This window comes from Thalassococcus sp., from assembly GCF_982780845.1.
In genome coordinates this window covers 1-45,818 of sequence record NZ_CEYADA010000008.1, presented here as the reverse complement: position 1 = coordinate 45,818, position 45,818 = coordinate 1, and the positions used below count along the sequence as shown (strand labels likewise).

Genomic DNA, 45,818 nt, shown 5'->3' with positions numbered 1-45,818 from the left:
CGTCGTGCGCTTCGAAAATAACAGAATCGCGGCTGGCTAGATGCAGGGTGCCCTCTGCGTCAAACAGCGAAACTACAGTCGCATCACCGGCCAGCGTGTCCACGGCCTTGTCCAGATTGGGGCTAAGCGCATCACCAATCCAGAACACCACATTTGCCTGATCCAGCGCCTGTGCCTCGGATGGGCGCAGTGCATGGTCGTGGGGGTTGGACCCTGCTGGCAACAGTTGGAACGGTTCGCCCACGCCCTTCATCACTTGGGCGACCAAGGATGTGACGGGGAAAATATCCGTGACCACTTTAGGGGCATCAGCCCAAGCGGCAGAGCCTAATAGAGACAGGGTCAGTGACAAACGTAGCATTGAATGATTCCGTTATGTTGTAACATTTCATTCCGCTTGTTATTTGTGATAACATAACATATCAAGTCCCAAATTGAAAAAAGTCGGAGGCCGTTTTGGACCCTGTAGGTTTTCACAAACACGACCACTCCAAATGCATCCAAGAGTGCCTGACCGCGGCGGATGAACAGTGCTCGGACAAGGGCGTGCGGCTGACGCCGGTTCGTCGCAGGACGCTTGAAATCCTGCTGCAAGACCATCGCGCGCTGGGGGCTTACGACCTGCTGGACAAGTTGCGCGAAGAGGGGCTGGGATCGCAGCCGCCTGTCATTTATCGCGCTCTGGACTTTCTGACCGAACACGGATTTGCCCATAAAATCGAACGTTTGAACGCCTTTGTGGCCTGTTCGCATCCCGGCGAAAGCCACGCGCCGTCCTTTCTGTTCTGCCGTGAATGTTCGACCGTAGCCGAAGCGGCCCATGGCGCATTCGAGGCAATCGCAGAGGATCAGGCCAAGGCGGTGGGCTTTGTCGCCGAGCGTGTCATGGTCGAAATCGAGGGGCTCTGCCCCGATTGTCGGGGTTAACCGAATATGGCTTTGATTAAAGCGACCGGATTGGGCGTTTCCTTTGGTGAAACGCTTGTGTTGAACGACGTCGATATGACGATTTCCGCAGGCGAGATCGTGACGATCGTCGGTCCGAACGGGTCTGGCAAATCTACGCTTCTTCGCTGTCTCGTGGGCGCGATGACGCCGGATCGGGGCCGCGTGGATCGTGCGCCTGATCTGAAAATCGGCTACGTGCCGCAGAAACTGATGATCGACCCGACGCTGCCTTTGACGGTGGGTCGTTTCCTGAACCTTCCGCGCAAGACCGACCGTAAAACGGCACAAGCCGCGTTGGATCAGGCTGGCGCAGGTGCGCTATGGGATCGTCCGATGTCGGGCCTGTCCGGCGGGCAGTTCCAGCGCATCCTTCTTGCCCGCGCTTTGCTAGAGCGACCGAACCTGCTGGTTCTGGACGAACCGACGCAAGGTCTGGATCAACCTGGCTCTGCTGCGTTTTACAGATTGATCGAAGAGGTGCGCACCGAAACCGGTTGCGCGGTTCTGATGGTCAGCCACGAACTGCACGTCGTCATGAGCACGTCGGACCGCGTGATTTGCCTGAACGGCCATGTGTGCTGCCATGGCACGCCCGAGGTCGTGGCCAATTCATCCGAGTATCGCGCTCTGTTCGGCACGGGCACGGCAGGGGCCTTGGCGCTGTATCGCCACGAACATAGCCACAGTCACGATCACACCTGTGGCCACGACCACGCGCGAGAGAAAGAGAGCGCATGACATTTCTAGACGATTTCCTGATCCGCGCGGCACTGGCCGGCGTGGGTGTTGCGGTTGCGGCGGCCCCTTTGGGGTGTTTCGTGGTCTGGCGGCGCATGGCCTATTTCGGCGATGCGACGGCACATGCGGCGATTCTGGGCGTGGCGCTTTCTTTGGCTTTATCGCTGCCGGTGACGGTGGGGGCCTTGGCCGTGGCGGTGATCATGGCCTTTGCGGTCACGCAATTGTCGGATCGCGGCATGGCGCTGGACACGGGGTTGGGTGTTTTGGCGCATTCAGCGCTGGCATTGGGTTTGGTCGCTGTCAGCTTTGTGCAGGGTGTGCGCGTAGACCTGAGCGCTTATCTTTTCGGGGATATTCTGGCGGTAACGAAATCGGATCTTGCGGTGATCTGGCTGGGGGGCTTGGCTGTCGTGGCATTGGTTGCATGGCGCTGGTCGGCGCTTTTGACGGCCACGTTGTCCCCCGATCTTGCGCACGCATCGGGCTTTGATCCCAAGCGCGAAGGCATGGTGCTGACGCTGGCGCTGGCCGTGGTTGTCGCTGTGGCGATCAAGGTGGTGGGCGTTCTGCTGATCGGCGCGATGTTGTTGATTCCCCCAGCCGCCGCGCGTCCCTTGGCCCGAACGCCCGAAGCGATGGCCGTTCTGGCTGGTGTCATCGGAATCACCGCAGCGATCACCGGCCTCTGGGCCGCCTTCGCCTTTGATAGCCCCGCAGGCCCGTCGATGGTCAGCGCGGCCGCGCTATTGTTCGTGGGAATCGGTGTGATCACGCGGCTGAAACATGCGTGATCGGCACCATAAGGCGAAAAACATGCTTTAAGTCAGGGAGGAAGTGGTGGGCGACCTAGGAATCGAACCTAGCGTGCGTCTCCGCGAGGGAGTTACAGTCCCCTGCCACACCTTGCGGCCTGTCGCCCACTTCCACCGAACACTGTCGGCGTTGTGGAGCGCTGATTACAGTCGGGCAAAACCCCCGTCAACCGGAAAATCCCTTGCTCTTTCAGTCTGGCACAGGCATCCCCCCATCAATGATGAAAAGGGGTCCTTTGGATGTCCAAGAAACCGAAGTGGATTGTCGAAAAAGAACGGTCGCGCAAGGCAGCGGCGGCGGAAACCGTCTGGCTGTTCGGTCTGCATGCGGTGCGCGATGCGTTGATGAACGACCGTCGTGAAAAGCTGCGGCTGATTGTGACGCGCAACGCGGCGGACAAACTGGCCGATGCGATTGCCCATTCCGGCATGACGCCTGAAGAAAGCGATCCGCGCAAATTCGCAGCCCCCTTGGACCCGCAGTCGGTGCATCAGGGTGCCGCGCTTGAGGTGAAGCCGCTGAACTGGGGCCGTCTTGAGGATGTCGCGATGGGCGACGGTGAAAAAGCGCCACGGGTGATTCTGCTGGATCGCGTAACCGACCCGCACAACGTGGGGGCCATTTTGCGCTCGGCCGAAGTGTTCGGCGCACGTGCTGTCATCGGAACGCTGCACCACTCGGCTCCGGAAACCGGTGCTTTGGCGAAAACCGCATCGGGTGCTTTGGAACGTCAGCCATACCTGCGCGAACGCAATCTGGCCGATGCGATGGTGAAGTTGCGCGATATGGGTTACCTGCTGCTGGGTCTGGATGGCGAAGCGGACGTGTCGCTGGATGATGCGCTCAAAGGTAACGAAAACCGCGCTCTGGCGCTGGTTCTCGGGGCTGAAGGGCCGGGTCTTCGGCAAAAGACCAAAGAGACCTGCGATCAACTGGTGCGCATTGATTTCGCAGGTGCCTTCGGATCGTTGAACGTGTCCAACGCGGCGGCGGTTTCGCTTTATGCCGCCACGCGACAGGGTTAACCCGGGTCTTCTAGAACCCACAAAAACCGCCCCTTGACCAACCACGCAAAGCCGAACGCCATCAGGGCTGCGGCTTCGAACCAGAAGGTCAGGTTTGATCCGGACCATGCGAGGCCCAGGCTGTCTCGGGTCAGCATCCCGAACAAAAGTGCGGCCATTGCGGTGAAAATGATTGCCCCGCAAATGCGGTAAAACCGGTTTCGCCATGTTTTGGTGACGACTGGCGATCCATCGTCTTTCAGCGATTTCCGCGACTGCGCACGGGTAAAGACGAACAGACAATAGTAGCCGAGGATGGCGAACATAACCGCCGCTGCACCGTAATGCAGATAAGGCAGCACCTTGGGTGCGACGCCAAAACTGGCCCATAAATCAAAGACCAACGTGGTTTCGATCGGCAGCGACACATCGCGGGTGCGATCATTGATTCCTTCTGGCGCCAAAACATACCCACGGAAAATCTGGTCTGCGGCCTCGCAACCGGTGCCAGAGGTCGGGATCAACGCCACCAGAAGCGCCGCAACACCTGCGACTTTCAGAAGCAACAGATCGGTTTTCTCATGCGCCAGATATTCGTCGACCTTGCCGGGCAGGCGGTAGAACACAGCAAGCAAAACAGCGATCACCAGCAGGGCACCAACAAACAGATCGCCCGCAATGCGCGCGAAATAGTAATGACTGATTGAATTCAGTCCGTTTTCAGCACTGCAAACGCCGAAAAAGGCGCCGACGGTCCACAGGCCCAAGGGTAAAAATAGCGCAATATAGCCGGTGGTGCGGTTGACGGACTTCAAACTCAGGCTGAAAGGCAGGTCGTCCGCCCGCCGAGGTGGAGGGGATAAAGGTTTCATAAAATCAGGCTTTCAAAACTTTGGTATAATTCCGTTAGCCTATCAAATTTTGCTTAGTAACGCAGCGCCAAATCAAGCAATCTCTGGCCTTTCGGGCAGGGCTGGCTTATCTGGCTTTCCGACAAGGATGGAGAAGTCATGACCGATTACGAACAGCCCGGCCCGGTCGAACAGGACTGGAAAGATGCGATCTCGAGTGTGGAAGAGATCATCGAAGATGCGCGCAACGGCAAAATGTTCATTCTTGTCGATCATGAAGATCGCGAAAATGAAGGTGATCTGGTCATCCCCGCGCAATGGGCGACGCCGGATGCCATCAACTTTATGGCCACCCATGGCCGTGGTCTTATCTGCCTGTCGATGACCGGTGAACGGATCGAGGAATTGGGCCTGCCGCTGATGTCCTCGAACAACTCGTCGCGTCACGAGACAGCCTTCACCGTGTCCATTGAGGCGCGCGAAGGCGTCACCACCGGCATCTCGGCCGCTGACCGCGCACGGACCATCGCAGTTGCCATCGATTCGTCGAAAGGTGCGCAGGACATCGCGACGCCGGGCCACGTGTTCCCGTTGCGCGCCAAAAACGGCGGCGTTCTGGTCCGTGCAGGCCACACGGAAGCGGCTGTCGATATTTCGCGCCTTGCGGGTCTGAAAGAAGCGGGCGTGATCTGCGAGATCATGAACGAAGACGGCACCATGTCGCGTCTGCCCGAACTGGTGGCTTTCGCCCAGCATCACGGTCTGAAAATCGGTACGATCAGCGATCTGATCTCGTACCGCCGCCGCAACGACAACCTCGTGCGCGTACAGAAAGAGGAAACCATCACCTCGGAATTCGGCGGTGAATGGCAGATGCGGATTTATTCCGACAGCACCCATGGCGACGAACACATCGTTCTGACCAAGGGCGACATTTCCGGCGACGAGCCCGTTCTGGTCCGCATGCACGCGATGGACCCGCTTCTGGATGTTGTGGGCACCGGCCCCAAAGGCCGTGCTGATGAGTTTGGCGACGCGATGAAGGCGGTTGCCGAAGTGGGCCGCGGCGTCGTGGTTTTGCTGCGCGATACATCGATGAAGCTGGACGTCAGCGATGGCGTGGGTCCGAAAACCCTGCGCCAGTATGGTCTTGGCGCACAAATCCTGTCGTCGCTTGGTCTGTCCAAGCTGGTTCTGTTGACCAATTCACCGACCCCCAAGGTCGTTGGCCTTGATGCCTACGGTCTGGAAATTGTCGGCACGCAAAAAATCTCGGAGCTGGGCTGATGGCATCGAACGAAGAACACTACACCATGCCGCGCGGCGAGCTGGATAAACCGGCCAAGATCCTGATCGTGGTCGCGCCCTACTACCGCCAGATTGCAGACCAGATGATCGAAGGCGCACAGGCCGAGATCGAGGCATGGGGCGCAACCCATGATCTGGTCGAGGTTCCCGGCGCATTGGAAGTTCCGACAGCCATCGGCATCGCGGAACGTATGTCCAATTTCGACGGCTATGTCGCGCTGGGGTGCGTGATCCGTGGCGAAACCACGCATTACGAAACCGTCTGCAACGACAGCTCACGCGGGATCACATTGCTGGGTCTTCAGGGGCTGTGCATCGGCAACGGTATCCTCACGGTTGAGAACATGGATCAGGCGCAGGCACGCGCCGAAGTGGCCGGTCAAAACAAGGGTGGCGGCGCGGCCGCTGCGGCCTTGCATCTTATCGCGCTCAGCCGTAAGTGGGGCGCTTCTCGTAAAGGGGTTGGCTTCCAGCCCTCGCGCGACGAACTCCAGATCGCCAGCGCCGCTAAGGACACGCCCACAGCATGAGCACCGAAAACTCTTCTTCCCAGCCGGATGAGCGCCAGATGAAAAAACTGCGCAAATCCGCGTCGCGGCTTTATGCCGTGCAGGCCTTGTTCCAGATGGAGCATTCCTCGCAAAGCGTGGATCAGGTGCGGGCAGAGTTTTTGAACTTCCGTTTTGGTGCTGAAATCGAAGAAGGCACCGAGCTGCTGGATGGCGACATCAACCTGTTCCGGTCGCTGCTGGAAGAAGCGGTGAACTGGCAGGCCAAGATCGACCAGATGACAGACCGCGCCTTGGTCGCCAAATGGCCCATCGCGCGCATCGACCCGACCCTGCGCGCGCTGTTCCGCGCCGCCGGCTCCGAACTGATCGCGCATCAAACGCCGCCCAAGGTCGTCATCGTCGAATACGTCGAAATCGCTAAGGCGTTCTACCCCGAGGGCCGCGAGCCCAAGTTCGTGAACGCGGTGCTGGATCACATGGCCCGAGAGGCCAAGCCAGAAGCCTTCTAAGACCCCGAAACGCGCCAGAACACGGCGCGTTTTCTGTATTTTCTGTCCGGAAATACCTTGGGGGAATTGGCCGTAGGCCAAGGGGGCAAAGCCCCGCTCTCCAACACCAAAATCAAGCGGCAGGACCACCACAGACGTGGGGTTATCTCATTCCCGAGGACCTGTATATACAGGTGGGCGTCAGGTAACCGGACCAGGATCCGGACAGAGCCAACTCCCTCGGAATTGCTTAAGGCCACCGGAATGCAACCATTCACGGAAAGGGCAGTGCCTGCCTGAAGACCAGCTAAGTTGCCTGTGCCCTTTAGGCAAGGGGCTGGCGTGCAGATTTTTGCATTCGGACTGATCCTGCCTGTGCGAGCGCTACAGAATTCCCTACTTGTTAATGTTCGCGTAATGTTCTTTAATCGGACGTATGCAGGAAAACCCCGTCATAAACCTCATGCCCGGCCAGTTACTGGCCCGTGGTGTATGCCGCCATCTGGCGCAGGGGCATGGGTTTTCGGTGATCGAGGAATTCGTGCCGGAGCGGGGCCGTCGAGTGGACGTTATGGCGTTGGGTCCCAAGTCTGAAATCTGGGTGATCGAATGCAAATCCAGCCGCGCGGATTTTCAGTCTGACCAGAAATGGCAGGGCTATCTGGATTGGTGCGATCGCTACTTCTGGGCCGTGGACGATCAGTTCCCGACAGAGCTGCTGCCTGACGATACCGGCCTGATCATTGCCGATGCCTATGACGCCGAGGTGCTGCGTATGGCGCCAGAATCAAAACTGCCTGCCGCGCGTCGCAATGCATTGATCCGCAAGTTTGCGCATCATGCCGCCCGCAGGCTGCATACCCTTCGCGATCCTGAAGGGGCGCTTAGCGGCTTTTCTTCGATGTAAGCTTGCGTGCGGCTGCTGCAGCGGCACGGATTTCTTCCGCGATCTCTTCTGCCTCTTCCGGATCGAAATCCATCGGAATTTCCAGAGTGTCGCTGACGATAAACAGACGGACCATGCCCGCATCCGTCGGTCCGATCTGCAGATTGGCCTCGATGTCGCGTTCGGTATTGATACCCATGGGTCTGTCCTTGGAAGAAGATCAAAGTTTAGCGTTCTGCCGCACCTATCCAGAGTGGGGGCGAAAATCAAGCGGTGGCAGGTGACACCACGCGTTCGCGCAGGTTTTCCGAAAGCAAAAATGATCCCGTATCAGACAAATATCTTGCCCATTCGGTATTGCATTGGTGCGCCAGTGGCGTTACATCGCCCGCCAGTGCCGCCTTAGCTCAGTTGGTTAGAGCGCTGGATTGTGGATCCAGAGGTCCCCTGTTCGAGCCAGGGAGGCGGTACCATATTCCCCTTATGTTCAGAAACTGTGCAGTACCTTTTCAGTTAATTGCCCTGCACACGTTTAATGCGAATATAGTCAGAATAATTCTTGATAAAATTGCTCGGCTCACCGATCCAGTCCATCCATTTTAAACGTTAATTGGAGGGGACGATGAAGAAATCGTTTTTGACACCGGTAATCCTGGCAGCCAGCGTAACCACAGCATTTGCAGCAAGCGACGCAGCTACATCCGTTGGGGATGATGTTATCGCGGCACAGCGCGCCGCTTTGGCCGCATCAACAGACGGTGCCGGTTTCGGCCCGCAATCGCCGCGCGATATCTCGGCTGTAGATGGCACAAACACCCGCGTCTTTGAGGCCGCGCCTGCCTATACAGAGATGAACCTGTGCAACATCCACTTCCATGAGAATGCCGAACACAAGGGTGGTGAATTTACCACCTATGCCGGCAATGGCGATGGCGAAGGGTACGGCACCGGTTTCAAATACGACGGTGAACTGACCGAAGCGGAACTGGCCCCTTACGGTGAAACAGTGGGCGCTGGCGAACATGGCGATCTGGTGCCCGGCGACACGATCGAGCTGCACTACGTTCACACCACGGCCCAGATCACTCCGGGTGCAACACTGGGTTCGTGCCTGAGCGATTCCATCATGAACCCGCAGCTGCGCGTCGAAGCGCAGGTGTTTGTTCTGGTGAACGACGACTCGGCTGCGGATTTCGTTGAGCTGATGAAGCACGAAGTTGTCGACGGCTTCCATCAGGCGGTGAATATCCCCACCGATATGGGCGAGCCGGTGCAATATGCAGGCTCTACCACGGGTCCGGGCTACAACGAAAAGGGCTCGCCCCTGCAAGTGACCTGGAGCGTGCGCCCCAAGGTCATGAAGGTCAGCATTTCTTCTGTTGACGCATGGCTGAAGGATAACGCGTTTGACGAAGACCACGCACACGGCGTGCGCAATCTGGTGATCAATCCGGATCTGCTGTCGCCGATGTAATCGGTCCGATAGCCGGAAAAACGACCCCGTCGCAGATTGCGGCGGGGTTTTTCGTTTAATGGCCTGTGGCTTCTAATGGCCTGTGGCTTCGATCTGCACGGTCTGGCGCACTTGGCCGCCATCGCGATCAAAAATCAGGATCTGGTCGTCCGCTGTCACAATCGCATACCAGTCGCGGCCTTGGGTAAAGGCCTGCGCCTCTGTGCCGTCTGGCAGGCTGATGCCTTCGGGCAAAGTCAGGTCAGGTTGCTGGAAGCGGATGACAAACAGCGCGATGATCACTAGAAGGCCCGCAATCATGGTGCCGGTCAGGACCGTTACCAGAATTTTCAGAAACCGGACCTCGGGGGCCGGAGCAGGGGTGTCATCCATGTCGTCCATCCGCATAAGCGTTGTGATCGGGGCCAATCCGCCCGCACGTCTTGATAAGGCCCTTGCGCGCGATGTGCCAGAGGAGGCGTCGCTGTCGCGCACACGTCTTGGCCGTTTGATTGCGGACGGTCAGGTTATGAAGGGCGGCGCGGCCGTGACAGACCCCAAGGCCAAGGTGGCGGAAGGCGATGAATTCGAACTCGTTGTCCCGCAGGCCGAGGATGTTGAAACCCGTCCTGAAGATATTCCGCTGGATATTCTCTACGAAGACGAAGACCTGATCGTCGTCAACAAACCCGCTGGCATGGTGGTCCATCCCGCGCCCGGTTCGCCGTCCGGCACCTTGGTGAATGCGTTGCTGCATCATTTCGGCGGCAATCTGTCCGGCATCGGTGGTGAAAAACGTCCGGGCATCGTGCACCGGATCGACAAAGATACCTCTGGCCTTTTGGTTGTGGCCAAATCGGACCGCGCCCATCACGGGCTGGCCAAACAGTTCGAGGCGCATACCGTAGACCGTGCCTATCTGGCGCTTGCCTTTGGTGTGCCCGATGCGGCGGACCCGCGTCTGAAGGGCGTGCGCGGTGTGTCGTTCGAAAGTGGTGCGACTATCAAGATCACGACGAACCTTGCGCGCCACAAAACGGATCGTCAGCGGCAAGCGGTATATTTCGGCACAGGCCGTCACGCGATCACCCGCGCGCGGACGTTGGAAACCTTTGGCAACCCGCCGACGATGTCGCTGTTGGAATGCCGTCTGGAAACGGGCCGGACCCATCAGATTCGTGTGCACATGGCCCACACAGGTCATGGTCTGATCGGCGATCCGGTCTATGGCGGAAAGCGCAAGATCAGCGCCAAGGCGTTGTCGCCAGAGGCGTTGGAAGCGATAGGCGCCTTTGACCGCCAGGCGCTTCATGCCGCCCTTCTGGGCTTTATCCATCCGGCCACGGACGAAGAAATGACCTTCGAAGCCCCGCTGCCCGAAGACATGGCAGGGCTTCTGGAGGTATTGCGTAAGGGCTGACGTCAGACGCGCGCCTTGATCAGCAGCCAAAGGCAGAACGCGCTTTCTGCAATGAAGGGCAGAATGAACGCAGCCTCGTAGGTCGTCACATATGCAGGGAGGGCGACGCGGACGATGCCGCCCCCGATATAGATCAGGCCGGAAAGGAACAGACCGGTCAGGATCAAGGTCGGAACGCCATTGCGCGACCAAAGCGCGATTACCAAAAGCATGGTGCCGATGCCGAAAAAGATCAGGCCAATGTCATAGGCAATGGCGTGGCTTTCCAGCAGGACTGACACCAACGCAGGATCGGTGGTCACGATCAAAGGCACCGCTGCCAGCATCAGAACCCCTGTGCCAATCAGGGCTGCTTGCATCAGACGGAACACCATGGATGCAACAGCCAAGCTGGGCGAGGTGAAGCGGATCAGGCGGAACAGAATAACGGCAAGGCCAATATCCGCCGCCAGCATCGTGATGTCGCCAAGCAGGCTGATGCGGAACGTCCCCAGATTATGGGCAATGCCCGCGGCGGGAATGAATGACGCAAGCAGTGGGCCGCGCAGGATCATCTCGCTTGTGATGCCAGAAAAGATGATGACCAGATAAAGGACACCAGCCCAACGTTCGGGGCGCCACGTCGGGGCGCTATAGGATGTGTAGCTAATCGTTTGCATGACTGAATAATTCCATTGGGTTTCAAGATGCCCCCAGTTAGGCCAGCCCCGATCCGCTGGAAATTGCCCAAAATCGGACTTCACCCATGCAGAAATGCATAAGAGCGGTTGTAACACACAGCACAGGTGCTTGAGCGCACGGAAATAAGGGATCAATTCGCTGATTTCGGCGTTAAATAAACGAAACTCTTGGAAACGAGTGCTTGAAACCCCTCAGGTGGCCACCCATATGGATGTTAAGCCTGTAAACATTAGGAGGGATGGAGATGACAAGTAATTATAAAAACCTTCCGGCACCGTCCCCGGAAGCTGGCCTGAGCCGGTACCTTCAGGAAATTCGCAAGTTCCCTCTGCTAGAGCCGGAACAGGAATACATGCTGGCCAAACGCTGGGTCGAAGATCAGGATACTGAATCCGCCCATCAGCTGGTCACAAGTCACCTGCGTTTGGCGGCGAAAATCGCGATGGGTTATCGCGGCTATGGCCTGCCGCAGGCCGAAGTGATTTCCGAGGCCAACGTGGGCCTGATGCAGGCTGTGAAACGTTTCGACCCTGAAAAGGGCTTCCGCCTTGCGACCTACGCAATGTGGTGGATCCGTGCATCTATTCAGGAATACATCCTGCGGTCCTGGAGCCTTGTGAAGCTTGGCACCACGTCGGCCCAGAAAAAGCTGTTCTTCAACCTCCGTAAGGCCAAAAGCCGCATCGGCGCGCTGGAAGACGGTGACTTGCGTCCGGAACACGTGGAAAAGATCGCGAATGACCTGGGCGTGACCGAAGACGAAGTGATTTCGATGAACCGTCGTATGGCTGGTTCGGATGCATCGCTGAACGCGACGGTCGGCTCCGAAGGCGAAGGCACGATGCAGTGGCAGGATTGGCTGGAAGACGAAGACGCCGACCAAGCCGCGGATTACGAGGCGCGCGACGAACTTGAAACGCGCCGCGAGATGCTGGCCGAAGCCATGAGCGTTCTGAATGATCGTGAAAAGGACATTCTGGTCAAGCGCCGCCTGTCAGACAACCCGCTGACGCTTGAGGATTTGTCAGGCGAATACGACGTCAGCCGCGAACGTATCCGGCAGATCGAAGTGCGCGCATTCGAAAAGCTGCAAAAGCGGATGCGGGAATTGGCCAAAGAACAAGGTCTGCTACCTGCGGTATAGACTCTGTTAGCGATATCATTCAAAAACCGCCCGAGGATTTCGGGCGGTTTTTTTGTGCTGGTCCGAAATTATTTAAGATGTTAACTAAAATATCAGATATTTTGGAGGGGTAGTTACCATGACTGTAGTCCGTTGGGGCATTCTTGGCGCGGCGAATTTCGCCAAGGAACATATGGCACGCGCCATTCACGCCGCCGAAGGGGGCGAGCTGGCTGCTCTGGCAACATCTTCGGCCGAAAAGGCAGAAGGCTTCAAAGCATTTGCGCCTGACTTGAAGGTTCACAGCAGCTATGACGCGCTGCTGGAAGACCCCGATATTGATGCGGTCTACATCCCGCTGCCCAACCATTTGCATGTTGAATGGACATTGCGCGCGGTCGCCGCGGGCAAGGCGGTGCTGTGCGAAAAGCCGATCGCGATGAACGCGAATGAAATCGACCGCCTGATCGAAGCACGCGATGATGCCGGTGTTCTGGTGGCCGAGGCCTATATGATCGTGCATCATCCGCAGTGGCGCAAAGCACGCCGATTGCTGCACGAAGGCAAGATCGGTACGCTTGTCGATACGCAGGTGCGTTTCAGCTTTAACAACCCCGATCCAGAAAACATTCGCAACCAAGCCAACACAGGTGGCGGCGGCCTGCCGGATATTGGCGTCTACGCCTTTGGGTCGGTGCGCTACGTCACCGGTGAAGAGCCCGAGGAAATCCTTGGCACGGATGTGGCTTGGGAAAACGGCGTCGATACGCGGGCGCACGTTACGGCGCGCTTCCCGTCGTTCCACTACACAGGCATGGTATCGACCCGCATGTCGCCTTTCCAGGAGGTGCTGTTCCACGGAGACGAGGGCGTCATCCGCCTGACAGCCCCGTTCAACGCAGGCGTCTACAGCCAAGCCGAAGTGCATCTGCAAACCCCTGATGGCACCGTGACGACATGGCGTTTCCCGAACGTGAATCAATACGTTCTGCAGGTCGAAGCCTTCAACCGTTCGGTTTCGGACAAGGTCGTGTATCCGTGTCCGCTCGAATTCTCGAAGGGAACGCAGCGGATGATCGACATGGTCTATGAGGCAGCTAAAGCCTAATACTGCGACCCTGAAAGCATAAAAAAACCGGCTGTATCAAACGATGCAGCCGGTTTTTTCAATGTGTCTTATGCGTTTGTCAGGCGACGTTTTTATTCGCCGGTTTTTTCGCTGGGGGCGTTGTGCCCGAGTTCTGATCGATAAAGTCCAGAACCAGCGGACGGATGTTGTTGCGCCAGCTGTTGCCCGCGAAAATACCGTAGTGGCCAGCGCCTTCTTCGACGTGGAACGCTTTTTTGCTGTCGGGCAGGCCGGTCAGCAGATCAAGCGCCGCAACGCATTGGCCAGGGGCCGAGATATCGTCTTTGGAGCCTTCAACCGTCTTCACAGCGACGGTTGTGATTTTGCCGATGTCGACCTTGTGGCCAGCAACCACGAATTCGTTTTTGGCAATCTCGCGCTTTTTAAAGACGCGATCGACCGTCGATAGGTAGAATTCCGCAGCCATGTCCATGACCGCCAGATATTCATCGTAGAACTTGTTGTGGTGGTCGTGATCCGACGCTTCGCCGCGAACGATGCGGTTGATCTGGTCGTTGAACGCTTTCGAATGGCGTTCTGCGTTCATAGACATGAAGGACGACAGCTGAAGCAAGCCCGGATACACGCGGCGACCTACGCCTTCGTATTTGAAGCCAACGCGCTGGATCATCATTTCTTCCAGCTGGCCCATGGTCACGCGGCGGCCAAAGTCGGTTACTTCGGTGGGGGCGGCATCGGGATCGATGGGGCCACCGATCAACGTCAGGCTGCGCGGCTGTGCATCGGGTTCGATTTCAGCAAGGTAGGCCGTGGCCGCCAACGTCAGTGGGGCAGGCTGGCAAACAGCGATGACATGGGTGTCAGGGCCGAGGTGTTTCATGAAGTCTACAAGGTACAAAGTGTAGTCTTCGATATCGAACTTACCCGCACTTACAGGAATGTCTCTCGCATTATGCCAATCAGTGACATAGACTTCACAATTAGTGATGAGGGATTTCACCGTCGAACGGAGGAGCGTCGCGTAATGGCCGGACATGGGGGCAACGAGCAAAATCTTGCGCGGCTGCACTGGTCTGCCAGACACTTCAAAGTGGATAAGATCACCGAAGGGACGTTCAACCACGTGTTTGATGTTCACCAGATGGTCTTTGCCGTCGTCACAGGTAAAGGATCCCAGACCCCAGTCGGGTTTGGCCACCATACGTTCAAAGCTGCGTTCTGTGATGTCGCCCCAAGCGGCCATCCACTGGATCGCAGGGTTGGGTACCATCGCCATGAGCGGATAGGATGCAAAGGTCTTGGCCGTCGCGCCAAGCCACTGGTTCGTATTTCGAACCGTTTCCATCATGTCGTACGTCGCCATATAGCGCATGGTGTTACTCCTTTACATGCACCTTACGGTGCGCCGATTACCAACAGGATTGCAGGCAAAACGGGTTTTCTGCATAGCAGAAGAGCGTAGGGAGGATTTCGTCCAATGGCAACTGAGACCATAGAAGAAGGTCAAAACACCGCAGACCTTGATCAATTTCAGCGCAACATGGTCAAGGTTGAAGAGCTCTCTCAACGTCTGATTGCTGCTTTGCAGAAAAAAGAGACGGTGAATGCTGCACTGCACGGACCGAATCAGGAATTGTACGCCAAGGCGATGAAAGCCTACTGGCACGAGTGGATGACGAACCCCACAAAGGTTCTGGAACACCAGATCGAATACTGGGGAAAATCTGTTCTTCATTTTGTCGACGCGCAAAAGGCGCTGGCCAGTGGCAAGTTGAAAGCGCCCGAGAATCCGGGCCCGAAGGACCGCCGCTTCAGCAATCCGCTGTGGGACACGCATCCCTATTTCAATTTCATCAAGCAGCAGTACCTGATTAACGCAGCCGCGATTGAACAGGCGGTTGACGACGTTGAAGATATCGAACCGGTCGAAAAGCGCCGGCTGAATTACTTTGCCCGCCAGATCGTCGATATGATGTCGCCGACCAATTTTCTGGCGACAAACCCTGATGCGCTTGAAAAAGCAATTCAGACTGAAGGCGAAAGTCTGGTCAAAGGTCTGGAAAACCTGATCGCGGATATCGAGGCGAACAAGGGCGAGATGCTTGTGCGCCTGTCTGACGACAGTTCGTTCAAGATCGGCGAGAACATCGCAACAGCCAAGGGCGAGGTCGTGTTCCGCGACCGTATGATGGAGCTGATCCAGTATTCGCCGACCACCGACGAGGTGCGCGAAACGCCGATCATTCTGTTCCCGCCGTGGATCAACAAATTCTACATTCTCGACCTGAAGCCTGAAAACAGCTTTATCCGCTGGGTCGTCGATCAGGGATATACGCTGTTCGTGGTAAGCTGGGTCAATCCCGATGCCACGTACAAAGATGTGGGCTTGGATACCTACATCGAAGAAGGCTACCTGACCGCGATCGAAGAGGTCAAAAAGCTGACCAAGCAGCCCAAGGTCAACGCCATTGGTTACTGTATCGCGGGCACAACGCTTAGCCTGACGCTGTCGCTGATGAAAAAGCGTGGCGACAAGTCGGTCAAATCGGCGACTTTCTTCACCACCCTCACTGATTTCAGCGAACAGGGCGAGTTCACGCCCTTTCTGCAGAACGATTTCATCGATGGAATCGAGGAAGACGTGACCGAGCACGGGCTGCTGCGTTCATTTATTATGGCGCGAACATTCAGTTTCCTGCGCTCAAACGATCTGATCTATCGTCCGGCCATTCGCAGCTACATGATGGGCGAAACGCCCCCTGCGTTCGATCTGTTGTTCTGGAACGGCGATGGTGCCAACCTTCCGGCGCGCATGGCGATCGAGTATCTGCGCGGGTTGTGTCAGGATAATCGTTTTGCGGATGGCGGGTTCGAGCTGATGGGCGAAACCCTGAACCTGAAAGACGTCGACGTGCCATTGTTTGCCGTGACCTGTGAAAACGATCACATCGCCGCATGGAAAGACTGTTATCGCGGCGTCCAGAAGATGGGGTCAAAGAACAAGACCTTCGTTCTGTCTGAATCCGGCCATGTCGCGGGCATCGTGAATCCGCCGAACAAGAACAAGTACGGCCACTACGTGAACGAAGACCTTAAAGCGTTGCCGGATGAATGGCAGGAAAAAGCGGACTACCACAAAGAATCCTGGTGGCCGGTTTGGGAAAAATGGATCGCCAAAAAGTCCGGTAAATGGGTGCCCGCACGGCAGCCAGGAGATTCGAAACATCCGTCTTTGGGGCCTGCTCCGGGCGAGTATGTGAAGGTCAAGGCACGCGCTGAAGGCGAATAAAGCTTAAAAATCCGATGGTTCGCAGATTTTTTCTGCACCGCAGCAAAAACACTTGAAATGCTGCAGTGCAGCACGTATGTTATTTGCAGCTGCAGAGAAACGCAGGGTGGTCCTGCCAGACGCAAGCCAAAAGGATTTGAAAGATGGCCAACACACAAGACTTTACTGCGATGATGAAAGACATGATGGGCGCATTCCCGGTTGACACAGCTGCGATGGAAGATGCCTTCAAAACAACAGCAACTCTGAACGAGAAGCTTTCGACAGTTGCGATCGACGCTGCGACAAAATCCAGCGAGATCTCGACAAAATGGACAAAAGACACACTGTCCAAGATGGCTGACATCTCGAAAGCAAAAGCAGAGCCTGCTGACTACGCAAAAGCAATGACTGACTTTGCTTCCGCACAGGCTGAAATGGCTGCCGAGCACATGGCTGCTTTCGCTGAAGTTGCGAAGAAAGTTCAGGTGGACACAGTCGAACTGATGATGGCTGCTGGCAAAGACTTCTCCGAAGAAGCAACAGCCGCAGTTAAAAAAGCTACTGCAGAAGCGACCGCGACAGCGAAAAAAGCCGCAACTGCTAAGTAAGTTTACCAGTTCCTTTTACCAGTATTTGCGCCTCTCCTCCTCCCTTTAATGGCGCAAATCTTATGGCGGGCCGCATGGCCCGCCTTTTTTGTTTGCATCAAGTGACTTGCTCTAATGTTCTGCAAGTGCAAAGCTTTGTTGCACCTGCAGGATGGATTGGGAGGATTCCGTGGCCGAAACCGATAAGCCGTTGCTGATCAAGCGATATGCCAGCCGCCGTCTGTATAATACCGAAACCAGCGATTACGTGACGCTGGAGGATATTTCCGGATTTATCCGTGATGGACGGGACGTGAAGATTGTTGACCTGAAGTCAGGCGATGACCTGACACGACAATATCTTCTGCAAATCGTCGCCGAACATGAAAGCAAGGGCGAAAGCGTTCTGCCGATCAACGTGCTGACCGATCTGGTTCGCAGCTATACGACACAGGCGACGTCGGTTGTGCCACAATTCCTTGCGCAAAGCTTTGAAATGTTCCGAGACAGCCAAAGCAAATGGGTCGAGAACGTCAACGCGATGAACCCGATGGCCAGTGTGCCGGGCTTTGAAGCGATGCAAGCGCAGCAAGAAGCCTTCCTGAAAGCCATGACCGGTGGCATGGGGTCACAGTGGTCCGCGCCCCAAACTGAAAAAGAAGACGCGGCAGAAGGCGACGATCTGGACTCGATCAAGCGCGAACTGGCCGAGCTTCAAAAGAAGCTGGCCAAGTTCAGCGACTGATAAGGATTTCGGTTCAGGTGCCGTACGCCTGAACCGGCCCAGTGGCCAGTTCAGCTGCCGTCAGCAGCGCCTGTGCGACCTCATCACATTCGGCCAAAGTTAGTCGGGCAGGCAGCCGCGTGTCGCAAGCCCGCATCAACATGGCGCGCGTGTTCGGCAGTTCGATCTGTTCCGGAAGAAATTCCCAGTTCCAGAAGGCACGCGCGTTGTTCGTGCTCAGGCCAAACACCTGCACCTTGATCCCGCGTTCGTCGGCATGGGCCACGAACGCTCGGACTTCGTCATCCGACATATTGCGAAGGTTAAACTGGATCGAATCCGGCGCACGGGTTTCGGGGCCGAGCGGATCAGGCACGTCGATCCAGGGCGATGTGTTCAGTTGTGCCGCTACATGATCATGGTTGCGGCGGCCATCGGCCACACGACGCGCCAGATGCGGCAATTGCGGGCGGATGACTGCGGCAGACAGGTTGGAGAGGCGCACGTTGTAAAGCGGCAGCTTGTTCTGCCACTTCTCGACCGCCTCGTGCAGCACGTTGTGCTTTTTCCAATTCGCCTCATAAGCGCCGGACATAATGATCGCACGGGCCACCAGATCGGCGTCGTTCGTTACCATCAAGCCGCCTTCGCCAGCGTTGATCAGTTTGTAGCTTTGGAACGAAAAGCACCCGATCTTGCCGATGGTGCCGATCTTGCGCCCGTTCCACAGCGTCCCGAGGCTGTGAGCGGCGTCCTCGACCACCGGAATATTGCGCGCATCACACAGCGCCATGATCGCATCCATATCCGATGTATGGCCGCGCATATGGCTGATGATCACGGCATCGACCGTATCCAGCTTGCGTTCGAAATCGGCCAGATCGACGCGATAGTTGTCGCCGACCTCGCACAGCACGGGGATGCATTCGGCATGCACCACCGCCGACGGAACGGCGGCAAAGGTAAAGGCGGGGATCATCACGCGGGCATCGCGGGGCAGGCCAAGTGCCTTGAGTGCGATGAACAAAGCGGCAGAGCAGCTCGATACCGCCAGCGCGTATTTCATGCCCAGTGCTTCGGCGAATTCCTGTTCCAGCAAAGTGACGGGGCTGTCTTCTGGCGCCGTGTATCGAAACAGATCGCCGGATTGAAGCAGTCGATCAATTTCGGCACGGGCCTCGGCCGGGATCGGTTCTGCATCGTGCATATTCGAAGTCATTGCTGGCTCCTAACTGTCCTTAACCATTTGTAGTTTGCCAAAGGCAATCCGCCAAGCGTTAAGAATTGACCGTTTTGTAACGCCTACAGACCGATCCGGTCCCGCAATGCGAACCATGTCATGGCCAGCGCCAAAAGCGGGCTGCGGAAGGCACCGCCACCGGGGAAGGCGGGCAGGGGAACCAATGCCAATGCATCGAAACCCGCCGCCTGTCCTTGGATCGCTTGCGCCATCAACTGGCCTGCGTGCACCGCAGTGCCAACGCCATGGCCGGAATAGCCCGACGCTGACAGCATATTCGGGGCAGGGCGGGTCAGGTAAGGCATGCGTTTGCGCGTGATCGCCAGCGTGCCGCCCCATGCGTAGTCCAGTTTGACGTCTTTCAGCTGCGGGAAAACCTCAAGCATCGGTTTGGACACGACCGCACGGATATCGGAGGGGAATTTGTAGCCATAGCTTTCGCCACCACCGAACAACATCCGTCCATCGTCGCTCAGACGGAAGTAGTTCACAACGAACTTGGAGTCCGCGACGGCAACATCCTTTGGCATGATCTCCTGCGCGCGATCCCCCAGCGGTTCGGTCGCGACAATGAAGTTGTTGATGGGCATCACCCGCGCGGCGACCTTTTGTTCAAGGCCACCCAGATAGCCGTTTGCAGCAAGGATCACATGATCGGCGACAACACGGCCTGCATCGGTCTGGACCGTGATCTGCGCACCTTTCTGAATGTGGTGCACATGACTGCGTTCATAAATCGTGGCACCGGCAGATTGCGCCGCACGCGCCAGCCCGAGCGCCAATCGCAAAGGGTGCAGGTGCGCGGCGTCATGATCCAGTATACCGCCAGTATACAACGGCGATCCGCAGACCTCGCGCAGCGCTTTCTGATCCAGAACCTCGATCTGGTCATAGCCGTATGCGCGCCGCATGTGATCTGCGTAGTCGTGCAGATACTTAACGTCAGAGGCCTTGGTGCCCGTCCACGCCACACCGGGTTTGATCTGGCAATCGATCTGGTGTTTCGCAATCAGGGATTTAACCAGCGCCTTGGCGTCTTCCCCCAGATCCCAAAGCTGTTTCGCGTGATCTGTGCCCAACATCTTTTCCAGCGTGAACTGGTCCATACGCTGGCCTGATCCCAACTGACCACCATTGCGCCCCGACGCGCCAAAGCCTACGCGATGCGCCTCTAGCAAGACGACGTTCATACCGGCCTCGGCCAGATGCAAAGCCGAACTCAGGCCCGTATATCCACCGCCGATGATGCAAACATCCGCCCTCACTTCGCCTTTCAGGGGCGGGCATTCGGGCAGCGGCGTAGCCGTGGCGGCGTAGTAGCTGGACGGGTATTCGCCGCGCCGGTCGTTGGAAAACAGCAGGTCCATTCGTCAGACGTTCAGCAGCAGGTGTTCGCGTTCCCACGGGCTGATCACTTGCAGGAATTCTTCGTATTCGGTGCGTTTCACGATGGAATAGACGCGCGCAAATTCCGGCCCCAGAATTTCGTGCAGTTCTTTGGCCTCGTCAAATTCGTCCAATGCCTGTCCCAGAACGCGGGGGATATCGCCTTCGCCTTCATAGGCGTCGCCGCGGAATTGTTTCGACGGGCGCACTTCGTTCTTGATGCCAAGATAGCCACAAGCCAGCGATGCCGCGATGCCCAGATAGGGGTTACAATCCATGCCCGCCAGACGGTTTTCGACGCGGCGGCTGACAGGGCCGGACAGCGGAATACGGATGCCGGTCGTGCGGTTGTCGCGGCCCCATTCCAGATTGATCGGCGCGGCGTGGTCTTTGACGTAACGGCGGTAGGAATTCACGTAAGGGGCCAGAACGGCGATGGCCGCCGGCATGTATTTCTGCAAGCCGCCGATGAAGTAGTAAAACGCATCCGTTTCCCCGCCTTGCGGCCCCGAGAACAGGTTTTCGCCGGTTTCGATATCAAGGATCGAATGGTGGATGTGCATAGCCGATCCGGGTTCGTCGGCAATGGGTTTCGCCATGAACGTGGCAAAGCAATCATGGCGCAGCGCGGCTTCGCGGATCAGGCGTTTGAAGTAGAACACCTCGTCTGCCAGCTTGACCGGATTGCCGTGACGCAGGTTGATTTCCAGCTGGCCAGCGCCGCCTTCCTGCGTGATGCCGTCGATTTCAAAACCTTGCGCTTCGGCAAAGTCATAGATGTCGTCGATCACGGGGCCGAATTCGTCGACAGCCGTCATCGAATAGGCCTGACGCGCGGCAGCAGGGCGGCCTGAGCGACCCATCATCGGCTGGATGGATTGCGCCGGATCAAGGTTGCGGGCGACCAGATAGAATTCCATCTCGGGTGCGACGACGGGCTTCATACCCTCTTTGTTATAAAGCTCGACCACGCGTTTCAGCACGTTGCGCGGGGCAAACGGGATCGGGCGTTCTTTGCGGTCATAGGCGTCGTGGATCACCTGAAGCGTCCAGTCCCCCGTCCACGGTGCGGCTGTGGCTGTGGACATGTCTGGCTTCAGGATCATGTCGCGTTCGATAAAGCCTTCGTTTTCGTCGGCCGCTTCACCCCAATCGCCCGTAATCGTCTGGTAAAAGATCGAGTCCGGCAGGTGGAAATAGTCTTGGCGTGCAAACTTGGATGCGGGCACGGCCTTGCCTCGGGCAATGCCGGGCAGGTCCGAGATGATGCATTCGACCTCATCCAGTTTTTGCCCCTCAAGAAAGGTTTGCGCTGCCTCTGGCAGGGTTTCGATCCAGTCGCTCATGAAAAAGGCTCCTCGCCGCGAAAGAAACGGGCGAATTGTTTGGCCATCCGTGCGCTATCCAGCGTTTGGCCCAGTTCTTGTTTGGCGGCGTCCAGTTGGGTGTCAGGCACCACACCGCGTCCGCGCGTGTCGATCAGCCCGCCGACGAAGGTATCGCCGAATTCGGGATGTGGCTGAACCGTATAGGCTTTTTGCCCATAAAGCAGCGCGGCATTTTCGCAAAAATCGTTCCGTCCCACCACCTTGGCCTCGGGCGGGGTTTGAACCACCTGATCCTGATGCCACGCGTGAATGCGCATTTTGCCTTCGGGCATATCGTATTCGGTGGGGCCAACGGCCCAGCCGCCGGCGAACTTTTCCACCTTTCCCCCCAGCGCCTGCGCGATGATTTGGTGACCGAAACAGACGCCAACCATAGGGGTTCCGCGTGCATAGGCGTCGCGGATCAGATCCTCAAGCGGGGGGATCCAGTCGTGATCTTCATAGACCCCGTGCTTTGATCCAGTGATCAACCACCCGTCAGCGGCGTCCGCGCCGGATGGGAACTGGTTTTGCACGACAGAATATGTATCGAACTCAAACCCTTCATCCGCCAGAAGTTTGGCGAACATATCAGGGTATTCACCGGTTTCAGACACGAGTTCAGTTGGTGCCAGTCCGGTTTGCAGTATGCCGATTTTCATGAATCACACATGGGATGTCCTGAGGGCCAAGTTAGGCGTCGTGCCTGCCCCCGTCAAACGGTGTCGAGATAGATTTCCACCTGCTCGGTCGGGGAAAGTTCGGCCATGTAGAACAGCTCTTGTTTCTTGGTCAGAACGAAGTTGCGTATCAGTTCTTTAGAGAAGATGCGCGGCATTTCAGGGCTGGCCTCAAAGCGGTCGATGGCGGTTTGCCAATCGGTGGGCATATGCTCCATCTCTTGGGCATAGGCGTTGCCATTGATCGGTGCAGGCGGCTCTTTGCCGTCTTCGATCCCGTTCAACGCGGCACCCAGGATTGCGGCAAGGCTGAGGTATGGGTTCACGTCCCCACCTGCGACACGGTGTTCGATACGACGCGCGGCGGGGCTGCCTGACGGAATACGGATTGCGGCGGTGCGGTTTTCATACGCCCAGCACAATCCGGTCGGGGCATGGGCGTCAGGCACAAGGCGGTCGTAAGAATTCAGATGCGGTGCAAAGACCAGCGCAGAATCCTGCATCGCGTTCAGGCAACCGGCTACGGCGTGGCGCAGGGTGTCGGTGCCTTTGGGGCCGCCATCGTCGAATACGTTTTTGCCCTCTTCATCCAGAACAGAGAAATGCGTGTGCATGCCGGAACCCGCGTAATCCTCATAGGGTTTCGCCATGAACGAGGCCGCAAAGCCGTGGCGACGCGCCAGACCGCGCACCAGCATTTTGAAAAGCCATGCATCATCTGCCGCGCGCAGGGCATCTTCGCCGTGCATCAGGTTGATTTCGAACTGGCCCAGACCTGCTTCGGAAATCGCGGTGTCGGCGGGAATGTCCATCGCTTCGCAGGCGTCATAGAGATCGGTGAAGAACACGTCGAACTGATCCAGCGCGCGGATCGACAGGGTTTCTGCAGCCTTGCGGCGTTTGCCCGAGCGGGGGGAAATCGGCACTTCCAGCTTGCGACCGGAGTCGTCGATCAGAAAGAACTCAAGCTCCATCGCGACGCATGGCGTCAGACCGCGCGCCTTGTAGCGTTCGATCACCGCACGCAGGGCCTGACGGGGGTCGCCATCGTAGGGTGTTCCGTTTTCATGAAACATCCAGATCGGCAGAAGGGCAGTGGGCGCCTCGAGCCACGGCATCGGGATAAAGCCACGATCGGTCGGACGCAGAACGCCATCACGGTCGCCGGATTCAAACACCAGCGGACTGTCGTCGATATCTTCGCCCCAGATGTCCAGGTTCAGAACCGAAAGCGGAAAGCGCGTGCCATCTTCGACAACCTTATCCGCAAAGCGCGTCGGGACCCGTTTGCCACGGGGCTGGCCGTTCAAGTCACAGGCCGCGACGCGGATTGTTCTGATTTGGGGATTTTTGCGAAGATAGTTCTTGATGGTCGCGTTGGACATTGGTGGCTCGTATAATTTGATCAAATTATTGATAGCGTCGATATGAGTCATCTGGCAAGCTTTGTGTTGCCAAAGAAAACAGCACCCTTTCCGGTTTGCCTGTTTTGCAGGCTATCGGATCAGGTTCATGCGCGGCTTGATCTTGCTGCGGCGATTTTCCGGCAGGTGACGGTTCAGTCGGCGGTTCATGATGCCGAACAGACCGATGATCACCAAGGTCAGCAGAATGAAATAGCCCGCAAGAATGGGGTAGGGCACGAACGGGTTGAACGTTTTGTCGGCAAAGTAGTTCGCGTAATACAGCGCGTCGCCCCGCTGTTGCCACGCGGGAAAGCCCGAGAAAAAGACAAGCGTCGTCGAATGGAACAGAAAGATCGCTTCGTTCGTATAGGCGGGCCACGCAAGGCGCAGCATGGTGGGCCACGTGATGCGTTTGAACCGTGACCAACCTGTCAGGCCATAGGCATCTGCGGCCTCGATATCGCCCTTGGGGATCGATTGCAGCGCGCCATAGAAAATCTCGCCTGAATAGGCGGCGGTGTTCAGGAATAGAACGATCAGCGCGCCCAGCCATGCGGATGTGAACATGTCAAAGAAGGGGCTGACCTGTTTCAGCGATAGGAACAGGAAGTAGGCAAAGAAGAACTGGATGAACAGCGGCGAGCCACGGAATATAAAGATGAACCAGTCCGAGATTTTGCGGATTACAGGGTTCTTGGATGCCTTGCCCATCGCCACAGCTGTCGCCAGAGCAAAGCCCGATGCCAGTGCCAGAACGCCGAAGTAGATATTCCACAGCAGGCCCGATCCGATCAGCGTGAACTGCTGGCAGAGCGTGAACCCTTCACGCGGCAACAGGCGTTCGCCATAGCCGATAGACCGCAGGCCGTAGTCAGCGATTGTTTCCCAACAGCTCATACCGCCGCCTTCCGTTGTGCTTCGCCAGCGGCGGTGGCTTGGCCTTTGGTCAGGCGGGCCATGATGCGGTCCAGAACGACCTCGGACACTTTGGTGAAGCTCAGGTAGAAGATCAGCAGCGCAAAGAAGTACCACATGCGCCAGTCGCCATGGGGATAGTCGGTGAACCGCGCCGTTTTTGCGCCACCCAGTTCGCGGGCCCAATAGACGATGTCTTCGATACCAAGCAGGAACAGCAGCGGCGTTGCCTTGATCAGCACCATCCACAGGTTCGACAGGCCGGGCAAGGCATAGACCCACATCTGCGGCACAAGAATGCGCCAGAACGTCTGACGGCGCGACATGCCATAGGCCTCGGCTGTTTCGATCTGGGCGCGGGGAACGGCCTTCATCGCGCCATAAAGCACGTTGGCCGCAAAGGCGCCAAAGACGATTGAGAAGGTCAGGACGGCAAGGAAAAAACCGTAGGTTTCATGCATCCACTGTGGCGAGGTGCCCAATGGCAGTTTGGCTGCTGCGCAGACCACGAAATCATTGCCTTGGCGGATGGGCTCATCCCAATCGGGGCACTTCAACTGATGGCGCAGCCACTCGAACGCTTGGTCCAAGGCGATGACGAAAAACAGGAAAAAGGCGATGTCGGGCACGCCACGCACAATCGCGATATAGCCTTTGCCAAGCCAGCTGAGCGGCAGAAACCGCGACCGCGCAGCGCTCGCGCCACCAAAACCGAAGGCCAGCGCCACAGGTGCCGTGATGGACAAAAGCAAAAGAACCGTGCCAACCGACACGTAAAGCGCCATGTGCTTGCCCGTGGTCAGGTAGCACAGCATCCAATTGAAGCCGGACAGTATGCTCGGGTCGGTACAATCCACGGCGGCAAGAACCTTTGGCGCAAAAAACGGGAAAGGCCGCGACGGGCCTTTCCCTATGTCAGAAGATTAGAACGTTGCCGAACCGGGCAGCCATTCTTCGATCAGGGCGTTCAGCGAACCGTCTGCCTTCATCGAGTCGATCGCGGCCGAGAATTTCTCTTTCAATTCGGTGTCGCTTTCGCGGATGCCCATGCCGATGCCGCCGCCCAGAAGGACGTCTTCACCAACGATGGCCACGTCAGCGGATTCTTCCGCGATGGGCGACAGGTATGCTTTGTCCGCCAGAACCGCGTCTGCTTCGCCGTTGCGAACCGCTGCAATGGTTTCGTCGGGTGTCGCGAACTCAACCAGCGTCGCGCCGGAAGACGCGATGTGGCTGGCTTGGATTGTGCCGGCCTGTGCCGCGATCACGCCACCTGCGAAATCAACGGACGCGCCATCCAGTGCCAGATAGGCGGACGGATCGGGCTGTGTGTAGTTCGACGTGAAGTCGATGACTTCGTCACGCTCGGCTGTGATCGACATACCCGCGATGATCGCATCGTAGTTGCCCGACACAAGGTTCGGAATGATCGAATCCCAGTCGTTTGTTACCCACTCGCAGGTCAGTTCGGCGCGCTTGCACAGCTCGTCGCCCAGAACGCGTTCAAAGCCGTCGACTTCGCCGGCATCGTTCAGGAAGTTGTACGGAGGGTAGGCGCCTTCGGTGCCCAGACGTACAGTTTTGGCATGGCCTTCAGCGAAAACCGCGCCTGCGGACACAGCCAGTGCCGCCGTCGCAATAATAAGTTTCTTCATGTGTCTCTCCCAGTGTCTTGGTCGCCGCGAAAATTTACGCAGGCATTGTAGAGCTCAGAAAACCGCGCAGGCGTTCCGAACTTGGGGACCCGAATAGGCGTTCAGGTGCCCCTTCTTCCTCGATCAGGCCCTGATGTAGAAACACGACATGATCACTGACGTCAGCCGCCATTTTCATGTCATGTGTCACGATCAGCATCGTCCGGCCTTCACTGGCCAGATCTTTAATAACCTTCACGACTTCTTGTTCCAGTTCCGGATCTAGGGCGGAAGTGGGTTCGTCAAACAGCAAAGCTTCGGGTTCCATGCACAAAGCGCGTGCAATGGCGGCGCGCTGCTGTTGGCCACCTGACAGTTCGGCGGGATACGCTTCGGTTTTGGCCCCGATCCCGACCTTATGCAGATAACCACGCGCCTTTTCTTCAACCTCTTTTTTGTCCCGTCCCAGTACGGTGACAGGGGCTTCCATGACATTTTCCAGAATGGTCATGTGCGCCCAGAGGTTAAACTGTTGAAACACCATCGACAGGTTTGTGCGGATACGCATCACCTGCTTGGTGTCGGCCGGATGACGATCCGAGCCATGTGTTTTCCAACGAACGGGTTCGCCTTTGAACAGGATGTCGCCCTTCTGGCTGTCTTCCAGAAGATTACAGCACCGCAAAAGCGTGGATTTGCCCGAACCCGAAGACCCGATCAGCGACACGACGTCACCGCGCTTGGCGGTGATATCGACGCCTTTCAGAACTTCCAGCGATCCATAGCTTTTGTGCAGATCGCGGATTTCAATGACTGGAGCGGGTTGGTTCACTTTCGGCGCGTTCGTATTGGTTTCGGTTGGCGCAAGCATGGTTCAAGTCAGGAGGTATTTGCAACGCGCAATATGTGACAGTTGCAGGTTATTGACCCGATAATCAATTTTACGTCGCGGCGCGACTTAATTCGAGGCGCTCACCCTTTGACGTGCGCGCGCGCTTTCCTGATCTGTCACGCCCAAAAGACCGGATACCAGCCGGACAAGCGAATCTTCTGAGGCGTCGCGCCCACCATCGGCCAGAACCACCTCCCACAGTGCTTCGATCACGGTGATCCGCGTCTCGAACGGGACTGCATTCTTGATGGCGCGGGTAAAGCGCACGGTGTCAGGGGCTTCGGATTCCAGCTGCTCGGCATCCTTGGCAAGCGTTTCTGCCTCTACGTCGTTCAGATCATAACGATGGGCCAGAACGTCCAGAATTTTGCTACGTTCCGCTGGGCTGAAATGCCCGTCAGAACGTGCAACGCGCACCAAAAGGGCAGAGACCGCAAGGCGGGCATCAGGGTCAGCCAGCGGTTGCGGGCTGGGCGAAGTCAGGCGCTTTAGAAAATCTGCAAACATATGATGTACCTAATCGCGATATCGGGTTTTCCAAGCTTCAGAGGCGGGCAAAGATCGCTTCGATCTTTTTGATCTTGTCTGTCAGCCCGTAGGGCGGGTTCACGAGGAACATGCCTGACCCGACCATCCGGTGGCCTTCCCGAACCGGCGGAAAGCGGACTTCGCTTTTCAACGCGTCGGGAAATTTTTGTTCCAGGGATTTGATCATCGGCTTGTGCGCTGCGCTGGTCAGAATCGGATACCACAGCGCCAGAATGCCGACGTTCCATTTCTGGGCGATCTGGCCAAAGAACTTGGGCAGATAGCTGTAGTCGTCCTTTATTTCCCATGACGGATCGCACAGCAGCAAACCGCGACGGGGCATTGGGGGGCACAGGCTAATCGCGGTTTCAAAGCCGTCGCGATTATAGATATTAGCGCCCCTGATGGTATTCCTCAGTGCGGCGTGTTCCTGTGGGTGCAGTTCGGACAGATGCACCGTATCGGTCGGGCGCAACAACGCCTTCGCGATCAAAGGAGAGCCCGGATAGGCGTTTGCGCCATGTTCATTGCGGATGCGTGCAAGCGTCTGGCGATAAGGATGGTCGCTGGGCAGCGCATCCTCCAGACGTGCTACACCGCCAGCTGCTTCTTGCGTTTTCTGTGCCTCGTCGCCCGACAAATCATACAGCGCACGGCCCGCGTGGGTTTCCATGTAGCTGATGGGTTTGTCTTTCAGCGTCAGATAGGCAAGCACATCCGCCAGAATGGCGTGCTTGTGAACATCGGCCAGATTACCGGCATGAAAGGCGTGTTGATACGATAGCATGCTGGCCTGTTAGCTTTTTCGAGTGGCCGACACAACGCTAGCCGCGCGCGAAGGCACGGCGCAACTTGGCTAAGTACGACTGTTTAAGGATTTCGGGACGAGAAAGTCAAAAAGGCGGCCCTGATGGCCGCCCTTGGGGGTGTCGGACGGCCTGTGATGGACGTGTTTAAACCAGTCGGGAAATGTCCTTGGCCGCGCGGATGAAATCTTTGAACAGCGGATGCGGCGCAAAGGGTTTGGACTTCAGTTCCGGGTGGAACTGAACGCCGATGAACCACGGGTGGTCTTTCCATTCCACAATCTCGGGCAGTTTGCCGTCCGGCGACATACCCGAGAACTGAAGACCGCATTCTTCCAGCTTGTCCTTGTAGGAAATGTCGACCTCATAACGGTGACGGTGGCGTTCATCGATGGCTGTCGTGCCATAGATTTCCGCCACTTTGGACCCTTCGGTCAGAACCGCGTCATAGGCACCAAGGCGCATTGTGCCGCCTTTGTCATCAGCCACGGAACGATTGACCTTTTCGTTGCCCTGAACCCATTCCTTAAGGTGGTAAACGACTGGTTCAAAACGTTTTTTTCCAGCTTCGTGGTCGAATTCTTCCGAGCCCGCGCGGTCCATGCCAGCCACGTTCCGCGCCGCTTCGATAACCGCCATCTGCATACCCAGACAAATGCCCAAGTAAGGCACATTGTGTTCACGGGCGAACTGGGCGGCTTTGATTTTGCCTTCGGTCCCACGTTCACCAAAACCACCGGGAACAAGGATCGCGTGGTAGCCTTGCAGATGCGGTGTCGGATCTTCCTTGTCGAAGATTTCCGCATCCACCCATTCGATGTTCACTTTTACACGGTTGGCCATGCCTCCGTGTGTCAGCGCCTCGGCGATGGATTTGTAAGCATCTTCCAGCTGGGTGTACTTGCCGACGATGGCGACGTTGACCTGACCTTCGGGGTTGTAGATGCGGTCTGCCACATCTTCCCAACGGGTCAGGTTCGGGCGTGGGGCAGGGTTGATCTGGAACGCGTCCAGAACAGCCTGATCCAGACCTTCGCGATGATAGGCCAGCGGGGCCTCGTAGATCGATTTCAGATCCTGCGCTGCAATCACGGCGTCAGGGCGCACGTTACAGAACAGCGCCAGTTTTTCGCGTTCTTTGCGGGGGATCGGGCCTTCGGACCGGCACACCAGAAGATCAGGCGCCAGACCGATGGAACGCAGTTCCTTAACCGAGTGCTGTGTCGGCTTGGTTTTCAGCTCACCCGAGGCCTTGATGTAGGGCAGCAGCGTCAGGTGCATGAAAATACATTCGCCGCGGGGTTTGTCTTGGGAAAACTGGCGGATGGCTTCGAAGAAGGGCAGACCTTCGATGTCGCCCACGGTGCCGCCGATTTCACACAGCATGAAATCGACTTCGTCTTCGCCGATCGAGATGAAATCCTTGATCTCGTTCGTGACGTGCGGAATCACCTGAATGGTTTTGCCCAGATAGTCGCCGCGACGCTCTTTCTCCAAAACGTTGGTGTAGATGCGGCCGGACGAGATCGAGTCGGTCTTGCGCGCGGGAACGCCTGTGAAACGTTCGTAGTGGCCCAGATCAAGGTCGGTTTCCGCGCCATCGTCTGTTACGAAAACTTCGCCATGTTCAAAAGGCGACATCGTGCCGGGATCGACGTTCAGGTAGGGATCAAGCTTTCTCAGTCGAACCGAATATCCGCGTGCTTGCAGCAAAGCACCCAGCGCCGCCGATGCAAGTCCCTTCCCCAAAGAAGAAACAACACCGCCAGTAATAAAGATAAAGCGTGCCATGTGGCCCGAACCCCGTGATTTTCTTGCCATTTCGTTGAGCGATTGAAGGCAATTTACGCCCTCCCACGGTCCACTCAGACCGCAGCATCACGGGATTTAAGCTATAGAGGATTCGCAGCACTCTGTCTACCCAACCGCAAGATGCTGTTGCGGTTGGTTATCGTTCCTCAATGTATGGTGGTTTTAGTCCGCGCGCGGAACCAGCGGTGCGTCGCCGGTGTCGCCCGCAGAGGGCGGCGGCAGCAGGCCGTCAGTGTCCAGACCCGGCAGCGAGCTGTCGGTTTCTGCGGCAGGCGCAGTCGCACCGCCAAGACGATCCATAACAGACACGCCAGAGGCTTTGGATGCAGCAATCACTGTCAGTGTCAGCGTGGTGCAGATAAAGGCGACGCCAAGAATCCAGGTCAGTTTGCCAAGAGCTGTCCCCGCAGAACGGGCCGATACGGCACCGCCGCCGCCACCGCCGCCCATGCCAAGGCCGCCTCCTTCGGAACGTTGCATAAGAACAACGCCGATCAGCGCAAGCGCCAGCAACAGGTGGATGACGAGAATGACGTTTTCCATTGGGACCTGACCAAGAATTTCGGATGCGGCGCTGTGTAGGGCATAGATGCGGATGGCGCAACCCACCTATCGGCGCAGTACCAAGCAACATCTATGCATGCAAATGGCCTCTTCAACCCGAGGCCGCGCGTTTCGCCGGAACGTGATTGAAATGAGGTCGCGTTCAGACGTTATCATACCCAAGGACGAGGTTGTTTCATGGGGCGACGGTAAAAATCGCGAAAAAACGCGGGTTTTGCCCAGGTTGGCTTAATTCGTGCTTTGTCCTAGCGTGTTCTCGATAGGCAGAATGCCGCTTCCGGATGTTGAGCCTTGGGCGGTTACAGCCTACTGATCCCTGACGTTGATGTGGAAATGATAAAATGAAAAATTCGACTATCGCTCTCTTGTTCGGGGCCTTTTCATTGGCGGCTTGTGGCGGCGGTGGTGGTGGCGGATCGACGTCCACCGGTACAGGTGGTGGTGGCGTTACGCCCGATCCCGAATTTGGCGACAACCTTCCGGCCCAATTCGATTCCCTTTCCGCGTCGGTGAACAACCCTGTCGATGAAACTGACCTTGCAGAGGAAACGGCCCTGACAGGGACTGCGACAATGTCGGGCAACTTATATGTGCCGACAGACGCGGACGCCGTGAACATTATTGTCGGCGATATGTCGGGCACGTTCTTTTTTGACTCAAACACGCTGACGGCCTCGGCAACGAACTTCAACGAATACGAGACCGCGGTGGATTTGGATGCTGATGACAACCCGATTGTTGGCACAGAAGAAGCCACACTACTCTACAGCTTTGATGGAACGGTCAGCGGGACAGGGTCGGTCAACCGTGGCGCTGGTAGTCAGGGCAACACGACGTTTACAATTCCTTTGGCCGGAACTCTGACGGGCACCCGCACCTTTGAAACAGGGGGTGAGGCCGGGTTCAGCGCAGCTGTCGACGTTACTGGCGAAGGCGCGTTCTTCCAGCAAGGAACGGTTCTTTTGGCGAATGGCGTTTTGACATCCGGCACCATTGTTTTTGATGTCGATGGGCAGGCAACCGATTTGATCATCGATGTCGCCGATCTGAACACATTGGTTCTGATGGGCGAATGATCATTTGCGACGGGTTTGCGGCAAAGCGTCTATAATCTATGGCGGCCTTTTGACGCGAAAAATCATCTTTCGGCAATTTGCGAAAAGATTCGTGGTTTCCACCGCCGCCTGACCTCTGTAAGACGGCGCCGGTTACTCCCATCGCAACGGAAGGTTTCGTAGACATGGCTAACGTGGTCGTCGTGGGCGCCCAGTGGGGCGACGAAGGCAAAGGCAAGATTGTAGACTGGCTCAGCGAACGCGCAGATGTCATCGCGCGGTTCCAAGGTGGTCACAACGCCGGCCATACCTTGGTGATCGACGGAAACGTCTACAAACTGCACGCGCTGCCCTCGGGTGTTGTTCGTGGTGGCAAGCTGTCGGTCATTGGCAACGGTGTTGTTCTGGACCCGTGGCACCTTCTGAAAGAGATCGAAACGATCCGCGGCCAAGGTGTCGAAATCACGCCCGAGACACTGATGATTGCGGAAAACACGCCGCTGATCCTGCCGTTCCACGGCGAACTGGATCGCGCCCGCGAAGGTCAGAACAGCGTTGCCAAGATCGGCACAACAGGCCGCGGCATTGGCCCCGCGTACGAAGACAAGGTTGGCCGCCGCGTGATCCGCGTTGCCGATCTGGCGGACGATGCAACGCTGGAACTGCGCGTTGATCGTGCCTTGGTTCACCACAATGCACTGCGTTCCGGTCTGGGACTTGAGCCCATCGATCGTGACGGTTTGATCGCGCAACTCAAGGAAATCGCACCGGAAATCCTGCGCTATGCCGCGCCGGTCTGGAAGGTGATGAACGAAAAGCGCAAAGCCGGTAAGCGTATCCTGTTCGAAGGTGCGCAAGGCGCGCTGCTGGACATCGATTTCGGAACATACCCCTTTGTTACGTCGTCCAACGTCATCGCCGGTCAGGCAGCCACAGGCACAGGCATTGGCCCCGGCGCAATCGATTACGTTCTGGGCATCGTCAAAGCCTACACAACCCGCGTTGGCGAAGGCCCGTTCCCGACTGAGCTGCATGATGAAGATGGTCAGCGTCTGGGTGAACGTGGTCATGAATTCGGCACCACAACAGGCCGCAAGCGCCGCTGTGGCTGGTTCGATGCCTGCCTAGTGCGTCAGACCTGTGCGACATCGGGCGTGAACGGCATCTCTCTGACCAAGCTGGACGTTCTGGATGGTTTCGAGACGCTGAAAATCTGCGTGGGCTATGAGCTGGACGGCGAAAAGCTGGACTATCTGCCGACAGCGGCAGACCAGCAGGCACGCTGCACACCCATCTATGAAGAGATGAAGGGTTGGAGCGAATCGACAGAAGGCGCGCGCAGCTGGGCGGATCTTCCGGCTGAGGCGATCAAATACGTGCGCCGCGTCGAAGAGTTGATCGAATGCCCTGTCGCTCTACTTTCCACCTCGCCCGAGCGTGAGGACACGATCCTCGTGACGGACCCCTTCGCGGACTGAGGTTAAGACATGGCAAGCCACAAGACGAAAAAACGCCTCGCGCTGTTGATCCTGATTGTCGGTTTGCCGGTTTATATCGTTGTGGCCTCCAGCCTTGTGACATGGCTGGAGCGCCCGCCCATTCTGGTCGAGCTACTGATCTACATTGTGCTTGGCATCGTCTGGGCTCTGCCGTTCAAATGGGTATTTCTGGGCGTTGGTCAGGAAGCACCGGATCAGAACGACCCTCAGTAAAAGCTTTGCGGATCGATATCGATCGCCAGCCTGAGATCGCCTTTCAGCTTATAGGGACGCACCCAATCGGCCAAAGCGGCCTGTAGCGGCGCGCCTTTGTCGGCCTTCACCAGCAATCTGACACGATGCCGCCCGCGCACCCGTGCAATCGGCGCAGGGGCGGGGCCAAAGACCTGCGCACCAATCCGGCGCAAGGCTGCGTCATTGCGGGCAAGCGCGTTGCCCAGATCGAACACCTCTTGCACGTCGGTGGACGACAGAATGATCCCTGCCATGCGCCCGAAGGGGGGCATTCCGGCGGCGCGGCGTTCGTCGGCCTCGGCCTGCCAGAAGTTTTCCTCATCCCCGTTCAGGATCGCGCGAATGACAGGGTGTTCCGGCTGATAGCTTTGCAGCAGCGCAATGCCGGGTTTCACCGCACGACCTGCGCGGCCAGCCACCTGCCGCATCAACTGGAAGGTCCGTTCGGCGGCACGCAGGTCAGAGCCTTGCAGACCCAAGTCCGCATCAATCACACCAACCAAGGTCAACAGGGGAAAGTTGTGCCCCTTGGCCACAAGTTGGGTGCCGATAATGATGTCCGCGCCGCCATTGGCGATGCCTTCAATCTCGGCCTTCAACGCGCGGGCCGATCCGTACATGTCCGATGACAGAACCGAGATGCGTGCGTCTGGGAACAGCTTTTCGGCTTCTTCGGCCAACCGTTCAACCCCCGGACCAACAGGGGCCATGCGGCCCTCCGCCTCGCACGATGGGCATTTATCGGGGATCGGTGCGCTTTCCCCGCATTGGTGGCAGATCAGGCGTTTCAGGAACCTATGTTCAACCATCCGCGCGTCGCAGTGTTCGCAGCCCACCTGATGCCCGCAAGCGCGGCAGATTGTGATGGGCGCATAGCCACGACGGTTCAGGAACAAGAGCGCCTGTTCACCTGCATCGACCCGCATCTGCACGGCGACGCGCAGTTGTTCGGATATCCAGCGATCCGACGGTAGCTTTTCCCCACGCATATCCAGCGCGCGCATTTCCGGCATCACGGATTCGCCGAACCGCGATTTCAACGTCAGTTTTTCGTATTTGCCGGCCTCGGCATTCGCCCAAGTTTCAAGGCTGGGCGTAGCGGATGCGAGAACCACCTGCGCGCCGTTCAGTGATGCCCGAAGAACCGCCATGTCGCGGGCGTTATAGAGCACGCCTTCCTCCTGCTTGTAGGATGTGTCGTGTTCTTCATCTACCACGATCAGGCCAAGTTGCTGGAAGGGCAGGAACAGCGCCGACCGCGCGCCGATCACCATCTGAGCCGAGCCTTCGCCGATCATTTTCCAGACGCGACGGCGTTCGGTCATGGTGACGCCGGAATGCCATTCAGCGGGCTTTGCGCCAAAGCGTTCCTGAACGCGGGTCAGGAATTCGGCGGTCAGGGCAATTTCGGGCAGCAACACCAGCGCCTGGCGCCCTTGGCGCAGACATTCTGCGACGGCCTCAAGATAGACCTCGGTTTTGCCTGAACCGGTGACGCCGTGCAGCAGCGTGGTGCCGTAGGTGCCCGATTTCACCTTGTCACGCAGATGCGCTGCGGCTTGCGCCTGATCCTCGGCCAGATCTTTGGATGGCAGGTCCGGATCGAGATAGGGAAACGCGGTGTCGCGCGGGCTTTCTTCTTCGCGGACGCAGCCCAGTTTGACCAAACCTTTGACCACCGATTGCGTGACGCCGGCAGCTTCGGCAAGTTCGCCAAGGGTCAGGGACAGGCCGCCCAGTTCCTCAAGCGCGGCCAGGACGCGGCGACGGGCATCGGTTTCCCGTTCGGGGCGGCCTTCGCCCAGACGATAGATTTTGCGCATCGAGGGCGGATCGCCCAAGCCGGGTGCGCGGGTGGCAAGGCGCAGCATCGCGGACATCGGTGTCAGGGTATAATCGCCTGCTTTCGTCAGGAAGGCCTGCATTTCTTCGCGCATCGGCGGGGCGTCGAGCGTTCGGATCACTGATCGGACTTTGGAAATATCCCAATTGCCCTGTCCCGGTCCCCAGACAACGCCCAACACCTTGCGCGGGCCAAGCGGTACCTCGACAAACGCGCCGACAAAACAACCACCTTCGGGGGCGCGATAGTCCAACACACGATCCAAAGGCTGGGTCGTGAGAACACCGATCAACGCGCCGGTTTCAAAGAAGGTCGGTGACGATTGCATGGGTTACGGTTTCTCAGTCCTGACGCGTAAGGTAAAGACCTTGACCCACAAATGAAAAAGGGCGCGCAAAATCTGCACGCCCTTTCGTTGATGTCAGGTAAAGATCAGAGACCGATTTTTTCGGCCTGACGCACGATCACCTCGGCCTGTTTGATCGACGCGATGTCGACCAGACGGCCTTTGTAAACGGTCGCGCCTTCGCCGCGGGCCTTGGCCGCTTCCATCGCTTCCAGAATTTCGCGGGCCTCGGTCACAGCCGCTTCGGACGGGGTGAAGACTTCGTTCGCCAGTGCGACCTGCTTGGGGTGGATCGCCCATTTTCCGACCATGCCCAGCGTCGCCGAACGCAGCGCCTGTGCGCGGAAACCTTCGTCGTCCGAGAAGTCGCCGAAGGGGCCATCGACCGGCAGAACGCCGTGTGTGCGGCAGGCTGCAACGATGGCCGCCTGTGCCCAGTGCCACGGGTCGGACCAGTATTTCTGGCTTTCGCGGTGCATGTAGTAGTTTTCCTGCGTGCCACCGATGCCGGTTGTCGCCATGCCCATAGAGGCTGCGAAGTCAGCGGCGCCAAGGCTCATGGCCTCAAGGCGCGGGGTGGCGGCTGCGATTTCTTCTACGTGGGAAATGCCTGCTGCAGATTCGATGATCACTTCGAACTTGATCGGCTTTGTGCGGCCCTTGGCGGCCTCGACCGCAGTGACCAGCGCGTCAACGGCATAAAGGTCTGCGGCGCAGCCCACTTTGGGGATCATGATCTGGTCGATACGATCCGACGCGTTTTCAAGGATATCCACCACGTCGCGGTACCAGAACGGTGTGTCCAGACCGTTGATACGCACGGACAGGGTTTTTGTGCCCCAGTCGACGTCGCCGATGGCTTCGATCACGTTCTTACGGGCCTGATCCTTGTCTGTCGGCGCGACCGAGTCCTCAAGATCAAGGTTGATAACGTCGGCAGCAGAGGCGGCCATTTTTTCAAAGATCGCAGGGCGCGAGCCCGGTCCGAAAAGTTGGCAACGGTTCAGGCGGGCAGCCGGTGTGGGCTGGATCTTGAAGGACATGGCGCGTCTCCTCGTTGAAAGAAAATGTCGTATACGCTGGCATACGGGTTATTAAATGACCCATAGCGATGCAAGTGGATTTTGCGCCTGCGGCAAAAAACGCTGCGACGCGGCGACGGGTTTGAGATTCGTGATGGTGCGAAGCTGCGGTGTGCGTACTGAATCGTGGGATATTCTTCGATAAAAGTTGAAAAAGGTGTGAAATTCTTCCGATGTTTTCGTGAATCACACGGTTTTTGCGAAGTTTTTCGAAAATACGGGGCGCATGCTGCAGGCAAGTCCAAAGGAGCCTGCCATGATCAAGACCCCCTATCTTCTATTCCTCGGCGACGCGCCGGATCCTCTTGCTGCGAAGGTTGCCCAAGGCATCAACGACTGGCGGCCTGAAAACTGTGTCGGACAGTTGCGTCTGGACGGGTGCAAGGCAGACATGGGGCTGGCGGATATGACATTGGCCGAGGCCTATGAGGCTGGCGCACGTACTCTGGTTATTGGCGTCGCAAACCGCGGCGGCGTGATTTCGCCCCTTTGGAAAGATGTGCTGCTGTCGGCGATGGATCACGGCTTTGATCTGGCCTCGGGTCTGCACAATCTACTAAGCGAAGAAGATGATCTGGTGGCTAAAGCCGCCGAAACGGGGCGTGAGCTGCATGATGTGCGCGTTCCGACCGTCGATTATCCGATTGCCAACGGTGTGAAACGCACGGGCAAACGCGTGCTGGCGGTTGGGACCGATTGTTCTGTGGGAAAGATGTACACGGCCTTGGCGCTGGACCGCGACATGCGGGCGGCGGGGATGAAATCGACATTCCGCGCGACGGGGCAAACCGGCATTCTGATCACTGGCGACGGTGTTCCTTTGGACGCGGTCATCGCTGACTTTATGGCGGGCTCGATCGAGTGGCTGACACCGGACAACGACGACGATCATTGGGACGTCGTCGAAGGGCAGGGCAGCCTGTTCCACGTATCGTTCTCGGGCGTGACGATGGCGTTGATCCACGGATCGCAGCCTGACGCTCTGATTCTGTGTCATGAACCCACACGCGAACACATGCGTGGTCTGCCGGGTTACAAACTGCCATCGCTTGAGGCAGTACGCGATACGGCGCTGACCATGGCAAAAGTCGCGAACGCCGAGTGTCAGGTTGTGGGCGTGTCGGTGAACACCCAGCATCTGAGCGAGGAAGACGCCAAAGCCTATTGCGCCGAGGTTGAGGCGCGTCTTGGTCTGCCGACAGTCGATCCCTATCGCCATGGGGCAGAAAGGCTGGTTGCAGCGCTGCAGGCGTTGTGATCGGAATGGGGGTTATCAAAGACGAGGTGTCACAGGTGATTTCTGTTCAGCGCGAGCGGTTCAAACTGGCCGAGGTGTTTACGATCAGCCGCGGGTCACGGACCGAAGCCAAGGTTCTGACCGTGCGGGTGACCAAGAACGGTGTCACCGGTTGGGGCGAATGTGTGCCCTATGCACGTTATAACGAAACGCTGGACAGCGTGACCGAGGAAATCGCAGGCCTGCCTGCGGATGTGACGCGCGAGGCTTTGCAGTCCCTGCTTCCGGCGGGGGCCGCCCGCAACGCCGTTGACTGCGCGCTTTGGGATTTGGAAGCGAAATCAAGCGGCAAACGGGTATGGGAGCTGGCCGGCTTGCCCGCGCCTGAGCCCGAGATTACGGCTTACACCCTGTCGCTTGCATCACCGGAAGAGATGGAGGCGCAGGCGCGCAAGCATGCGTTCCGCCCGTTGCTAAAGATCAAACTGGGCACGCCGGATGATATGCCCCGATTGGAAGCGGTGCGCCGGGGTGCGCCTGACGCACGGATTATCGTGGATGCAAACGAAGGCTGGTCGGCTGACGTCTATGCCGATCTGGCGCCGCATCTTGTCCGCCTTGGCGTGGCTTTGGTCGAGCAACCGCTTCCTGCTGGCGACGATGATGCGCTGATCGGGATGGACCGGCCTGTGCCTGTTTGCGCGGATGAAAGCTGCCATGACCGTGAAAGCCTGCCTAAACTGGCGGGCAAGTATGATGTCGTGAACATCAAGCTGGATAAAACCGGCGGCCTGACAGAAGCGCTGGCGCTGAAGGATGAGGCGATAAAGCAGGGCTATGACATTATGGTTGGCTGTATGGTCGGGTCGTCTCTGGCTATGGCGCCTGCGACACTGGTCGCGCAGGGTGCGATGATCACTGATCTTGACGGGCCGCTTCTTCTGGCCGAAGACCGTGCCAAGCCGCTTGTGTTTGACGATGCAGGCGTTCATCCGCCGGAAGCCGCACTTTGGGGCTGATCGCGGCCTTTATATCCAGGCCCTGAAATCGGGCCGCAGCCAGATTTGACGGAGTACCCGACGATGACCCGTACCGTATACCTGAACGGCGAATACCTGCCCGAGAACGAAGCCAAAGTGTCGATCTTTGACCGCGCGTTCCTGATGGCGGACGGCGTGTACGAGGTGACATCGGTTCTGGACGGCAAGCTGATCGACTTTGACGGCCACGCTGTGCGCCTTGCCCGTTCGCTGAACGAACTGGACATGAAGAACCCGATCTCGAAAGAAGATCTGCTTGAGGTGCACCGCGAACTGGTGCGTCTGAACAACATCGAAGAAGGTCTGGTTTACCTGCAAATCACACGCGGCGCGCCGAACGACCGTGACTTTGTTTTCCCTGATCCCGAAACGACAGAGCCGACCATCGTTCTGTTCACCCAGAACAAGCCGGGTCTGGGCAATGACCCCAAGGCCAAGCAGGGTCTGAAAATCATCTCGATCGAAGACCAGCGTTGGGGGCGTCGCGACATCAAAACTGTTCAGCTGCTGTACCCGTCGCTGGGTAAGATGATGGCAAAGAAGGCTGGCGCAGATGATGCGTGGATGGTGCAGGACGGTTTCGTGACCGAAGGCACATCCAACAACGCCTATTTCATCAAGGGCAACACAATCGTCACACGTGCCCTGTCCAACGACATTCTGCACGGCATCACCCGCGCGGCCGTTCTGCGTTTCGCGGAAGAGGCGCAGATGAAGGTGGAAGAGCGCAACTTCACAATCGAAGAGGCGCAGGGCGGTGACGAGGCGTTCATTTCGTCGGCGTCTGCATTCGTTATGCCGGTCATCGAAATCGATGGTGTCCAGTTGGGCGACGGCACGCCGGGTGCCCGTGTGGCGCGCCTGCGTGAGATTTATCTGGAAGAGATGCGCAAAGCTGCCGTTTGATCCGGTGCTAAGAACGCAAAACGGCGGCCCCGGTGGCCGCCGTTTTTGTTTCTAAGACAGGGCGCCTTAGCCCTTGTCGCCGACATTCTCGGCAAAGCTTTTTTCGAACGCCTTCTGTTTGTCGTCCGACGCGTCGGTCTGGTAGTTGGCTTTCCAGTCGGCCATCGTCATGCCGTAAAAAACCTCACGTGCCTCTTCTTTGCCCATTTCGATGCCTTTTTCGTTGGCGGCTTCCTGATACCAGCGCGACAGGCAGTTGCGGCAGAAACCGGCAAGGTTCATCATGTCGATGTTTTGCACGTCGGTGCGGTCTTCCATCAGGTGTTGACGCAAGCGGCGGAAGGCGGCGGCCTCAAGCTCGATACGGGTCTGGTCATCCATTGCGGTGTCTCCTTTGGTTGGGACAACAATGGGGTTTTGGCGGCTATGTTCAAGCCGTCATAAAGCACGATAAGGCCGCATGCTGTCACATAAGGGTAATCATTCCGGTGCAAACGGTGATGGCAATGTTCCGGTAGCTGCTCGTATCGGCAGAGGTTGCGGGGGCGCGGGAAATAGGCAATAAGGCACTAACCGTTAGCGTTAACGGTGATCCGAAAAGACTTCGAAAGGCAGGAACGTTCATGAAACGCAGTCGTAATGTGAAAATCGTGGCCACGCTTGGCCCGGCCTCTTCTGATTACGAAATGATCCGCGCCCTTCACGAAGCAGGCGCCGACGTTTTCCGCCTGAACATGAGCCACGGTGCCCATGAAGAGATCGCCGAACGCCACGCGATTATTCGTCAGGTCGAAGAAGACCTGAATTCGACCATCGGTATTCTGGCTGACCTTCAGGGCCCGAAACTTCGTGTCGGCACATTTGCCAATGACGAAGAGGAACTTGAAGAAGGCGCGAGCTTCCGTCTGGATCTGGACAAGACCCCGGGCGACGCAACCCGCGTGTGTCTGCCGCACCCCGAAATCTTTGCAGCGCTGGAAGAGGGCACGTCGCTTCTGGTCAATGACGGTAAAATCCGCTTGAAAGTCACATCGTTCGGCAAGGATTTTGCTGAGTGTGAAGTGATTGTCGGTGGCACCATTTCGAACCGCAAGGGTGTGAACGTTCCTGACGTGGTTCTGCCGCTGGCAGCTTTGTCCGAGAAAGACCGCAAGGATCTGGAATTCGTCTGCGAACTGGGTGTCGACTGGCTGGCGCTGTCGTTCGTCCAGCGTCCCGAAGACGTGAACGAGGCCCGCGATCTGGCCAAAGGCCGCGCGGCGATCCTGTCCAAAATCGAAAAACCCGCTGCAGTCAAAAGCTTTGAAGACATTCTGGCTGTATCCGACGGCATCATGGTTGCGCGCGGCGATCTGGGCGTGGAACTGCCCGTTCAGAACGTGCCGCCGATCCAGAAACGCCTGATCCGCAAAAGCCGCGCGGCGGCCAAGCCGGTGATCGTTGCGACCCAGATGCTGGAATCGATGATCGAAAGCCCGATGCCGACCCGCGCCGAAGTCTCTGACGTCGCTACAGCGATCTACGAGGGCGCAGATGCCATCATGCTGTCTGCAGAATCTGCTGCCGGCGCTTATCCGATCGAAGCTGTGACCACGATGAACAATGTCGCAGTCGAAGTGGAAAGCGATCCGAATTATCAGGATATCGTGTCGAAGTCCCGCGAAGCCAAAAAGACGACGGTCAACGACGCGATCGTGGCTGCGGCGCGCGAGATCACAGAAACCACCGACATCAAGGCGATCTGCTGCTACACCCAGTCCGGCACTACGGCGCTGCTAGTTGCGCGCGAACGTCCGCCGGTGCCGATTCTGGCCCTGTCGTCGCAGCGCCGCACAGCGCGCCGTCTGGCGCTGACATGGGGCACCAAATGCGTCATGACCGGTGATCTGGACCGCTTCAAAATGGCCGTTGTGAACGCCGCCAAAGCTGCGCGTGCGCTGGGCTATGCGACCGAGGATGACCAGATTGTTGTGACTGCGGGTGTGCCCTTCAACACGCCGGGCACCACCAACATTCTGCGCGTGGCCCCCTGTGACGAACGTTTGATTTATAACACCGATCCAGAGTAATATTATCCCGTTTTATTTACGGGATTTTTACCATGGGTTATTTTTCAACCGTCGTTCAGCCGGATATCAGCCTGATTCTCGGGCTGTTCCTGCTGTGCCTGTCACTTCTGTCCTTCCTGTCGGCGCTGGCTGGCGGCAGGAAGCCCGTGGTGGGCATTATTATGGCCACGCTTGCCATCATTTTCATTTCCTATGCATGGCGCGAGAAGCCAGGCGGCTATACACCCCGCTCGGCGGCTATGATTGTTTATGAAATAATTGCCGACATTCTGAACTAAGGGGGCCTAAGCCCTTGCAATTCAGGGCGCAGCCCGTTATCTGCGCCCATCTTCACCCGCGTGACCGGCCGATGTGGCATGCCGAGTCGCGCGATACTTTGACCGCTCGAAGACAAATAGGAGACGGAAATGCCCAAGATGAAGACCAAATCGAGCGCTAAAAAGCGCTTTAAGGTTTCGGCAAACGGTAAAGTGATTGCAGGCCAGGCTGGCAAGCGTCACGGCATGATCAAGCGTACCAAAAAGTTCATTCGCGACGCACGTGGTTCGACCACTCTGTCCGCGCCTGACGCAAAAATCGTCAAGGGCTACATGCCCTACGACCGCTGATCCCACTTATCGTATAAGGAGCCGAACACATGGCACGAGTTAAAGGTGGGACAACTACCCACGCCCGTCACAAGAAAGTCATCAAGGCAGCCAAGGGTTATTACGGTCGTCGTAAGAACACCTTCAAGGTGGCCCGTCAGGCCGTAGACAAGGCCAACCAGTACGCAACACGCGACCGCAAGAACCGTAAGCGCAATTTCCGCGCGCTGTGGATCCAGCGTATCAACGCGGCTGTTCGCGCACACGACGAAGCGCTGACATACTCCCGCTTCATCAACGGCCTGAACCTGGCTGGCATCGAAGTGGACCGTAAGGTTCTGGCCGATCTGGCCGTACACGAGCCCGAAGCGTTCACAGCGATCGTTGAGCAGGCGAAAGGCGCACTGGCTGCCTAAGCCACCGCGTCACCGGAATTAGAAAAGGGCTGCCGATCCGGCAGCCCTTTTTGTTTTGTGCGTTGGCTAAAGTGCAATTGGATAGCACGTCTTCCTTGCGATCTTAGACGTCTTCGGTTGCACAAAAGCGGGCTAGCAGATAGCTAGGCGCAAAAGGTTCCGGAGGCCGTGAAATGGATGATCTGCGCGACAAGTATATCGATCTGATCGCGAACGCTGGCGATGAAGCATCGCTGGAAGATCTGCGTGTGCAGGCAGTTGGCAAAAAAGGCGAGATCAGCCTGAAAATGCGCGAGCTGGGCAAGATGACGCCGGAAGAGCGTCAGATCATGGGCCCCAAGCTGAACGCGCTGAAGGACGAGATCAACACAGCTCTGTCAGCCAAGAAAGAAGCGTTGGCAGATGCGGCGCTAAACGAACGTCTGAAAGCCGAATGGCTGGACGTGACGCTGCCGGCCCGTGATACGCGCGTGGGCACGATCCACCCTGTCAGTCAGGTGATCGAAGAGGTCACGACGATCTTTGCCGACATGGGGTTCTCCGTTGCCGAAGGTCCGCAGATCGACACCGATTTCTATAACTTCGACGCGCTGAACATCCCCGGCCACCACCCCGCGCGGGCCGAGATGGACACGTTCTATATGCACCGCGCCGAGGGCGATAATCGCCCGCCGCACGTGCTGCGCACCCACACCAGCCCTGTGCAGATCCGCCATATGGAAAAGCACGGCGCGCCTTGCCGCATCATTGCGCCGGGCCGTGTGTATCGTGCCGACTATGACCAGACCCACACGCCGATGTTCCATCAGGTCGAAGGCCTTGCCATCGATAAGGACATCTCGATGGCGAACCTGAAATGGGTTCTGGAAGAATTCTTTGCCGCCTTCTTCGAGGTCAAAGGCATCAAGACCCGCTTCCGCGCGTCGCACTTCCCCTTCACTGAACCCTCGGCCGAGGTCGACATTCAGTGTTCTTGGGAAGACGGTCAGCTGAAGATCGGCGAAGGCGATGGCTGGCTTGAGGTTCTGGGCTCGGGCATGGTGCACCCCAAAGTGCTGCAGGCCGCTGGCGTGAACCCCGATGAATGGCAGGGCTTTGCCTTTGGCATGGGGATCGACCGGATCGCGATGCTGAAATACGGCATCCCCGATCTGCGGGCCTTCTTTGACAGCGACCTGCGCTGGCTGCGCCACTACGGCTTTGCAAGCCTCGATGTGCCGACGCTGCACGGTGGCCTGAGCCGCTGATTCCAACGGGGTGTCCCCCAACACGTAACGCGAAGGGCATTCGCCCATCACAAGTAACACACTGGTAGGCCCGCGATGAAATTCACGCTCTCCTGGCTCAAATCCCATCTGGACACAGACGCATCCGTTGATGAAATCGCGGAGGCGCTGACCGACCTTGGACTTGAGGTCGAAGGTATTGAAAACCCGCTCGAGAAGCTGCGCGATTTTACCATCGCCAAGATCCTTGAGGCAGAACAGCACCCCGATGCGGACCGTCTGCGCGTTTGTAAGGTCGACACCGATCAGGGCGAAACCCAGATCGTCTGTGGCGCACCCAATGCGCGGGCAGGGATCACCGTGGTTCTGGCCAAGCCGGGCACCTACATTCCGGGTCTGGATATCACCATTTCTGTCGGCAAAATCCGCGGTGTCGAAAGCCACGGCATGATGGCGTCGGAAAAGGAACTGGAATTGTCCGACGAACACAACGGCATCATTGAATTGCCCTCGGGCGAGGTTGGTGAAAACTTTGCTGACTGGATGGCGGCGAACCAGCCGGCCAAGGTTGATCCGGTGATCGAGATCGCCATCACCCCGAACCGCGCCGATGCGCTGGGCGTGCGTGGCATTGCCCGCGATCTGGCGGCACGTGGTCTGGGCACCCTGAAGGCCCGTGATTGTGACCCCGTTGAAGGCACGTTCAATAGCCCGATCAACGTTACCATCGACGAAGACACGCTGGACGTTTGCCCCGTATTCTACGGCCGCTACATCCGTGGCGTGAAAAACGGCCCTTCGCCGCAGTGGCTGCAGGACCAGCTGAAGGCCATCGGCCTGCGCCCGATTTCGTTCCTTGTGGACGTCACCAACTTCTTCACCTTCGACCGCAACCGCCCGCTGCACGTCTTTGACGCGGACAAGGTGAAAGGTGATCTGCGTGTGCACCGCGCGAAGGGTGGTGAAGAGCTGCTGGCGCTGGACGAAAAAACCTACACCCTGCAAGAGGGCATGGTCGCGATCTCGGACGATCAGGGCGTTGAAAGCCTTGGTGGTATCATGGGTGGCGAAGTGTCCGGCGTGACCGAAGAGACCGTGAACGTCTTCCTTGAGGCCGCTTACTTTGATCCGGTCCGCACCGCCTACAC

49 protein-coding genes and 2 tRNA genes are annotated in these 45,818 nt (G+C 57.6%); 28 read left to right on the top strand and 23 right to left on the bottom strand.

The features are described from left to right. The coding region (locus tag AC4FIA_RS10605; protein WP_490365818.1) for a metal ABC transporter solute-binding protein, Zn/Mn family at window positions 1-361 on the bottom strand (361 nt) is incomplete at its 3' end. Between the two features lie 95 nt (window positions 362-456). Between AC4FIA_RS10605 and AC4FIA_RS10600 the strand changes: the two genes are divergently transcribed. Genes AC4FIA_RS10600 through AC4FIA_RS10590 form a run of 3 tightly spaced genes read left to right on the top strand, consistent with a single transcriptional unit; the run spans window position 457 to window position 2,480 of the window. Next, a complete protein-coding gene (locus AC4FIA_RS10600) occupies window positions 457-927 on the top strand; it encodes a transcriptional repressor (protein ID WP_103908787.1) in 471 nt (156 codons plus the stop codon). Window positions 928-933: 6 nt separating this feature from the next. Beyond that, window positions 934-1,686, top strand: a complete 753-nt coding sequence (locus AC4FIA_RS10595) for an ATP-binding cassette domain-containing protein (RefSeq protein WP_103908786.1) — start codon at window positions 934-936, stop codon at window positions 1,684-1,686. Beyond that, the gene (locus tag AC4FIA_RS10590) at window positions 1,683-2,480 is read left to right on the top strand and encodes a metal ABC transporter permease (protein ID WP_490365817.1); all 798 of its coding nucleotides are present in this window, start codon (window positions 1,683-1,685) and stop codon (window positions 2,478-2,480) included. The genes AC4FIA_RS10595 and AC4FIA_RS10590 overlap by 4 nt, the downstream gene beginning before the upstream one ends. Window positions 2,481-2,524: 44 nt before the next feature. Here AC4FIA_RS10590 and AC4FIA_RS10585 read toward each other — a convergent pair. Further along, window positions 2,525-2,608, bottom strand: a tRNA-Tyr gene (locus AC4FIA_RS10585). Between the two features lie 133 nt (window positions 2,609-2,741). Between AC4FIA_RS10585 and rlmB the strand changes: the two genes are divergently transcribed. Next, window positions 2,742-3,527 (top strand): 23S rRNA (guanosine(2251)-2'-O)-methyltransferase RlmB, encoded by a 786-nt coding sequence (gene rlmB / locus AC4FIA_RS10580; protein ID WP_490365816.1) that lies wholly within the window; start codon window positions 2,742-2,744, stop codon window positions 3,525-3,527. Here rlmB and AC4FIA_RS10575 read toward each other — a convergent pair. Further along, a complete protein-coding gene (locus AC4FIA_RS10575; protein ID WP_490365815.1) occupies window positions 3,524-4,378 on the bottom strand; it encodes a hypothetical protein in 855 nt (284 codons plus the stop codon). The genes rlmB and AC4FIA_RS10575 overlap by 4 nt on opposite strands. 138 nt (window positions 4,379-4,516) lie before the next feature. Here AC4FIA_RS10575 and ribB point away from each other — a divergent pair, with 138 nt between their 5' ends. From ribB to AC4FIA_RS10555, 4 genes are all read left to right on the top strand, one after another. Continuing rightward, window positions 4,517-5,644 (top strand): 3,4-dihydroxy-2-butanone-4-phosphate synthase, encoded by a 1,128-nt coding sequence (ribB, locus tag AC4FIA_RS10570; protein WP_287474240.1) that lies wholly within the window; start codon window positions 4,517-4,519, stop codon window positions 5,642-5,644. Next, entirely contained in the window at window positions 5,644-6,195 is a 552-nt protein-coding gene (locus tag AC4FIA_RS10565) for a 6,7-dimethyl-8-ribityllumazine synthase (RefSeq protein WP_103908781.1), read from the top strand. Before ribB ends, AC4FIA_RS10565 begins: the two co-directional genes overlap by 1 nt. Beyond that, entirely contained in the window at window positions 6,192-6,686 is a 495-nt protein-coding gene (nusB, locus tag AC4FIA_RS10560; protein WP_490365814.1) for a transcription antitermination factor NusB, read from the top strand. Before AC4FIA_RS10565 ends, nusB begins: the two co-directional genes overlap by 4 nt. Before the next feature lie 442 nt (window positions 6,687-7,128). Further along, a complete protein-coding gene (locus AC4FIA_RS10555; protein ID WP_490365813.1) occupies window positions 7,129-7,572 on the top strand; it encodes an MmcB family DNA repair protein in 444 nt (147 codons plus the stop codon). Here AC4FIA_RS10555 and AC4FIA_RS10550 read toward each other — a convergent pair. Beyond that, complete coding sequence (locus AC4FIA_RS10550) at window positions 7,550-7,750, bottom strand: DUF6324 family protein (protein WP_490365812.1); 201 nt, start codon at window positions 7,748-7,750, stop codon at window positions 7,550-7,552. The genes AC4FIA_RS10555 and AC4FIA_RS10550 overlap by 23 nt on opposite strands. Before the next feature lie 197 nt (window positions 7,751-7,947). Here AC4FIA_RS10550 and AC4FIA_RS10545 point away from each other — a divergent pair. Beyond that, a tRNA-His gene (locus AC4FIA_RS10545) sits at window positions 7,948-8,024 on the top strand. A gap of 149 nt (window positions 8,025-8,173) precedes the next feature. Beyond that, window positions 8,174-9,025, top strand: a complete 852-nt coding sequence (locus AC4FIA_RS10540) for a delta-class carbonic anhydrase (protein ID WP_490365811.1) — start codon at window positions 8,174-8,176, stop codon at window positions 9,023-9,025. 72 nt (window positions 9,026-9,097) lie between these two features. Here AC4FIA_RS10540 and AC4FIA_RS10535 read toward each other — a convergent pair whose 3' ends face one another. Beyond that, on the bottom strand, window positions 9,098-9,397 hold the full coding sequence (locus AC4FIA_RS10535) for a DUF6476 family protein (protein WP_490365810.1): 300 nt from the start codon (window positions 9,395-9,397) through the stop codon (window positions 9,098-9,100). Between AC4FIA_RS10535 and AC4FIA_RS10530 the strand changes: the two genes are divergently transcribed. Then, on the top strand, window positions 9,396-10,424 hold the full coding sequence (locus AC4FIA_RS10530) for an RluA family pseudouridine synthase (RefSeq protein ID WP_490365809.1): 1,029 nt from the start codon (window positions 9,396-9,398) through the stop codon (window positions 10,422-10,424). The genes AC4FIA_RS10535 and AC4FIA_RS10530 overlap by 2 nt on opposite strands. A gap of 2 nt (window positions 10,425-10,426) precedes the next feature. Here AC4FIA_RS10530 and AC4FIA_RS10525 read toward each other — a convergent pair whose 3' ends face one another. After that, complete coding sequence (locus AC4FIA_RS10525) at window positions 10,427-11,083, bottom strand: DUF4386 domain-containing protein (RefSeq protein WP_490365808.1); 657 nt, start codon at window positions 11,081-11,083, stop codon at window positions 10,427-10,429. A gap of 266 nt (window positions 11,084-11,349) precedes the next feature. On the opposite strand from AC4FIA_RS10525, the gene rpoH reads away from it, so the two are divergent. Both rpoH and AC4FIA_RS10515 read left to right on the top strand, forming a co-directional pair. Beyond that, window positions 11,350-12,249, top strand: coding sequence for an RNA polymerase sigma factor RpoH (gene rpoH / locus AC4FIA_RS10520; protein ID WP_490365807.1), 900 nt, complete (start codon window positions 11,350-11,352; stop codon window positions 12,247-12,249). A gap of 118 nt (window positions 12,250-12,367) precedes the next feature. Next, window positions 12,368-13,336: a Gfo/Idh/MocA family protein gene (locus tag AC4FIA_RS10515; protein WP_490365806.1), complete on the top strand. Its 969-nt coding sequence runs from the start codon at window positions 12,368-12,370 to the stop codon at window positions 13,334-13,336. Between the two features lie 79 nt (window positions 13,337-13,415). On the opposite strand, the gene phaZ is transcribed toward AC4FIA_RS10515, so the two are convergent. Further along, window positions 13,416-14,690 (bottom strand): polyhydroxyalkanoate depolymerase, encoded by a 1,275-nt coding sequence (gene phaZ, locus AC4FIA_RS10510; RefSeq protein ID WP_287474255.1) that lies wholly within the window; start codon window positions 14,688-14,690, stop codon window positions 13,416-13,418. A 105-nt stretch (window positions 14,691-14,795) separates the two neighbouring features. Between phaZ and AC4FIA_RS10505 the strand changes: the two genes are divergently transcribed. The 3 genes from AC4FIA_RS10505 (at window position 14,796) to phaR (ending at window position 17,921) form a co-directional block, all read left to right on the top strand. Continuing rightward, on the top strand, window positions 14,796-16,607 hold the full coding sequence (locus AC4FIA_RS10505; RefSeq protein WP_490365805.1) for a PHA/PHB synthase family protein: 1,812 nt from the start codon (window positions 14,796-14,798) through the stop codon (window positions 16,605-16,607). Between the two features lie 143 nt (window positions 16,608-16,750). Continuing rightward, window positions 16,751-17,197, top strand: a complete 447-nt coding sequence (locus AC4FIA_RS10500; protein WP_490365804.1) for a phasin, PhaP — start codon at window positions 16,751-16,753, stop codon at window positions 17,195-17,197. A gap of 169 nt (window positions 17,198-17,366) precedes the next feature. Next, entirely contained in the window at window positions 17,367-17,921 is a 555-nt protein-coding gene (gene phaR, locus AC4FIA_RS10495; RefSeq protein WP_490365803.1) for a polyhydroxyalkanoate synthesis repressor PhaR, read from the top strand. A 13-nt stretch (window positions 17,922-17,934) separates the two neighbouring features. Here phaR and AC4FIA_RS10490 read toward each other — a convergent pair whose 3' ends face one another. From AC4FIA_RS10490 to secG, 13 genes are all read right to left on the bottom strand, one after another. Then, window positions 17,935-19,119 (bottom strand): DegT/DnrJ/EryC1/StrS family aminotransferase, encoded by a 1,185-nt coding sequence (locus AC4FIA_RS10490; RefSeq protein ID WP_490365802.1) that lies wholly within the window; start codon window positions 19,117-19,119, stop codon window positions 17,935-17,937. 83 nt (window positions 19,120-19,202) lie between these two features. Continuing rightward, window positions 19,203-20,507: an NAD(P)/FAD-dependent oxidoreductase gene (locus AC4FIA_RS10485; RefSeq protein WP_490365801.1), complete on the bottom strand. Its 1,305-nt coding sequence runs from the start codon at window positions 20,505-20,507 to the stop codon at window positions 19,203-19,205. 3 nt (window positions 20,508-20,510) lie between these two features. Continuing rightward, the gene (locus AC4FIA_RS10480) at window positions 20,511-21,872 is read right to left on the bottom strand and encodes a glutamine synthetase family protein (RefSeq protein ID WP_490365800.1); all 1,362 of its coding nucleotides are present in this window, start codon (window positions 21,870-21,872) and stop codon (window positions 20,511-20,513) included. Further along, the gene (locus tag AC4FIA_RS10475; RefSeq protein WP_490365799.1) at window positions 21,869-22,555 is read right to left on the bottom strand and encodes a type 1 glutamine amidotransferase; all 687 of its coding nucleotides are present in this window, start codon (window positions 22,553-22,555) and stop codon (window positions 21,869-21,871) included. Before AC4FIA_RS10475 ends, AC4FIA_RS10480 begins: the two co-directional genes overlap by 4 nt. A gap of 53 nt (window positions 22,556-22,608) precedes the next feature. Continuing rightward, entirely contained in the window at window positions 22,609-23,943 is a 1,335-nt protein-coding gene (locus AC4FIA_RS10470) for a glutamine synthetase family protein (protein ID WP_490365919.1), read from the bottom strand. A gap of 126 nt (window positions 23,944-24,069) precedes the next feature. Next, the gene (locus tag AC4FIA_RS10465) at window positions 24,070-24,876 is read right to left on the bottom strand and encodes an ABC transporter permease (RefSeq protein ID WP_490365798.1); all 807 of its coding nucleotides are present in this window, start codon (window positions 24,874-24,876) and stop codon (window positions 24,070-24,072) included. After that, entirely contained in the window at window positions 24,873-25,709 is an 837-nt protein-coding gene (locus tag AC4FIA_RS10460; RefSeq protein ID WP_490365918.1) for an ABC transporter permease, read from the bottom strand. Before AC4FIA_RS10460 ends, AC4FIA_RS10465 begins: the two co-directional genes overlap by 4 nt. Window positions 25,710-25,817: 108 nt before the next feature. Beyond that, entirely contained in the window at window positions 25,818-26,549 is a 732-nt protein-coding gene (locus tag AC4FIA_RS10455) for a transporter substrate-binding domain-containing protein (protein WP_490365797.1), read from the bottom strand. Between the two features lie 34 nt (window positions 26,550-26,583). Next, complete coding sequence (locus AC4FIA_RS10450) at window positions 26,584-27,360, bottom strand: ABC transporter ATP-binding protein (protein WP_490365917.1); 777 nt, start codon at window positions 27,358-27,360, stop codon at window positions 26,584-26,586. A gap of 126 nt (window positions 27,361-27,486) precedes the next feature. Next, window positions 27,487-27,927 (bottom strand): tellurite resistance TerB family protein, encoded by a 441-nt coding sequence (locus AC4FIA_RS10445; protein WP_490365796.1) that lies wholly within the window; start codon window positions 27,925-27,927, stop codon window positions 27,487-27,489. A gap of 37 nt (window positions 27,928-27,964) precedes the next feature. Then, window positions 27,965-28,735, bottom strand: a complete 771-nt coding sequence (locus AC4FIA_RS10440; protein WP_490365795.1) for a 23S rRNA (adenine(2030)-N(6))-methyltransferase RlmJ — start codon at window positions 28,733-28,735, stop codon at window positions 27,965-27,967. A gap of 166 nt (window positions 28,736-28,901) precedes the next feature. Next, window positions 28,902-30,545 (bottom strand): CTP synthase, encoded by a 1,644-nt coding sequence (pyrG, locus tag AC4FIA_RS10435; protein WP_490365794.1) that lies wholly within the window; start codon window positions 30,543-30,545, stop codon window positions 28,902-28,904. Between the two features lie 183 nt (window positions 30,546-30,728). Then, on the bottom strand, window positions 30,729-31,109 hold the full coding sequence (gene secG / locus AC4FIA_RS10430; RefSeq protein ID WP_103908759.1) for a preprotein translocase subunit SecG: 381 nt from the start codon (window positions 31,107-31,109) through the stop codon (window positions 30,729-30,731). A 362-nt stretch (window positions 31,110-31,471) separates the two neighbouring features. On the opposite strand from secG, the gene AC4FIA_RS10425 reads away from it, so the two are divergent. The 3 genes from AC4FIA_RS10425 to AC4FIA_RS10415 all read left to right on the top strand — a co-directional run bounded on the left by AC4FIA_RS10425 (window position 31,472) and on the right by AC4FIA_RS10415 (window position 33,897). Further along, on the top strand, window positions 31,472-32,206 hold the full coding sequence (locus tag AC4FIA_RS10425) for a hypothetical protein (RefSeq protein ID WP_490365793.1): 735 nt from the start codon (window positions 31,472-31,474) through the stop codon (window positions 32,204-32,206). Window positions 32,207-32,370: 164 nt separating this feature from the next. After that, window positions 32,371-33,663, top strand: a complete 1,293-nt coding sequence (locus AC4FIA_RS10420; RefSeq protein WP_490365792.1) for an adenylosuccinate synthase — start codon at window positions 32,371-32,373, stop codon at window positions 33,661-33,663. Between the two features lie 9 nt (window positions 33,664-33,672). Continuing rightward, complete coding sequence (locus AC4FIA_RS10415; RefSeq protein ID WP_490365791.1) at window positions 33,673-33,897, top strand: DUF2842 domain-containing protein; 225 nt, start codon at window positions 33,673-33,675, stop codon at window positions 33,895-33,897. Here the strand turns inward: AC4FIA_RS10415 and AC4FIA_RS10410 are convergent. Then, entirely contained in the window at window positions 33,891-36,089 is a 2,199-nt protein-coding gene (locus AC4FIA_RS10410; RefSeq protein ID WP_490365790.1) for a primosomal protein N', read from the bottom strand. The two genes, AC4FIA_RS10415 and AC4FIA_RS10410, sit on opposite strands and share 7 nt — an antisense overlap. Before the next feature lie 104 nt (window positions 36,090-36,193). Beyond that, window positions 36,194-37,150: an L-malyl-CoA/beta-methylmalyl-CoA lyase gene (locus AC4FIA_RS10405; RefSeq protein ID WP_490365789.1), complete on the bottom strand. Its 957-nt coding sequence runs from the start codon at window positions 37,148-37,150 to the stop codon at window positions 36,194-36,196. Window positions 37,151-37,445: 295 nt separating this feature from the next. On the opposite strand from AC4FIA_RS10405, the gene dgcN reads away from it, so the two are divergent. The 3 genes from dgcN to AC4FIA_RS10390 all read left to right on the top strand — a co-directional run bounded on the left by dgcN (window position 37,446) and on the right by AC4FIA_RS10390 (window position 40,372). Continuing rightward, on the top strand, window positions 37,446-38,447 hold the full coding sequence (gene dgcN, locus AC4FIA_RS10400) for an N-acetyltransferase DgcN (protein WP_490365788.1): 1,002 nt from the start codon (window positions 37,446-37,448) through the stop codon (window positions 38,445-38,447). A gap of 5 nt (window positions 38,448-38,452) precedes the next feature. After that, on the top strand, window positions 38,453-39,445 hold the full coding sequence (dgcA, locus tag AC4FIA_RS10395; protein WP_490365787.1) for an N-acetyl-D-Glu racemase DgcA: 993 nt from the start codon (window positions 38,453-38,455) through the stop codon (window positions 39,443-39,445). Between the two features lie 63 nt (window positions 39,446-39,508). Further along, window positions 39,509-40,372: a D-amino-acid transaminase gene (locus AC4FIA_RS10390; protein ID WP_490365786.1), complete on the top strand. Its 864-nt coding sequence runs from the start codon at window positions 39,509-39,511 to the stop codon at window positions 40,370-40,372. Between the two features lie 66 nt (window positions 40,373-40,438). Here AC4FIA_RS10390 and AC4FIA_RS10385 read toward each other — a convergent pair whose 3' ends face one another. Continuing rightward, window positions 40,439-40,753, bottom strand: coding sequence for a DUF1244 domain-containing protein (locus tag AC4FIA_RS10385; protein WP_103908750.1), 315 nt, complete (start codon window positions 40,751-40,753; stop codon window positions 40,439-40,441). Between the two features lie 242 nt (window positions 40,754-40,995). Here AC4FIA_RS10385 and pyk point away from each other — a divergent pair, with 242 nt between their 5' ends. The 6 genes from pyk to ytpR all read left to right on the top strand — a co-directional run. Further along, window positions 40,996-42,441: a pyruvate kinase gene (gene pyk / locus AC4FIA_RS10380; RefSeq protein WP_287476317.1), complete on the top strand. Its 1,446-nt coding sequence runs from the start codon at window positions 40,996-40,998 to the stop codon at window positions 42,439-42,441. 32 nt (window positions 42,442-42,473) lie between these two features. Next, the gene (locus tag AC4FIA_RS10375; protein WP_103908748.1) at window positions 42,474-42,719 is read left to right on the top strand and encodes a hypothetical protein; all 246 of its coding nucleotides are present in this window, start codon (window positions 42,474-42,476) and stop codon (window positions 42,717-42,719) included. Window positions 42,720-42,848: 129 nt separating this feature from the next. Beyond that, the gene (rpmI, locus tag AC4FIA_RS10370; protein WP_103908747.1) at window positions 42,849-43,049 is read left to right on the top strand and encodes a 50S ribosomal protein L35; all 201 of its coding nucleotides are present in this window, start codon (window positions 42,849-42,851) and stop codon (window positions 43,047-43,049) included. A 29-nt stretch (window positions 43,050-43,078) separates the two neighbouring features. Further along, window positions 43,079-43,444: a 50S ribosomal protein L20 gene (gene rplT, locus AC4FIA_RS10365; protein ID WP_103908746.1), complete on the top strand. Its 366-nt coding sequence runs from the start codon at window positions 43,079-43,081 to the stop codon at window positions 43,442-43,444. 173 nt (window positions 43,445-43,617) lie between these two features. Further along, window positions 43,618-44,691, top strand: a complete 1,074-nt coding sequence (gene pheS, locus AC4FIA_RS10360) for a phenylalanine--tRNA ligase subunit alpha (protein WP_287476316.1) — start codon at window positions 43,618-43,620, stop codon at window positions 44,689-44,691. 75 nt (window positions 44,692-44,766) lie between these two features. After that, window positions 44,767-45,818 (top strand): YtpR family tRNA-binding protein (ytpR, locus tag AC4FIA_RS10355; protein ID WP_490365785.1); only part of this gene is annotated, 1,052 nt, incomplete at its 3' end.

What these genes read in the sequence shown, in the direction of transcription:
- AC4FIA_RS10595 (WP_103908786.1), top strand. Translation starts at nt 934, where the DNA reads ATGGCTTTGATTAAAGCGACCGGATTGGGCGTTTCCTTTGGTGAAACG.
- AC4FIA_RS10590 (WP_490365817.1), top strand. Translation starts at nt 1,683, where the DNA reads ATGACATTTCTAGACGATTTCCTGATCCGCGCGGCACTGGCCGGCGTG.
- rlmB (WP_490365816.1), top strand. Translation starts at nt 2,742, where the DNA reads ATGTCCAAGAAACCGAAGTGGATTGTCGAAAAAGAACGGTCGCGCAAG.
- AC4FIA_RS10575 (WP_490365815.1), bottom strand. Translation starts at nt 4,378, where the DNA reads ATGAAACCTTTATCCCCTCCACCTCGGCGGGCGGACGACCTGCCTTTC.
- ribB (WP_287474240.1), top strand. Translation starts at nt 4,517, where the DNA reads ATGACCGATTACGAACAGCCCGGCCCGGTCGAACAGGACTGGAAAGAT.
- AC4FIA_RS10565 (WP_103908781.1), top strand. Translation starts at nt 5,644, where the DNA reads ATGGCATCGAACGAAGAACACTACACCATGCCGCGCGGCGAGCTGGAT.
- nusB (WP_490365814.1), top strand. Translation starts at nt 6,192, where the DNA reads ATGAGCACCGAAAACTCTTCTTCCCAGCCGGATGAGCGCCAGATGAAA.
- AC4FIA_RS10555 (WP_490365813.1), top strand. Translation starts at nt 7,129, where the DNA reads ATGCCCGGCCAGTTACTGGCCCGTGGTGTATGCCGCCATCTGGCGCAG.
- AC4FIA_RS10550 (WP_490365812.1), bottom strand. Translation starts at nt 7,750, where the DNA reads ATGGGTATCAATACCGAACGCGACATCGAGGCCAATCTGCAGATCGGA.
- AC4FIA_RS10540 (WP_490365811.1), top strand. Translation starts at nt 8,174, where the DNA reads ATGAAGAAATCGTTTTTGACACCGGTAATCCTGGCAGCCAGCGTAACC.
- AC4FIA_RS10530 (WP_490365809.1), top strand. Translation starts at nt 9,396, where the DNA reads ATGTCGTCCATCCGCATAAGCGTTGTGATCGGGGCCAATCCGCCCGCA.
- AC4FIA_RS10535 (WP_490365810.1), bottom strand. Translation starts at nt 9,397, where the DNA reads ATGGATGACACCCCTGCTCCGGCCCCCGAGGTCCGGTTTCTGAAAATT.
- AC4FIA_RS10525 (WP_490365808.1), bottom strand. Translation starts at nt 11,083, where the DNA reads ATGCAAACGATTAGCTACACATCCTATAGCGCCCCGACGTGGCGCCCC.
- rpoH (WP_490365807.1), top strand. Translation starts at nt 11,350, where the DNA reads ATGACAAGTAATTATAAAAACCTTCCGGCACCGTCCCCGGAAGCTGGC.
- AC4FIA_RS10515 (WP_490365806.1), top strand. Translation starts at nt 12,368, where the DNA reads ATGACTGTAGTCCGTTGGGGCATTCTTGGCGCGGCGAATTTCGCCAAG.
- phaZ (WP_287474255.1), bottom strand. Translation starts at nt 14,690, where the DNA reads ATGCGCTATATGGCGACGTACGACATGATGGAAACGGTTCGAAATACG.
- AC4FIA_RS10505 (WP_490365805.1), top strand. Translation starts at nt 14,796, where the DNA reads ATGGCAACTGAGACCATAGAAGAAGGTCAAAACACCGCAGACCTTGAT.
- AC4FIA_RS10500 (WP_490365804.1), top strand. Translation starts at nt 16,751, where the DNA reads ATGGCCAACACACAAGACTTTACTGCGATGATGAAAGACATGATGGGC.
- AC4FIA_RS10490 (WP_490365802.1), bottom strand. Translation starts at nt 19,119, where the DNA reads ATGACTTCGAATATGCACGATGCAGAACCGATCCCGGCCGAGGCCCGT.
- AC4FIA_RS10485 (WP_490365801.1), bottom strand. Translation starts at nt 20,507, where the DNA reads ATGGACCTGCTGTTTTCCAACGACCGGCGCGGCGAATACCCGTCCAGC.
- AC4FIA_RS10480 (WP_490365800.1), bottom strand. Translation starts at nt 21,872, where the DNA reads ATGAGCGACTGGATCGAAACCCTGCCAGAGGCAGCGCAAACCTTTCTT.
- AC4FIA_RS10475 (WP_490365799.1), bottom strand. Translation starts at nt 22,555, where the DNA reads ATGAAAATCGGCATACTGCAAACCGGACTGGCACCAACTGAACTCGTG.
- AC4FIA_RS10465 (WP_490365798.1), bottom strand. Translation starts at nt 24,876, where the DNA reads ATGAGCTGTTGGGAAACAATCGCTGACTACGGCCTGCGGTCTATCGGC.
- AC4FIA_RS10460 (WP_490365918.1), bottom strand. Translation starts at nt 25,709, where the DNA reads ATGCTGTGCTACCTGACCACGGGCAAGCACATGGCGCTTTACGTGTCG.
- AC4FIA_RS10455 (WP_490365797.1), bottom strand. Translation starts at nt 26,549, where the DNA reads ATGAAGAAACTTATTATTGCGACGGCGGCACTGGCTGTGTCCGCAGGC.
- AC4FIA_RS10445 (WP_490365796.1), bottom strand. Translation starts at nt 27,927, where the DNA reads ATGTTTGCAGATTTTCTAAAGCGCCTGACTTCGCCCAGCCCGCAACCG.
- AC4FIA_RS10440 (WP_490365795.1), bottom strand. Translation starts at nt 28,735, where the DNA reads ATGCTATCGTATCAACACGCCTTTCATGCCGGTAATCTGGCCGATGTT.
- pyrG (WP_490365794.1), bottom strand. Translation starts at nt 30,545, where the DNA reads ATGGCACGCTTTATCTTTATTACTGGCGGTGTTGTTTCTTCTTTGGGG.
- secG (WP_103908759.1), bottom strand. Translation starts at nt 31,109, where the DNA reads ATGGAAAACGTCATTCTCGTCATCCACCTGTTGCTGGCGCTTGCGCTG.
- AC4FIA_RS10425 (WP_490365793.1), top strand. Translation starts at nt 31,472, where the DNA reads ATGAAAAATTCGACTATCGCTCTCTTGTTCGGGGCCTTTTCATTGGCG.
- AC4FIA_RS10420 (WP_490365792.1), top strand. Translation starts at nt 32,371, where the DNA reads ATGGCTAACGTGGTCGTCGTGGGCGCCCAGTGGGGCGACGAAGGCAAA.
- AC4FIA_RS10415 (WP_490365791.1), top strand. Translation starts at nt 33,673, where the DNA reads ATGGCAAGCCACAAGACGAAAAAACGCCTCGCGCTGTTGATCCTGATT.
- AC4FIA_RS10410 (WP_490365790.1), bottom strand. Translation starts at nt 36,089, where the DNA reads ATGCAATCGTCACCGACCTTCTTTGAAACCGGCGCGTTGATCGGTGTT.
- AC4FIA_RS10405 (WP_490365789.1), bottom strand. Translation starts at nt 37,150, where the DNA reads ATGTCCTTCAAGATCCAGCCCACACCGGCTGCCCGCCTGAACCGTTGC.
- dgcN (WP_490365788.1), top strand. Translation starts at nt 37,446, where the DNA reads ATGATCAAGACCCCCTATCTTCTATTCCTCGGCGACGCGCCGGATCCT.
- dgcA (WP_490365787.1), top strand. Translation starts at nt 38,453, where the DNA reads ATGGGGGTTATCAAAGACGAGGTGTCACAGGTGATTTCTGTTCAGCGC.
- AC4FIA_RS10390 (WP_490365786.1), top strand. Translation starts at nt 39,509, where the DNA reads ATGACCCGTACCGTATACCTGAACGGCGAATACCTGCCCGAGAACGAA.
- AC4FIA_RS10385 (WP_103908750.1), bottom strand. Translation starts at nt 40,753, where the DNA reads ATGGATGACCAGACCCGTATCGAGCTTGAGGCCGCCGCCTTCCGCCGC.
- pyk (WP_287476317.1), top strand. Translation starts at nt 40,996, where the DNA reads ATGAAACGCAGTCGTAATGTGAAAATCGTGGCCACGCTTGGCCCGGCC.
- AC4FIA_RS10375 (WP_103908748.1), top strand. Translation starts at nt 42,474, where the DNA reads ATGGGTTATTTTTCAACCGTCGTTCAGCCGGATATCAGCCTGATTCTC.
- rpmI (WP_103908747.1), top strand. Translation starts at nt 42,849, where the DNA reads ATGCCCAAGATGAAGACCAAATCGAGCGCTAAAAAGCGCTTTAAGGTT.
- rplT (WP_103908746.1), top strand. Translation starts at nt 43,079, where the DNA reads ATGGCACGAGTTAAAGGTGGGACAACTACCCACGCCCGTCACAAGAAA.
- pheS (WP_287476316.1), top strand. Translation starts at nt 43,618, where the DNA reads ATGGATGATCTGCGCGACAAGTATATCGATCTGATCGCGAACGCTGGC.